Raw genomic sequence first — 56138 nt, 5'->3', positions numbered from 1 at the left:
GCGATCGGCGTGCCGCAGTGCGAGCAGAAGCTGCGCGCGGTCCTGGTCGCCTTGTCCTCAAAGCGGGTCAGCGCGGTCTTGCCTGAGGTGATGCGAAAGCGCTTTTTCCAGCTGCCGACATAAGTCGCGTAAGCCGCGCCATGAGCGCGGCGGCTGGCGGCGGAGTGATCATGCCAGGCCCAGCGCGCGGGGACGTCGATCTCGAAGCTGACCTTGCCGCAGAGGCATTGGCCCGTGGCGGTTCCTGCGGCGACTGCGGCTTTGGCCATGATGGTCTCTCCGGTCGTCATTGCGAGCGCAGCGAAGCAATCCAGGATCTTTCCGCGGAGGCCGTCCTGGATTGCTTCGCTGCGCTCGCAATGACGGAATTTGTGGTAGCGGTTGCGCAACAAATCAAGCTCGTCATTCCGGGGCGCGACGAAGTCGCGAGCCCGGAATCCATTGTGCGACAACCCAGGACGTGAAATGGATTCCGGGTTCGATGCTACGCATCGCCCCGGAATGACGGAGACGGAGACCTATGCCGGCGCAAGCGCGTCATGGACAGGATAATCCGTATACCCCTTCTCCTCGCCGCCATAGAACGTCGCGCGGTTGTATGGCGTGATCGGGTAGTCGTGCTCGAGGCGCCGCGGCAGATCGGGGTTCGAAATGAAGATGCGCCCGAAGGCGATGATGTCGGCGTGGCCTTCTGCGATCGCGGCATTGGCGGTCTCGCCGGTGAAACCGCCGGCGGTCATCAGCACGCCGCTGTAGTGCGGACGGAACAGCACCATCGCCGAGGGTACGTTCTCCCAATGGACGTCGGCGCGGCCCGCGCCGCTGGAGCGCGGCTCGATGAAGTGCAGGTAGGCAAGGCCGAGCTTATCGAGTGCCTTCACGACATGCGTGTAGAGCGGCATCGGATCCGGCTCGGCGGAATCATTGGCGATGCCATGCGGGGACAGCCGCACGCCGACGCGGCCCGCGCCCCAGACATCGATCGCGGCCTGGGTCACTTCAAGCAGCAGGCGCGTGCGGTTCTCGATCGATCCGCCATACTGATCGGTGCGCTGGTTGCTGCGCGACTGCAGGAACTGCTCGAGCAGATAGCCATTGGCGCCGTGGATCTCGACGCCGTCGAAGCCGGCCGCGAGCGCGTTCTTCGCGGCTTGCCGGAAGGCCTCGACGATGCCCTTGACCTCGTCGGTCTCCAGCGCGCGCGGCGTCTCGTAATCGGCGATCTTGCCGTCGGCGGTCATCGCCTTCATGCCTTCGGCCCTGATCGGGATCGCCGACGCCGAGACCGGCAGCTCGCCGCCGTGGAAGGAGGAATGCGAAACGCGGCCAACGTGCCAGAGCTGGAGGAAGATGATGCCGCCCTTGGCGTGCACGGCATCGACCACCTTGCGCCAGCCGGCGATCTGCGCCTCCGAATAGATGCCCGGTGTCGCTGGATTGCCCCGGCCATGCGAGAGCACCGGCGAGGCTTCGGCGATGATCAGTCCGCCCTTGGTCGCACGCTGGCCGTAATATTCGGCGTTGAGCGGCCGCGGCGAAAAACTGTCGCGCTCGGCGCGCATGCGCGTCAACGGCGCCATCGCGACGCGGTGCGCGAGCTTGTACGGACCGACTTGCAACGGTTTGAACAACGCCTCGAATTTCATGGGGGCCCCGGCTGTCTTTGAACGGATGCACATCATATAGCGAGGGGCGGCCGCCGGAAAAGGCGCCGCCCCACAAAAGCAGATATTCCCTCGCGCGGAACGCTACAGAGAGGCCCTACCCCGTCTTGATCCAGACGGCCTTCACGTTGAGATATTCCTCGACATGCTGCTTGCCGGATTCGCGGCCGTAGCCGCTCATCTTGTAGCCGCCGAAGGGCACGGCCGGATCCATTGCCTGGTAGCAATTCACCCACACCGAGCCGGCGCGCAGGCGCTTGGCAACCGCATGCGCCTTGGTGACGTCACGCGTCCACAGGCCGGAGCCGAGTCCAAAGGTGGTGTTGTTGGCGCGCTTGACCAGCTCGTCCATGTCCTTGAACGCGATCGCGGAGATGACGGGACCGAAGATCTCCTCCTGGGCGATGCGCATGTTGTCCTGAACGCCCGCGAACACCGTCGGCGAGACGAAGAAGCCCTTTGACAGCGCACCCTCGGTGACGCGGCCGCCGCCGGCGAGCGCTCGCGCACCTTCCTTCTGGCCGATGTCGAGATAGCCGGTAACGCGCTCGAGCTGCTGCTCGGAGACCAGCGGGCCGATCTGCACGTTCGGATCGAGGCCGTTGCCGACTTGCAGCTTCTTGCCGAACTCGGCGACGCGGCCGACGAACTCCTCGTAGATCGCCTGCTCGACGAACAGGCGCGTGCCCGCGCTGCAGATCTGTCCCGAATTGGCGAACACCGCCATCGCCGCCCCGGGCACGGCGGCATCGAGATCGGCGTCCGCGAACACGATGTCAGGCGACTTGCCGCCGAGCTCGAGCGAGACGCGCTTGAGATTGCCGGCCGAAGCACGGATGATCGACTGGCCCGTGACATGCGAGCCCGTGAAGGCAACCTTGTCGACATCGGGATGCGAGGCGAGCGCGGCACCCGCCGTCTCGCCATAGCCGGGCACCACGTTGACGACCCCAGCCGGAATGCCGGCTTCCATCGCGAGCTCGGCGATGCGGAGCGAGGTGAGCGGCGCCTCTTCGGCCGGCTTGAGCACCACGGTGCAGCCGGTCGCGATGGCAGGACCGATCTTCCAGATCGTCGCGGTGAGCGGACCGTTCCAGGGAATGATGGCGCCGACAACGCCGATCGGCTCCTTCAGCGTGTAGGAGAAAATCTCGCCGGGCAGCGAGTTCTCGATGGTCTCGCCGTGGATCGCCGTGGTCTGGCCGGCATAATATCTCAGCATGCCGACGGCGCGCAGGCGATAGGCGCGGGTGCGGCTGAGCGGCGCGCCCATGTCGAGCGTGTCAAGCTGCGACAATTCGTCAAAGTTCTTCTCGACAAGGTCGGCGAGCCTGAGCAGCAGGTTTTGCCGCTCGAACGGCTTGACCTTGCTCCAGGGGCCCTCGAAAGCGCGGCGGGCGGCCGCGACCGCACGATCGATATCTTCCTTGTCGCCCTCGGCGACGGTTGCGAGCAGTTCGCCGGTGGCGGGGTTACGGCTCTCGAAGCGCTTGCCTGAGGCCGCATCGACCCACTTCCCGTCGATCAGCATTTGCTTGTAGGACCCGTTGGCGAACGGATGGCGCGTGATCGGAATCGCCTGCGACACAGCCATGTCTGCACTCCCTAGTCATTGATTGTTGGTTTCGATCTCGGTGGGATCGTTAAGCCGAACAGAATACAGCGGCGCCGGAAACGGGTAAAGTCGGCGTGGAACGAGGACCTCCCATGCCGACTTGTGCAGGGTCGCGCGAACGCCATGTTATAGCTCGACCAAGGTCCATTCCTGGAGAACAGCCATGCCGCATCCTGTCATCGCCAAGGGCAATGTTGCCGTGATCACCGGCGGCGCATCCGGCATCGGTTTCGCTGCAGCCCTGGCGTTTGCGCGCGCCGGGATGAAGGTGTGCATCGCCGATGTCGATGAGACCAGGCTGGCAGAGGCTGCAACAAAACTGTCATCGATCGCAGGCGCAGCGAACGTGATGACATCGATGGCCGACGTCAGCCGGATCGAGAACTTGACGGAACTGGAACGCGCCGTGGGCGCGCATTTCGGCGGAACGGACCTGCTCATGAACAATGCCGGGATCCAGCCGGGCAGCAGCTTGTTCGGCGAGCCGGACCATTGGCAGCACATCATCGGCGTCAACATGTGGGGCATCATCAACGGCTCGCGCATCTTCGCGCCGAACATGATCGCGCGCGGCAAGGCCGGCCTGATCATCAACACCGGCTCCAAGCAGGGCATCACCACCCCGCCTGGCGATCCCGCCTACAATGTCTCCAAGGCCGGCGTGAAGGCGTTTACCGAGGCGCTCCAGCATGAGCTGCGCAACACCAGGGATTGCCACATCACCGCACACCTGCTGATCCCCGGCTTCGTGTTCACGGGGCTCACCGCCAAGGGCCGCACCGAAAAGCCCGCCGCCGCGTGGACGCCTGAGCAGACGGTCGAGTTCATGCTGGCGCGGCTCGAAGCCGGCGATTTCTACATCCTCTGCCCCGACAACGACGTGCCCCGCCCGCTCGACGAGAAGCGCATGCTGTGGGCTGCCGGCGACATCGTCGAGAACCGCCCGCCGCTGTCGCGCTGGCATCCGGATTACGCGGAGGCGTTTGCGAAATTCGCGAAGGGAAGCTAGGTGCGCCTTCCCTTCTACCCCTTTGTGGGCGAGGGTAAGGAGCCTACAGCGTCTCTTGCTTGTGCCCGCAATTCTTGCAGGCGAACTTGACGCGGCTCTGGCCTTTTTCCGCCTGGACCCGGTTTGGCGCGCCGCATTTACCGCAGACCGCCTCGATGCGGGTGGAGCCCTGCTTCACGACGATGGTCTTCTTTTCCATCGATTCGCGGATCAGGCGCTCGGCCTCTTCGCGCAGGGATTGTTTCGACAAAGCTCGTCTCCGCCACTGAAAGCGCGAGAGCCATATCGCACTTGGGTTCGAATCTCAATGCGTGATGAACTCGTAATCCAATGAAGATGTCATTCCGGGGCGATGCGCAGCGTCGAACCCGGAATCTCGAGATTCCGGGTTCGGTCCTACGGACCGCCCCGGAATGACAGCGTGTGTGACCTCAGACCTCGACAATCACATAGCTGTCTTCGACGTGCACCGGGAACGTCTCGGCGACATAGGGCCCCTTCTGCAATTCGTCGCCGCGTTCCACCGCAACCGGATATGACCGGATCTTGAACCGTTTCGAGTCGAACCAGGACTGGCCGTTGCGCATGTCGAACTCCCAGCCGTGCCATGGACAGCGCAGCATCTCGCCGACGCGCGAACGCTCATAGACGCCCGGCTCGGGCGAGGTGAGCCGTGCGACGCAAGCTGCTTTCTCCAGCGGCGCGCCCTCGTGCGGGCAGCGGTTCAGGAGCGCGAAGAACTCGCCATTGACATGGAACACGACGATATCGCGGCCGGCGATGTCGACGACCTTGTTGCCGCCGGGCGGGATCTCCGACGTCGACGCGACGATGTGACGGGCCATGTCTCTTCAGAAACCTCTCTTCAGAAACCCTTTGCTCAGAATTTGTAGACCGCGCGGGCATTGGTGCTGAAGATCTTCTTCCGCTCGGCCTCGGTCAGTGGCGTCTTGAAGGCGAAGCGCGGATCATCGAAATCCCAGTGCGGATAGTCCGAGGAGAACAGCAACCGGTTGATGCCGACCCATTCGATCAGCGCGCGCAGATGCCGCGCCTCGTCGGGTTCGTCGATCGGCTGGGTCGTGAACCAGAAGTTTTCGCGCACATATTCCGACGGCTTGCGCTTGAGATGCGGCACCTCGCTGCGGAAACGCTCAAAGTGCTGGTCCATGCGCCACACCGCGGACGGGATCCAGCCGAAGCCGCCCTCGATGAAGACGATCTTCAGCTTTGGAAACCGCTCCGGCACGCCCTCGATGACGAGGCTGGCGAGCTGCGCCGCGATGGTGTGGGCGTTGGACTGATGCTCTTCGACATAATAGGAGGGCCAGCCGCCGCCGGTCGGCGCGTGGCCGCCATAGCCGCCGACATGGATGCCGAGCGGCAGGTCGAGCGCCTGGGCGCGCTCGTAGATCGGCCAGTAGCGGCGACGGCCGAGCGGCTCGTTGGCACGCGGCGAGACGTTGATCTGGATGTATTCGCCTGTCTTCGCACAGCGCTCGATCTCGGCAATCGCGAGATCAACGCCGTCCTGCCCGACCAGGATCGAAGCCTTCAGGCGCGGGTCGCGATGCGACCAGAATGCCAGCTGCCAATCATTGATGGCGCGCTGGATCGCGGCGCCGAACTCGAGGTTCTGCTGCGAGAAGATGAAGAGATCTAGCACCTGCAGAATGCCGAACTCGACATCGAGCGGATCGAGATGCTGCTTCTGCATGAAGGCGAGATCGGAGCCGGGCGGCCCGCCGGTCGGCGGCCAGGCATCACGCCGCGCGATCAGGGGAGAGGAGCGCGGATAGGGCGTGGTGAACAGATAAGGCGTGCGCAGATGGCTGCCATATTCCTTCAGATGCTGCTGCCAGCGCCTCGGCAGGAACTCGTTGAGATCGTCGTGAGAGCGCAGGCTCGGATGCACGTCGCAATCGACGATGCGCAAGCGTGACGCGGCAGGCTTCTCGTCGTCGCGCAACGGACGGTCGATGACTTCACTCATACGGACCTCCAGAGTTAGTTGAGTGACAACCGCGGAAACGTCTCCAGCGGATTGTCGATGCACATCTTGTCGATGATGCTCTTCGGCAGGTTCGGCGGGATCGGATCATCACCGTCGAACTGCCAGTGCGGATAGTCGGATGCGAACAGGAACATCTTTTCGGAGCCGATCTGGTCGATAATCTCCTCGACGCTTTTGGCGTCGGCGGGCGCATCGAATGGCTGCATGGTGACGCGGAAATTATCGCGGATGATCGATGCAGGTTCGCGCTCGACCCAGGGCACCTCGACGCGCACGCCGCGCCAGGTCTTGTTGGCGCGCCACATGAAGGCCGGCAGCCAGCTCACGCCCGATTCCATCAGGACGACCTTCAGGTTCGGAAACTTGCCGAATACGCCCTCATAGATCAGGCTCAGGATCTGCGCCTGGAAGGCCTGCGCCTCGACGAAGTAATATTCATAGCGGTGCGAGGGCCAGCCGGCCGAACTCGGCGCCTGACGATACTGCGTGCCCGCATGAATCGCGAGCGGCAGCTTGTATTTCTCCGCGAGCTGATAGACCGGCCAGAAATGCCGGCGGCCCAGCAGCGTCTCGCCCTGCGCCAGCACCAGGATGGAGACGAACCTGGCGTCGCCGGCACGGCGTTCGATCTCCTCGATCGCCAGATCAGGCGCCTGCATCGGCACCACGATGGACGCGCGCAGGCGCGGGTCACGCGACAACCATTCAGCGGCGATCCAGTCGTTGATCGCCTTGCAGAAGTCCGCGGCCATATAGGAATCGAATACGGCCTGAGCGCCATAGAGCACATTGAGGATGGCGTGGCTCGCGCCAAGCTGGTCGAACGCGCCCTTCTGCACCATGGCGAGGTCGGAGCCCGGCTTGGCGCCATTGGCCGGCCGCCAGTCGGCGCGGCCTGACAGCGGCATGCTTGGCGGATAGGAGGTGAGGTCGAGGCCGTCGATGGCGCGGCTCACCACCTGCTCTTTCCAGTGATCGTTCAGATAGGGCAGCAGCGTCGTGCGCGTCCCTCCGACCGCCGGGTGGATATCGCAGTCGATCCGCGTCACCGCCATGGATGCTTCCTCGGGCAATCTCTATTGGCGGCATTCTCCGCACCGCTTGCGCAGAGTGCGCCGGCCTGTGCCACGGCGCAAGGCCGCAAACCCGCGCGATCCGTCATGGCTCGGTTGCATTTCGCAGGCGCGATATGGCGTCAGGCCGTCATGATCAACATGCGCTGCACCAGCGCGATCGCAGTCTCGGTGGCAGGATCGGCCGACGTGACGGGAACCGCGAGCGCGAGGATGTCGACCGGGTCGGATGAGAGCACGACGAGATGTGTGGCGTTGGTCGCGGCGATCAGCGACACCAGCCGCTCCACCGCCGGATCATCGGGTGGATGATCCCACGGCGCGTCCCCGCGCCGCAACACGCGACGGCCGGCGAGACGATTGCGCAACAGGCGCGGATCGTAAGCTGCAAGATCTCTCTCGCGGTGGCGCCTCGCGCTCTCGAACAGCGGATGACGCAACAATTCGGCGATGAGCTCGTCGCGCGTAGTCGCCGGCGAGATCGCAACCGAGCTCAGCACACCCGGCGCGCGGGATTCGAGGAAAGATCGCAGGGTGTCGGTCATGAGGCCGATCGCCAGCACGCCCGACACGGCGATGGCGCAAAAGCGCACGGCCTGCGCAGCGTCGACGTCAGGGGCAACGAAGGCCGCCGCGAGGCCGAGCAGCGCCGAGCTTACCAGCCGAAGCACGGTGAGCAGCACCGCGTGCCAGCGCGCTTCACCACTGCTGCCGGCGATCAGCATGGCCGTGACCACGAGCAAGGCGCCGAGCGCGCCCAGCTTGACCGGCATATCGGGCATCAACGCAGCGAAATCGGTGACGTTGAAGGGCAGCACGATGATCGCGCCGATGGTCATACGGTCGATGGCGCGGTTCTCTGCGGCCATCAGCGACTGACGGTCGCGAGCAGCGAGCAGGAACGCGCAAGCCCCCAGCCCGCCGAGCTGAAACACCGCCAGCGCGGCAGCATAGGGCGTATCGAAATGCCCGAGCCCCAGGGCGCCGCCCAGGCCGAGCAGCACGGCGCCGAGGATCACCGCCAGCTTGAGGGCACGGGGCGCGTGCCGCCGCAGCAGGCCCTCGGTCACGATCAGCCCACCGAGGGGAATGGCGGCGGCGGGGATCACCGAGAGGTCGTCGAGCAGGCTGCTGCCGGTCAGCCACGCCGCGCTTCGCACCAGGAACAGCAGCGCGACGATACCGAGCGCGATGAGAAAACGTCGGGTCAATGGGCTCCGCGCATCGCGGCGATGGAGCGCGAGCATGGCGACGAGGAGCCCGATGACGCCGCAAACATTGACGATCGCATTGGCAATCACCGAGGACGTCATCGGGTGCGCTCCTGCCGGGGCCGCAGCGTGCCAAAAGACCTGTGATCGTCGAGCCAGTGCATGAGCGGCAGCACCAGCCGTTGCAATCCCAAAAACATAGAGGCGACGAACAGCCCGGGCAGCGAGCGATGCGGTACCTGTTCGAACAGGTAGGCACGCGCGGCGGCGAGGTCGATGCGACCGATCTGGAGGACATCGTCGCCACGTTCATAGTCCAGTTCGCGGGCGCAGAAGTCGGTGTAGTCGGGGTTGCGATGCTTCGGCGCCTCGTCAAAGGTCTTCTTCAGCGCGTCGGAGCCACCGGCATAGGCATCGGTGATGACGAAGCGGCTTTCATCGAAGCCGGCCTCAGCGCCGACGCCGAATGCGCTGCGATGCCAGCGCATGATGCCGCGCGCGAGCTGAAGATGGGCAAAGCTCTGCCGCGCTTCGGAGCGCGGCGACGGATAGACGCCGGAAAAGGTCTCGGTGACCATGCCGACCACTGACGGCACCTGGGTGACGTTGGAGATCCAGCGTGGGCGCAGGCCGTCGCGCAGGAACAAAACCAGCGTGGTCAGGCCGTACAGCACCCAGGACAGCCCCTGCCCGCGCGCATCCGGGTCGACCATCACGAGGCCGAGATGAGTGACGTCGACGGGGGTGCCGTCGAGCTCGACCTGCATCACCGACTGCGCGTTGAACGCGATCGGACGTCCGCTGTCCTCCTCGAAGATCAAGGTGACGATCGCGCGTGCAAGGCGCTCGCGCTCGCCGGAGAAGATGCCGTAGGTCAATTCATCCGCCGCCAGCGTCTTGGCTGCGACGATACGGAGCTGCGTGACCAGACGGTCGAGTTCGTCCTGCGGCAGCGACAGGCCGGGGCTCTCGACGATCCGCGTGACGTGGCCGGGATGGGTGCGCAAGGAAAGGTCGATGGCCGGTTGGGCGAAGGCCCTGAGCCAGAACAACACATAACCGCACAGCCGCCAGACGGCCTCACGCAGATGTCGCCAGCGTCGTTTGCTTCTCGCCTCTGCCATGCCCGCCTGCCACAATCGGGAGGGTTTTCGCGTAAGGCGATTAAGGAGCGATGATCGCCGTTTCGCGTGCCGGTTGCAGGGTAAAAGATCTCTTTCGGCTGCCGCTGCAAATGACTGGAAAGGCGCGAAAGCTGCGGATGCTCCGGCATCCGCCGCCCCGCTTCCCATGTTTCTCCGCTTACGCGGCTTTGGAGACCTCCATCAGCAGCCGCTCGGCCTTGGCGTCTTCGATCCGGTTCACGAGGCGGCTGCTCTCGTGGTTGTCACGCACGGTCTTGGTCAGGGTGACGCAGGTCTGGATCAGCATCACGATGCCCATGGTGAGATAACCCTTCATCCAGAGATCGATCGGCAGGAAGAAGACGCCGAGGGCGACGAGGAAGGCGGAGGCTGCGAAGGACGCGTAAGTGAAGGTCACCCAGGCGCCGCTGTGGGGTTGGCCGTTCTGGTTCATGGTCGTCTCCTGTTGGTTCTGATGATGAGTGAGTTTGAGATCAGGCGGTCGGGGTGCGCTTGGCTTTCAGCCGCGCCAGCACGTCGTCCGCGGTTGTCTTGAGGCGGGGGCCAAAGCCCTGCTCGGCGAGTTTCTCGGCGGTTGCGAGCGGGCCGGTGGCCGCATCGAGCTCGACCATCGCGTCATCGGCGGCCTGGGCTTCGATCTGCCGCTCGCGCAGACGCCGCAAAGTGCTCTCGGCCTCGGGCAGCGTAGACTCGTAAGGGCGCGCCGCCTCGATGCCGCTGCGACGGAGCGAGCGCACCGCTTCGGAAGCTCGCGCGACACGGCGGCCGCGATCAAGCTCAGTGATACGGGCCTGCGCGCTCGCGACATGGCGCTTCAACCGGGCGATCTCGGTTGCGAACAACGCCCTCGCCGTCAACGCCGCGTCACGGTCAGCCTCGAGGCCAGCGATGGCTTCAGCGGCTTCCTTGGGGAGATCGTCGCGGCCACCATCCAGAGCTGCGACCGCGCGCGTCTCGAGATCCGCGATCCGGGCGACAGTGGTTTCGAGCTTGCGGCCCTCCTGCTGGTCCTGGGCGATCGCCAGCGCCAGCGTTCGCTTACTGCGCTCGACGGCCGCGGCGGCATCGCGCATCTGCTGGTCGAGGATCAGCAGGGCCGCGCGGTCCTCCAGCTCCTCGCCGGCGGCGGCCACGCTGCCGCGGAAAAGTGTAACGACGGTCTTGAACATTGCTTGCTCCCTGTTATGAGCATTGCTCACTGATGCTTTGTAGCATATCTTGAGCGTCGCTCAAGATAAACTTGAGCAATGCTCACACTATCGGTTAACAAATGTCTAAAGCACTGGAACGTCGAGAGAAATTACGAGCCGACCTGATCCTGGCGGCGGAGCGGATGATTTCGGACCGCGGATTGGCGGGCCTGAAAACCCGAGATCTCGCCCGCGAGATCGGCTGTGCCAACGGGGCGGTCTACAATCTCGTCGCCGACATGGACGAGCTGATCCTGCGGGTCGGCTCGCGCACGCTGCATCGACTGGACGATGCACTCGACGCCGCGGAGGGTGCCGGCGAGCCCTCGCCGCAGGAGCGGCTGGTCCGGATCGCGATCGCCTATTGCGATTTCGCCGCGGAAAATCTCGAGCTCTGGCGCGCGCTGTTCGAGCACCGTATGGAGGCCGACAAGATCGTGCCCGACTGGTCGGTTGACGATCAGATGCAGTTGTTCAAGCACATCTATGTGCCGCTCGCCGCGCTGTTTCCCAAACGAGGTGCGGAGGAGCTCGGCATCACCGCGCGCAGCCTGTTCTCGGCGGTGCACGGCATGGTGGCCCTCGGACTGGAGCAGAAGCTGGTCGCCGTGCCGCTACCGGCGCTGCGCAAGGAGATCGCGGGCCTCGTGCGCGCGACGATCGACGGAATGATCGCGCGGGCGGCGTAGAGGCCGGGAGAGCGAGGTGACTAAAATTTCGCCTGTCACATCGCGGCCGGTGTGCTTAGCTTCGCCGTCCTCCCCCCTCTCCTTTCGGAGTTCCCATGTCCCTCCTCATCCGCGGCGGCACCGTCGTCAATCATGATCATTCGCGCCGTGCGGACGTGCTGATCGAGGGCGACAGCATCGTCGCGATCGGCGCATCGATTGCAGCGCCGACGGGCGCGGAGATCATCGACGCCGGCGGCGCCTATGTCATTCCCGGTGGCATCGACCCCCACACCCATCTCGAAATGCCGTTCATGGGCACCGTCACCGCCGACGATTTCGAATCCGGCACGAAAGCGGCGCTGACCGGTGGCACCACCATGGTGGTGGATTTCTGCCTGCCAGATCCCGGCCAGTCGATGCTCGCGGCCTATCAGGAATGGCCGCACAAATCCGAGAAGGCGGCTTCCGACTACGGCTTCCACATGGCTGTGACGTCGTGGTCGAAGCAGATCTATGACGAGATGGAGACCGTGGTCAAAACCTACGGCATCAACACCTTCAAGCACTTCATGGCCTACAAGGGCGCGCTGATGGTGAACGACGACGAGCTCTACAACTCGTTCGCGCGCTGCGCCCATCTCGGCGCGATGCCGGTCGTGCATGCAGAGAACGGCGATGTCGTTGCGCTGATGCAGGAGGCGCTGATCGCGCGCGGCGTCACGGGCCCGGAAGGGCATGCCTATTCACGGCCGCCGGAAGTCGAAGGCGAAGCCACCAACCGCGCCATCATGATCGCCGACATGACGGGCACACCTGTCTATATCGTGCACACCAGCTGCCGCGAGGCGCATGAGGCGATTGCACGCGCGCGGGCCGCAGGCAAGCGCGTCTATGGCGAGCCGCTGATCCAGCATCTGCTGCTCGATGAGCGCGAATATCAGAACCAGAACTGGGATCATTCCGCGCAGCGCGTGATGTCGCCGCCGTTCCGCGACAAGTCGCATCAGGACAGCTTGTGGGCGGGTTTGCAGTCCGGCTCGCTGCAAGTGGTCGCGACCGACCATTGTGCATTCACCACGGAGCAAAAGCGGTTCGGCCTCGACGACTTCAGGAAGATCCCGAACGGCACAGGCGGCCTCGAAGATCGCCTGGCGCTGCTATGGACCGCAGGCGTTGCCACAGGCCGTCTGACCAAGGAGGAGTTCGTCGCGGTGACCTCGGCGAACATCGCCCGCATCCTCAACATCTATCCGCGCAAGGGCGCGGTCGCCGTCGGCTCGGATGCCGATCTCGTGATCTGGGATCCGAAGGCAACCAAGACCATCAGCGCGAAGCGGCAGATGAGCCGGATCGACTACAACGTGTTCGAAGGCTTTGCCTGCACCGGCACCGCAGCCGCGACGCTCTCGCGGGGCCGCATCGTGTGGAAGGATGGCGATCTGCGTGCCGAGACGGGCGATGGGCATTATGTCGAGCGTCCAGCCTTCTCGCCGGTGCATGTGGCGAACTCGACCTGGAAAGAGCTGACCGCCCCGCGCGCCGTCAGCCGCGGAGCGGTGACGCCGTAAGGGCTAGGCCGCCTTGTTCGCGCGCAGCCGCTCGAGCACCGGCAGCAGCTCGGACGGATCGGGACGGTGTGTGTAGTCCGGATTCACTTCAGCGTAGGCGATGATGCCGTCGCGGCCGATGACGTAGCGCGCGGGCATCGGCAGCACCCAGGCCGGGTCGTCGTTGAAAGCAGGCAAATCGTTTTTGAAGGACTTGTAGAGCGAGACGAGATCCGCAGTTAGCGCGAAGCGGATACCGAAGGCGTCGGCGATTTCGCTCCTGACGTCGCTCAGGATCGGGAACGACAGCTTGTTGTCCCGTTCGGACTTGCGGCTGTTCGGCGCGGTTTGCGGCGAGATCGCGACGAGGTTGCCACCGCGCGCCGCAATCTCCGGCAGCGCCTCCTGAAGCGCCTGGAGCTCGAGGTTACAGTAAGGACACCAGACGCCGCGATAGAAGGACACGACCAGTGGCCCTTTCGCGAGCAGATCGCGCGAGGAGACGGGCTTGCCGTCGGGGTCCTTCAGGATGAAATCCGGCGCCGCCTCGCCGGCCTTCTTGGCGCGCTGTGCCTGGCCGCTCGCGATCAGGTCCGCGGTCGCGCGATGCATCGTGTTCAGCGCCTCCTTGGTCGGCTTGAGGGGAAAGCGGCCGCCTTCGAAGTCGGCTTTGAGGGCATCGAGTTTGTCTTGCAGGGCCATGAGAAGCTCCATCGGTTGCTGTTGGCTCGCCCTATCTGGATCATTTGCTGCTGAAGGGGTATATCGCCTCGATGAAGAACATTTATTTGGGATTCAAATGAGTGATCGTCTTCAGGAATTGGCCGTCTTCGTTCGGGCGGCCGAGAGCGGCAGCTTTTCCAAGGCCGCCCGTGAGCTCGGTCTGTCGCAACCCTCGGTGTCCCGCATCATCGGCGAACTGGAAACGCGGCTCGGTGTCAAGCTGCTGTTGCGGACCACGCGGCGAATCACCGTCACCGACGCCGGAGCGCTGTTCCTGACGCGTGCGCGCGACCTGCTGGCCGACATCGAGGATGCCGAGAACGCTGCCCGAGGCGTTGACTCCCTGCGCGGCACGTTGCGCATCACCATGCCGATCGTCTACGGCACCAGGCACATCATTCCGCGTCTGCCGAAATTCCTCGCGCGACATCCCCAGCTGCGCGTCGAAATGTCAGTGGCCGACGAACGGCACGACCTCGTTGCCGAAGGCACCGACGTTGCCATTCGCCTTGGCCCGCTCAACGATTCCGGATTCGGGGCGCGCAAACTCGCCACGCTGCCGCGCTTTCTCGTCGCCTCGCCGTCCTATCTCGCGACGCGCGGCACTCCGAAGACGCCGGCCGATCTCGCCTCGCACGACTGCATCTTCGGTCCTGGTCTGTTCGGCCGCACCACATGGTCGTTCAGCCGCAACGGCGCGGAGACCTCGGTCGACGTCCGCGGCCGTATCACCACCGATTCCGGCCCCGGCGTGTTCGCGAGCGTGCTGGCTGGGCTCGGCATTGCGATGACATCGCCTGTGATGGCCGGCCCCGAAATCGAAGCGGGCGCGCTGGTGCCGCTGTTGAAGGGCTACAAGCTCGCGCCGGTCGACGTCTACGCCGTCTTTCCGGCGGGTCCGCGCCCCTCGACCAAGGTCCGCGCGCTGGTCGACTTCCTGGCGGAGGCGTTGAAATAGACGCCGGCCGCCGCTTGCGGCACATTGAAGCGCTTATGGCCAGTTCGCAAAAGCTAGTTCTTTTCGACGACGCGGACAGCGCTTGACGCCTTTCGCGCCTGCTCGATCGGAAAGCCCCGTTCCAGCCGCGCCGCGCTTGCACGCAGCACAGCCGTATCGAGCTTGCCTTGCCGCGATCCGTCGAGCGCGCAGCCAAAGATCCGGTAGAATTGCGCGCCGTCATAGGCCACCAGCAGCAGATCGACGCCGGCGTTGATGGCCTCGACCACGGCCTTGCAGACGTCATGCTGATAGATCGCCCCCATCACGAGATCGTCGGTCATCACGATACCCTGATAGTTCCACTTCTCGCGGATGATGCCGTCGACGACGCGCTTCGAATGCGAGGCGGCGCGATCGCGATCGACGGCGGTGAGCGTGACATGGCCGACCATCAGCGCACTGTGCGACCGAGACAGCACCTCGCGGAACGGGAGCCAGTCGGTCGCTTCCAGCTCCCTGACCGGCGTACTGAGATTGGCGCTGAAATGATGCGTGTCCGTGCGCACGCGACCAATCCCCGGAAAATGCTTGAGCGTGGCACCGACGCCGGACTCTTCGAGGCCCCGCACGTAGGCGGTGGCGATCGTGCTGACAACGGCAGGATCGGTCGCAATCGCGCGCTGGCCGATCAGCGTGTGGAAGTCGAGGCGGTTGCGCCGCTGCGGCGGCTTGAGATCGAGCACGGGCGCGAGATTGAGGTTGACGCCGAGGCCGGCAAGCTCGCGGCCGTGAATGCGGCCGAACTCTTCTGCCTTGGCCTGCTGGTCGTCGGGCGCAAGCCCGGCGAGCGTCGCCAGCGCCGGCACTTTGGTCAGTGGGGGCGCGAGGTGTCCGACGATGCCGCCCTCCTGGTCTGCGGCGACGATCAATGGCGGCAGACCGGCGGCACGGCGCTTGTCCTGGAGCGCCGCGATCTCGGTACGCAGCGCATCGATCGATCGGCCACGGATGTTGTGCCGAGTAACGTAGACGCCGCCGATCAAGCCCTGCTCGGCAAGGCGCGCGACCTCGGGAAAAGAGGAATAGCCGACCATGAAGTGAGGTCCGAGCTGACGCGCCTCAGCCACCTCAGCTCTGAGCACGTCGTGCCTGCGCAACTCGAAGCTCAGATGCGCCACCGCCATCAGCATCGGCGGCAAGCACCACAACATGACAAGCAGCTTGCCGGGCAAGCGGCTCCAATGGCCCTTGCGCAGCAGGATGACGACGATCGCGATACTCGCGATAACAAGCGCGATGTTTCCACCGCCTCGCAGCGGGACCAGGTAAGGATCGTTCTTGTTTGCAGCCGCAAACGCGACGAGAGGTGCAGCACACCACAGCAAGAGGAGGCCGGTACGACGCAGGAATTGCATGATGCAAGACGTCCAAGCAGTGGCTGGTGATCCGCACCTATCAAAGCAATCTGCGTTGCGCGAGATGCAAAAACGCCTCTGCACGAAATCTGCAAAAGACTCCTGAAACCATGCAGACGTTGATCCCGGTTTCTGCACATGAGCCGTGCAGATTTCGTGCTGCCACCCATCACGAAAGGTGCTCCTGACATGACGAGCCTGGCTTCGACGATCGCGGCGGACCTCCGGCCGATCAGGCATTCCTCCATTCCAGCCAAGCTTGGTTGCGCGCTGGCACTGGCCGCGCTTGCCGACTGGTTGTTCTATGGCGATCGGATCGGACTGTCGCTGACGCTGTTTGCGATCGCAACGGTCCTGATGTCGATGCTCTTCAATTATGCTGTGCTGGACCTGCGTCGCGCCGCGATCGGCGCAGTCATTCTCGTCATTGGCCTGATGCTGGCAATCGAGGAGCTCAACACGCTGTCCTTCCTGATTCTCGTGATGGCGCTGGCCATTGCGCTGCTGCTTGCAACCAATCCGGAAGCGACCGGGCTCGCCGAGCGCGCCCGCGCGCTGCGCAATTTCTTTCTGTTCGGCCCGTTCAGGGTCTTCCTCGAAGCGCTGCAGGTTTTCAACGTCTCCGCATTTACCCGCGGCATCGCGCTTTGGCTGCTGCCGGCAGCGCTCGGCGCCGTCTTCGTCGCCCTGTTCGCCGCAGCCAATCCGGTGATCGAACAATGGGTGTCCTTGCTCAATCCGAATGTCATTCTTGAATATGTCAGCGCCCCGCGCGTGCTGTTCTGGGCCATGATGGTGGCGCTGGTCTGGCCATTCATCCACCTGCGCTGGCGGCGCAGGACGCCTGTCGTCACAGATGTCGCCGATGCGCCCGTTCCGCCGCCGCTACCGCTCGTGATCTCGGTCGAATTCCTCGGCGCCTCCACCATCCTGCGCTCGCTGATCCTGTTCAACCTGCTGTTCGCGGCGCAGTCCGTTCTCGATGGGCTCTATCTCTGGGGTCATGTGGCCTTGCCGGCCAACATGACTTATGCGGCTTACGCCCATCGCGGCGCCTATCCGCTGATCGCGACTGCGCTGCTCGCCGCCGCCTTCGTGCTGGTCGCGATGCGCCCAGGCGGACCAGCCGAGAAATCAAACGTGATCCGCCCGCTGGTCTATCTCTGGGTGGGGCAGAACGTGCTGCTGGTCGCCTCCTCCATCCTCCGCCTCGATCTCTACGTGGACATCTACATGCTGACCTATTGGCGAATCGCGGCGTTCATCTGGATGGGGCTGGTGGCGCTCGGGCTGGTCCTGATCGTCGCCCGCATCGCCCTCAACCGGTCTAACGGCTGGCTTGTCGGCGCCAATCTGATCGCGTTAACGATGGTTCTTTATACCTGCGCGCTGGTGAACTTCGATGCATTCATCGCCGACTATAATGTAGCCCATAGTCTGGAAATTTCCGGCAAGGGCAGGTCGATCGACGACTATTATCTGACGCAACTTGGACCACAGGCTCTGCCGGCAATCGCCAAGGTGATACCGCTTCGCTCCGACGCCAAGCTCGTCAATCTTGTCGGATGGCGCGATCAGCTTGTAGAAAAGCAGCGCCAGGACCTGACCTGGCGAGCATGGGGCTTTCGGAGCTGGAGACTGCAGCGTCGGCTGGATGCCGAGGCAACTGGCCGGTCCAGCAGTCAGCCGGCAGGGTGAGCGGAGAGATCGTTGGCGCATCGCATTCTCATCGTCGACGACGAGGGCCACATCCGCGAAGTCATCCGCGTTGCGCTGAAGAAAGCGGGCATGGACGTGATCGAGGCCCGCGACGGCAAGGAGGCGCTTCTCCGTTTTGCGGCGGACAAGCCCGATCTGATCGTGCTCGACATCGGTATGCCGGAGTTCGACGGCCTCGATGTTTGCCGCGAGATCCGCAAAGGCTCCGACGTGCCGATCCTGTTCCTGTCGGCACGCGACGAGGAGATCGACCGCATCCTCGGCCTCGAGATCGGCGGCGACGACTACGTCACAAAACCGTTCAGCCCGCGCGAGCTCGTGGCGCGGGTCAACGTCATCCTGCGCCGGCTCGCGCCTCGCAATGGCGAGACCAAGGCCGGTCCGAGCGCGCTGTCGCAAGGCGGCCTGCTGATCGATCCGGAACAACATGTCGCGATCTTTGCCGGCTCGCCGCTGAAGCTGACCGCGATCGAGTTCGGCATCTTGCGCGCATTCCTGACCCGGCCGACCTCGGTGTTCAACCGCGAGCAATTGATGCGCGCGGCCTATCAGCTCAACATCCAGGTCTCCGATCGCACCATCGACAGCCACATCCGCAACATCCGCGCCAAGCTCGCGGCGCTGGCTTGCGACAACGTAATCGAGACCATCCACGGCGTCGGCTTCAAGCTCGGCCGCTGCGAGAAAGAGGCATGAGCGTTCCGCCTGACAAATGGCGGCCGTCGCTGGGGCTCGTGATCTTCGCGGTGCTCGCGACCGTCGCCGTGCTGCCGCTGGTCGGCCTGTTCTTCTTCCGCCTCTACGACAACCAGCTGATCCGCCAGACCCAGGCCGAGCTGATCGCGCAGAGCCGCGTGCTGGCGACGATCTATGCCCAGGAGGTCACAGCACGGCTCGACAGCGGCCTGACGCTCGGCGCCGAGGTGCCGCCGGACGTGCTGCCCGATCCCGGCGACCAGTTCACGCCGATCCGGCCCGCGCTCGATCTCACCGCCAATGATCTGTTGCGCCGGAGGCCGGACGCGCTGCCCGCGTCGCAGCCGGCGCAGCAGGCTTACGTCGAGATCGGCGCAAAGCTGACACCGATCATCCGCGAGACGCAGAAGGTGACTCTGGCAGGGTTTCGCATCCTCGATCCGCAAGGCGTGGTGATCGCCGGGCGGCAGGAGGTCGGGCAGTCGCTCGTCCATATCGAGGAAGTGTCGGACGCGCTGCACGGTCAGTACCGCGCGACTTTGCGTAACCGCGTGCCCGACAAGCCGCCGCCGCCAATCTATTCCTTCAGCCGCGGGCTGGGCGTGCACGTGTTCTCGGCGATGCCTGTCATCGTCAACAACCGCGTTGCCGGGGTGATCTACACCACGCGGACGCCGAACAACATCTTTGACCTTCTCTACCAGGAGCGGGTCAAGTTCGTGCTGGCGGGGCTCGCGGTAATCCTCGGCACCATCGCAATCGGCCTGGTGTTCTCGCGCACCATCACGCTGCCGATGCGCGAGCTGATCGATCGTGCCTCCAGAATCGGCCGCGGTGACCGCGAGGCGTTCGAGCCGCTCCGGCACTACGGCACGCGCGAGTTCGCCCAGCTCTCGCAGAGTTTCCTCGGCATGGCCGAGCAACTCGCGCGGCGCTCCGACTATATCGCGACATTCTCGGCTCATCTCACCCACGAGCTGAAATCGCCGCTGACCTCGATCAAGGGCGCGGCCGAGCTGCTGCAGGATTCGTTTCAGGACAAGGGCCTGACCTCATCGGAGCAGCGAACCTTCATTGCCAACATCCTCTCCGACACCCAACGGCTGGAGGCGATGGCGCAGCGGCTGCGGGAGCTCGCGCGTGCCGAAAGCCTGCCGCAGAACGAGCGCACCGAGCTCGCGCCCGTGATCGCCGACCTCAGGAGCCGGTTTCCGGAAAGCGCCATCGAGGCCAGCGGCAGTCTCGACCGGCCGATCGGCATGTCCGGCGAGAAGGCGCTGATCGTGCTGTCGCACCTCGCCGACAACGCGATGCGGCATAAAGCCGGGACAATTAGGCTGGAGGCGCTGGACGAACGGACGACGTTGCGGCTGACGGTCAGCAATGACGGCGAGCCGATCTCGGCGCCGAATCGCGACAGGATCTTTGACGCGTTCTTCACGACCCGCCGCGATCAGGGCGGTACCGGCATGGGGCTTGCGATCGCGCGCGCGGTGATGGCGAGCCATGGCGGCTCGATCAGGCTCAAGCCGACCGACGACGGCGTCGCCTTCGAACTTCAGTTTCCCACGGCCTAGATCGCAAACACCCAGGCGGCGACGATGGTGCCGATGGTGACGAGACCGGCGATGGTCCAGCCGGCGGCGTATTCCAGCTCAGGGTGACCGGTCGCCCGCATGATCTCTGCCGGATCGGCGGTATGCTTATCTGCCATGACAGCCTCGCACGTTTGTCCGCGTGTCATGGATAAGTCGCACCAGCTGCGATTAGGTTCCATCACGGACGCGCGAATGGCAAAAAAGTCGAAAACAACCCCATGCAAAGTAGAGCGACCTGGCCGAGACGAGCCTGCGTCGCGCTCCCCAACCATTTGAGCTGACGCGGCAAAACTACCAATTCGCGCGACCGCCACGCATCCGGCATCTTGCACAGCAAAATCCGATAGCGTGCTAGACTGGATGCACGCAGCTGCAAAGGGCTGGAGCAAGGGCAGGAGAGAAGCATGGCCGATGACAAGACCAAGCGGGGCGGAGCGGACCGCAAGCTGATTGCGCTCACCGAGAGATATGAAGTCGCCTACTGGTCGAAGAAATTCAAGGTGACCCCGGCCAAGCTGAAATATGCCGTCAAGAAGGTCGGCCACTCCGCCGGCAAGGTCGAAGAGTACATCAAGCTCCAGAAGCACCGCGCCGCCGACAAGAAGCGGATCGCGCTCGGCGAAGCCTACGAAGTCCGCTACTGGTCGAAGAAGTTCAAGATCACACCGGCCAGGTTGAAAGCCGCCGTCGCCGCCGCCGGTCATTCCTCCAGGAAGGTCGAGGCCTATCTGACCGCCCAGAAGGCGGCGAAGAAGAAGGCGGCCAAGAAGAAAGCTGCGAAGAAGACGACGAAGCGGAAGAAGGCCAGCTAGAGCTTCTTCCCTTACCTCTCATCCAGCCAGACGCATCAGCCGGCGTGCATCGCGTTCTCGTGCACGCGCTGCGATTGCGATGAGCCAACTACGTCAGATCAGTTGGCGCATCGATGCGTCGTGCCTGCGATAATCTGACGCAATCGTGAGACGGGCATCACGCGATCGTCTTTGCCGTATCATCGCTCCGCTGTTAGGATGCATTCCGTCAAATTACTATTTTAAGTTTGGCATATTTTTCTTGCCGGCTTTTTCTGCCGGCACAGTGCGATCCATTTTCGAACACCTGAACGCTTTCGAACCAACAGGACCCGCGTCCGCAATCCAAGTTTTCCAGCGCGCCAACCCCGTACAAGGAGGAAATACTATGTCCCCTAGTGCAACACCCCACATGGTCGAGCTTCCCAACTCCATCCATCAACTGCCGACAGGCTCGAAAGCGCTTCGCCGAACCAACGGCCAGCGCTGGATCGAGCTGACACTGGGCGTCAAGCGATCCGCCGACCTGCCTGATCTGTCCGATCTCGACAAGAAGCTCCCCAAGGATCGCAAGTACATGACGCGCGACCAGCTCGCGAACAGTTACGGCTCCGATCCCAAGGCCATCAAGTCGATCGAGGATTTCGCCAAGGCGCACAAGCTCGTCGTCACCCGTAACGAGCCCGCCGCTGCGCGGCTCGGCATCGCCGGGACGGTCGACGACGTCAGCGACGCCTTCGGCGTCACGCTGTTCGACTATTCCCATCCTCATCTCGGCGACTTCCACGCCCGCACCGGCCCGGTGCATGTCCCCCCCGAGGTCGGCGATGCCATCACCGGCGTGTTCGGCCTGAACAACCACCGTGTGCTCCGCCGTTCGCGCCATCAGGCGAGCAGCGCGAAGCCGGATTTCGCGAGCTCAGTGCGGCATTGGTTCATTCCGACCGAGCTTGCGGGCATCTACGACTTCCCCAAGGTCGATGCGAGCAAGCAATGCATCGGCCTGCTCGAATTCGGCGGCGGCGTGGAGACGCCCGACGTGGCGGCTTATTTCGCCAAGATCGGCGTTCCCGCGCCTGATGTTGCCGTCGTCGCGGTCGACGGCGTCTCGACCGATCCGTCCGGCGATCCGGAATCCACCGGTGAGGTGATGCTGGATGTCGACGTCGCCGGCGCGCTTGGCGGCGGTGCCAAGATCGCCACCTATTTCTCGACCTTCGACGAGAAGGGTCTGGTCGATTGCCTGGCGAAGGTCGTCAGCGATTCCGTCAACGATCCCTCGGTGGTCTCGATCAGCTGGGGCTGGGATGAGAACCAGGACTTCAACAATAGCGGCGTGATCTGGTCACCGGCGGCGATCGACCATTGCAACCACAGCTTCCTCGCGGCGGCGCATCTCGGCATCACGTTCTGCGTCTCCACCGGCGACGATGGCTCGGAAGCGCAGATGCAGGACGGACGGGCGCATGTGAACTACCCCGCAACCTGCCCCTACGTGCTGGCAGTGGGCGGCACCACCCTGCATGCGCGCGCCAACGCCAAGAAGCAGGTGCAGGTCACGGAGACCGTCTGGAACGACGGACCCGGCAGCGGCACCGGCGGCGGCGTCAGCGACATCACACCCGTCCCGAGCTGGCAGCAAGGCATCGTACCGAAGTCGATCAATCCCAAGCATTTTGCCGGTCGCGCGATCCCGGATGTCGCGGCCAACGCCGATCCGGCAACGGGCTATCTGACCATGTCGGGCGGCAAGCTCGGCATCGTCGGCGGCACCAGCGCATCCGCTCCGCTCTGGGCCAGCCTGATTGCGCGGATCAATGCGGCGAACGGCGCTCGGTCCGGCAATTTCAACGCCCTGCTCTATTCCAAGTTCGGGCCAGCAGGCGTGCTGCGCGACATCACGGTCGGCAACAACGACACCGACGGTCTGCTCGGCGGGCAATACAAGGCGGGGCCGGGATGGGATGCCTGCACCGGCTGGGGCGCGCCTGACGGCGCCAAGCTTCTCGGCGCGCTTCAGGGCGGCCCGACCAGCTAGCCAATCAGCTCTTGCGCAGGCGGGCGATCGTCCGCCTGCGCAAGACTGAAAGGGACCGCCCTCGTCGCGCCCGCTCAGCGCACACGCAGGCCGCTTGCGGCATCGAAGACGAATGTGCGTGACGGCGTCAGCGAAACGCCGATGCGCTCGCCTTGCCTGCCGGCAAACTGCTTGGGGGCCTTCACGGCGATGAAGTCACTTTCGACTTTGACCGTCACAAGCGTGTGGTCGCCGATCAACTCGTTGGCGTAAATTCCGCCCTTCAGATCGCCCTTGTCGTGCTCGACGATCGAGCAGTCTTCAGGCCGCACGCCGAGGACGGCCTTGGCGATTCTGCCCGACACCGATGACATCAGCTGGGCTCCGTGGCCCATGAAGGCTGTGCCGTCCAGAGTCCCATGGATCATGTTCATGGGCGGTGAGCCGATGAATTGGGCGACGAACAGATTGGCAGGATTGTTGTACGTATTCGCGGGCGTGTCGAGCTGCTGCAGAACTCCCTTTTCCAGGATCGCCACCCGGTGGGCCAGGGTCATGGCTTCAATCTGGTCGTGAGTCACATAGATGGTCGTGATGCCCAGCGCCTGCTGCATGTGCTTCAGTTCGGCGCGCATGTGACCACGAAGCTTGGCATCGAGATTCGAAAGCGGCTCATCCATGAGAAACACCGACGGGCGACGGATGATGGCGCGCGCCAGCGCGACCCTCTGACGCTGGCCTCCGGATAGCTCTCGGGGGTAGCGGTCGAGCAAAGGCTGGAGTTGAACCTGAGCGGCAGCCTCCTTGACCGCGGCGGTGCGTTCGGCTTCGGGAATGCGGCGAACCTTGAGCGGAAAGCCGATATTCTCGGCCACGGTCTTGTGCGGATAAAGCGCGTAGGACTGAAACACCATCGAGATGTCGCGGTATTTCGGCAAGATGTCGGTCACATCGCGGTCGCCAATCAGCACGCGCCCGGCGCTGGCCGTCTCGAGGCCGGAGAGAATGCGCAGGGCGGTGGTCTTTCCCGAGCCGGAAGCGCCGAGCAGAACCAGGAATTCGCCCGGCGCGATCTCCAGATCGAATTCCTCGAGCACCTTCACAGCGCCGAAATATTTACGCACCTTGTCGAAGCGGACCGGGACCTGGCGAGCGGCGGCCGAAATCGTGTTGTTCATCCGCTCATCCCTTGACCGCACCAAGCAAGACGCCCCTCGCGATATAGCGCTGCAACACGATGGCCATGATGATCACCGGAAGGATCATGATCATGATGATGGCACACATCTCCCACCACAGAATGCCGCGCTCGCCCGTGTTCTTGGCGGCAACCATGATCGGCATGGTCAAGGCTCGCGCAGTCGTGAGGAAGATCGCAAAGAGATACTCGTTCCAATTGAGAATGAGGGTCAGCAGGGTGGTTGCGGCGAGCCCCGGACGGGTCAAGGGCAACACGATGTCCCAGAATATTTCGAAACGCGATGAGCCGTCGAGCTGGGCCGATTCTTCCAGCTCAATGGGGAGATTCGCGAAAAAATCATGCATGAGCCAAACGACGATCGGCAGATTGGCGACCGCATAGACGATGATGAGCGCGAAGTGCGTATCGATCATCCGGACCGACTGAAACATCATGTAAACAGGAATGATGACGACGATCGGAGGCAAAATGCGCTGCGATACGATCCAGAACAGAATGTCGTCATTTCCGAGCGTCGACTTGAAACGCCGTCCTAACGTGCGGGCAAGAAGGAAGAACAGGGCGAGGGCAACGGAGGTTGAAATCGTCCAGTGAACTTCCCAATAATTGGAAGCGATGATGGCCGACAGGGCCAGCAGCACGAACACCACGATATTCCCGAACTTCGGCTTGTAGCTCATGCGCGCCAGCGCGTAGGCCGCCATGGAGCCGACGGCAATGCAAAGCGCGGTGGCGCCGAAGCTGATCACGAAGGAATTCGTATAGGCAAGGTAGACCTTGCAAATCTGCGGCTCCATTCTTTCGATCTTGATAACAGGCGAAACAATGAAGGCGAACAGATTGTAGACCAGCAGGACAAGCTGGCGGCCGACGGAATAGGCATCGCAATAGGGGTCCGTTGCGAATTGTGCGGTCCACCCCTTGAGCGTCGGCTGGAAATCAACAAAAGGGATGAAGAACGGCCCGTTATTGACGGTCACGGCATCCTTGAATGCGGTAATGACCACCCAATAGATCGGAAACAGCACGAACAGCGACCAGAACGACAGGATGGTCCAGGCCGCGAGGTTGGCCATAAGGGACATCTTGCCCACGGCAGGCGGCTCGAACAGCCTCTGTCTAAACGTGCGATGGTTCTTGAGATTCATGTGAGGCGCCCCGCTCATGCCCGCGCCTTACGTAACCGCTTGACCACCACATAGTTGAAGAACGAAGAGCACACGACGACGGTCAATATCAGCAGAAGATACGCCACCGCGGCAGAATCCCCCATGTTGTTGGCGCGCCATAGAAACAGCGAATGCAGTGTCATCGACTCGGTTGCTATCCCGGGCCCTCCTGATGTCATGATGTTCGGCAGATCGACGATCTTGAACGCCTCGATCATGCGAATGAGCATGACGGTTGCCGCGACTGGAAGGATCTGCGGCCAGGTAATTTCGCGAAAGATCTGGAAGCTGGAGGCACCATCGACCTGGGCGGCCTCGACATGATCCTTCGGCACGTTCTCCAGAGCGGCCAGCAAGACGATGAAGATGAAGGGGATCCATTGCCATGAGTCCCCCAGGATAACGAACCAGCGGGCGGCCCAGGCGTCGGTTGACCACGCCCAATTCCCGAGACCGACAAATTGCCAGAAAGGCTGGAACGGACCTTTGGTCACATCCAGAATCATCTTGAAGGCATAGCCTACACCTAGCGGGGTAATCATGAGGGGGATGAAAAACAGCACCCGGAAGAAATTCTTGCCGATAATGGGCTGCGAGCACAGGAAGGCCAGCATCAAGCCGATGACGAATTGGATGGAGCAGCCGACGACGACATAGAAAAGGGTATTGAGCAGCGTGCCCCACTGATTGCCCGAGAGCAGGGTGGCGGCGAAGAGCAGCGCAATGAACATAGCCATGGCAGCGCTGATCAGCCGTCCGGCAAGACCAACCCAGCTGGCGCCCCCGGCGACGGCGCGATAGAGCCACCACAGCAAAGCGCCGGCAATCACTGCGGTGAACAGCCAGCCGGCGATGCTCATGCTGGTGAAGCGGCCGAGGAAGTGGACCTGCTGGTTGCCGGTAAATTGGGCCGCGAAGTTCTCGAGCCAGACCATCCGGAATTTGAGGCCGGTGGCCGAGAACCTGACATGGCTGATCGCAAAGACGACCGTGTAGAAGGTCGGCAAGATCGCAAAGAGCAGGACAAGCGTCACAGCCGGAGCGATGAAGAATGTTCTCGAATGGCGGTCAAGCCACTCGCCCCAGCTTTCACCCTGAGAAAGTCCAGCCGGGGAAATCCCCGGCTGGCTCGTAGCGGTCCCATCAGACATCAAGCTCGCTCACTTTGCAGGTCCGACAGCGAGTGCCATCTGCTTGATCTGCTCGTCGGAGCCGAAGTCCTTGGTGATCTTGTCCCAACCGGCCTCGATGTTCTTCAAGGCCTCGTCCACCGTGATCTCGCCAGCCATGTAGCGCGCCAGCTCAGTATCGAGAACGACCCCGGTGTACTGCTGCGCACCGGGAATCTTGAGGTCCGAAGCCATGTTGGGGTTGTTGAGGGCATCGTTGATGGCGCCCATGTAGTTCTTGGCAAGGCCCTCATCCATGCCGGATTTCACCCAGAGGTCCGTGCTCTTGAGCTGGCTGAGGCGGTATGGGTTGAAGCCCGTCCACCCCATGGTCACGTCGACGTTGGATTGCTCTTTCTGACTTATGTACGACAGGAAGTCGTAGGCCGCCTGCTTCACCTTGGGATCCGACTTGGCGTTGACGGCGCCGCCCCAGCCACCAAAGGCCGAGAACGGAGCATAGTTGATGCCGTCGATCGCATACGGCGCAGTTTCCTTGCTGACCGGAACAAGCTTGCCTGTCTTGCGGTCCAAGACTTCCTTCGAACCCACATTGGTGGCGTAGAGCTTGTTCTTGATCCCTTTTGCATCGTCTTCGAGCTGGAGCGGGCCCGGATCGCCCCATTCGATCAGAAGGCCGCAACGACCTGACTTGAACAAGGCACGGGTGTCGCCGATGTCCATGTTGAGCTCTTCAGGCGGTCCGTATTTTGACGTCTCCTTGTAGAGTTCAAAGGCCTTCTTCCAGCCGGCATTGTTGATAAGGGGCTTCATTGTAGCGTTGTCGAACTGAAAGCCCTGGGCCGTGCCCTGGGTCTGGACGATCGTCGAAGCGATCGTCTGTATGGCGAAATAGCTCTGAGCGTTGCGCTTCTTGAAGATGCAGGAGCCGTAGCCTGGCTTGCCGTCGCCGCTCATATCCTGGCCGTTGATCGCCTTGGCGATGGCGAGATAGTCGTCCCAGGTCTTGGGCGGCTGCAGATTGTTCTTTTCCAGGACGTCCTTCCGGTAATAGACCATCTGGAAGTCGCCATCGACCTGGATCACCATCGTATGCCCGCCGATCTTCTGGGCAAATTCGCGGAAATAGGGTGCGATGTCCTGGACGTCGATCTTCCCATCCTTCGCGATGTAGGGATCGAGATTTTCGAGCAACCCCGCCGCTGCGAGCTCGACGCCCCAGCCGGCGGCGAAGACGGCAACATCAATGGAATTCGTTCCCGTGGACCAGTCTTGCTGGACCTTCGGGAAGATCTCGGCATACGGCACTTCATTGACGATGATCTTGGCGCCCGTCAGCTTCTCGAATTCCTTTCCGCGCTGGGACACTGCGCCAGCGATGACGGGTCCCGGGCGCGTCAGGATGTTGATTGTGACGCCGTCATACTGGCCGGCACAGGCGACGTCCGATAATCCACACAAGGCGACAGCCGACGCGGCAGCTACCGCGAGCTTCCGAATGTCCATAGGTCCCTCCCGTGTACGTCTTTTTGAAGTGGCGAGCATGAGCTCGCGATCCGTAGCCTACAGCATTTCGCTGTCCGGAAAAGCCTGCGCGCTCTCAATTTATGATTGAATCAACCCGGCGCTTGTGTGCAAGCGCAGCACGCCGGCGGCGGGCATGCCTAGGCATCCATCAGGTCACCTCGCCATGTTCGGCTCTCCCGAGGCTTTACCTATAGCTCTCCCCCTGGTGGAAAATCTGTCATAGGCTGCGGCTGCAGTGCGGCGGAAAAGCCGTGATCGGAGAGGAGAGACGCCAAATGAAAATCACGATGCCGGCCTGCCTCGCCGGCGCCATGCTCGTCGCCGGCGCTACTCACGTCGCGGGCGCATCTGGCGCCGCGCCCTCCAAGATCTCGGGCTCCACCGCGCTGGCGCTGGCCGGCGTGATCGCGCCGTTGTCGCCGACCCTGTCTGGCGCCGAGAAGCGGGCAGTGGCGATGCTGTTCGCCGCCAATGCCGATATCCCGTACAAGAAGCCTGTGGTCGTGACCGCAGACAAGATCGTCTGCCGCACCGGCAATGTCGACATCACCGTCCGCAATTGCGAGGTGACATTCGGCAAGAAGGTCAGAACCGTGAATGGTTCCACCGCCAACGAGATCTTCGCGACCGAGGCGCTGGCAGGCATTCCACCTGATGGCGCGGCGGGATCAAATTTCGAGAGCCTGAGCAAACTGAGCTGCACGATCGACCCCAACGCCATCAGGCAGAAGGACGGCAGCGGGGCGGATTGCACGTTCCAGCCGGCGAATTGACTCCCCGAACGGATGGACAAAGGAACAGCGCCGCGCTGACGCAATATCATCGCCAGGCGGCACTGCTCGCTCGAGCCGGGCCCTGAAATCACCGGCCGGATTTGTTGTAGACGAATTCTGCCTGAGCGGACTCCATAATGCCTCGGCGCGAGCTCATCACCATCCAGATTCTGCCAGTAACATCCGCACAGCGTCATGTTGCTGATTTTCGACATGCGCCAAAAGAGCGCAACGCGATCGGAATACCGTCGACATCCGGCTCTGGCGTCGAGCGATGCGACACCCCCACGAACATTGCAATTCGAGATTGGTAGCGCAGTCGGAGCGAATACGTAAGTTTGCGCGTGTATTTTCGGATGCTTCGTTTGCCGGGTTCAAAAGACGTCATTTATCTCGACAAGTACGAGGTCGTGCATTCGCGCGACAGCGAGCTCGCACGCGACCGCCTGTTCAGCGTTTACGGCGCAGACGGCTTCGACAAGGGACGTGGAAACTTCGGCATCCGCGCCAACTACGCCGGGATGACGGTCGTCGGTTTGGGCTTTTGCTGTTACGATTCTCCGGTCTCGGTGAGTTTTCCCGAGGCGAACTTCATCCGGCAATTCTTCTCCATCCAGGGCCGTGCGAGCTTCACAACCTCGCGCGGCAGCAGTCCGATCGGCGCGTGGACACCAATTGTCCCCGGACATTCCCGGCTGCAACTTGAGTTTGGCGAGGACTATCGGCAATTGGTCCTGCGCATCGACACGCTGGCGCTCGAACGCACTATGAAGGCTCTTGCCGGCGACGCAAGCGACCGACGGCTTGAACTGTCCGAATCCGATCCCGATCCATCCAGCATGGCGCTGTTCAGGCGGCAGGTATTCCATCTCGCCGAGGAGCTGGAGACGTTTGCGGATCAATATTCGCCGCTTGCGAGAGCCGAGCTCGAGCGCAATCTCATTGTGAGGTTTCTTCTGGGTCACGAGCACAATTTCTCGGATCTGCTCAGGCGTGAGCCGCGTAGCGCCGGGCACAGCGTGGTCGCCAGGATCGAGGCCTTCATCGAGGCGAACTGGAGCCGGCCGATCGATCTCGACGAAATCGCCGGCGTCGCCAATGTCGGCGTACGCACGGTGTTTCGCGAGTTCGCGCGGGCCGGCAAGGGATCACCCGCCCAGTTCGCCAAGCGGGTGCGGCTGCAACGGGCCGCAGAATTCCTGCGCTCGCCGATCGACACGACCACCGTGACCGGCGTTGCCTTCCGCTGCGGCTTTCACAATGTCGGTCGCTTTGCCGCCGATTATCTGCGGCTCCACGGCGAACTGCCGTCTGAAACCTTGAAGCGCGCTTCTTCAGCACTGTAGCGGCCGCGGCGTTCTTTCGCCGCGACCGGCATTCGACCCGAACGCCGCTCAGGCCGCGCGAATGGTCGCCAGGAATTTGTCGACTTCCGTCTTCAGCCGATTGCTCTCGACCGACAGTGACTGCGCCGAGGACAGCACCTGGGACGACGCCGATCCTGTCTCCGACGCGCCGCGCTGCACGTCGCTGATGTTCGACGATACGTCCTGCGTGCCCTTCGCAGCCTGCTGCACGTTTCGGGAGATCTCCTGGGTCGCAGCGCCCTGCTCCTCCACGGCCGCCGCGACCGCCGCCGATATCTCGGACAGGCTTCCGATCGTTGCTCCGATCGTCTCGATCGCCGCGACGGACTCCTGTGTTGCAACCTGAATACCGGTGATCTGCTGGCTGATCTCTCCGGTGGCCTTCGCGGTCTGCTCCGCCAGCGCCTTGACTTCGGAGGCCACGACGGCAAAGCCCCGGCCGGCATCGCCGGCACGCGCGGCTTCGATGGTCGCGTTCAGCGCCAGAAGATTGGTCTGTCCCGCGATGCTGTTGATCAGCTCGACGACATCGCCGATCCGCCCCGCCGCGCGCGACAATTCGCTGACACGGTCGTTGGTCTGCCGGGCCTGATTGACCGCCTCCGCCGCCATCCTGGCCGAATCCTGGACACGATGGCTGATCTCGGTCACCGAGGATGACATCTCTTCGGTCGCCGACGCCACGGACTGGACATTCGTCGACGCCTCTTCCGATGCCGCCGCGACGGCAATTGAAAGCTGTTGCGTCGATTCCGCCGTGCCGGTCAGCGTGCCCGCAGCGGCTTCGAGCTCGGTGGAGGCGGACGCGACCGTCTCGATGATATTGCCCACGGCGGCTTCGAACTCTCCGGCCATCCTGCGCATGTCCATCCGCCGCTGGTCCGCAGCCCGCTTCTCCAGATCCCGCTGTGCCTCCCGATCAAAGCCGAGCTTGGCCTGAAGCGCCTGGACGGCACGCAATGCCAGCCCCGCTTCGTCGTCACGCTCGACATCGACCCGGCTGTTGAAAACGCCCTGGGCGATCTTCGACATGATGGCGTTCAGATGCGCAAGAGGACGCGTGATTGCGCGAATTGTTCCCCATGACAGCAGGACGCCGGCGAGCAAGCCCAGGCACATAGCAACAATCGCGATCACCTTGGCGACGACAAACGCGCTTTCCGCCGCATCGTATTCCGCCTTTGCTTCCTTGACCTGGATCGCAACCAGCCGATCCATGTCGGCCTTGGCGGCGCCGAAGAGCTCGGCAGCCTTGCCCGTCATATGTGCGTTCAGCTCATCGAGCTTGCCATCGGCCAGCATGGCGAGCGCCGGCTTGAGGCCACGCTCGACATATTCGATCCGCTTCGGCGCGAACGACTCCGCGACCGACTTCTCCTCCGGCGTGAGATAGGTCGCCATGTAGTCCGACCACAGCCGGTCGATCCGGCCGGCATTGGCGGCAACCACGCCTTGCGCGTTCGAGGAGACGCGGCCGATGCGCGCTTCGACCGCGGACCGGAGGATGGCGAGCGAGTTCTCCTTCATGCGATCGTTGATCTCGAACAATTGGGCAAGCGGCACCGACCGGTCCTCGTAGATCGATTGGGCGTGCCGGTTAACCTGGCTCATGCCGGTCAATCCGGCGGCGCCGATGATCATCATGAACAGCGACAGGACGCCGATCAGCGAGACCAGTCGCGCCTTCAGGGATCGCGTGAATGGCGAGAAGACCTCGAACAGCGAGCGCCGGCGGATCATGCCGGCCTCGATCTTGAAGCCACCCGCCTTCTTGTCCCGGATTGCGGCGTAGACGCGTTCGGCCTGCTCGCGCTGGTCCGCAGGCAGCTTGGTGCGGATCGACATGAAGCCGACGACGTGGCCTTCCTCCCAGATCGGCGTCGCGCTCGCCAGTACCCAATAGAAATCGCCGTTCTTGCGGCGGTTCTTCACTGCGCCGGCCCAGGGCTTGCCGGCTTTCAGGGTTTCCCAGAGATTGGCGAAGGCTTCCGGCGGCATATCGGGGTGCCGCACGATGTTGTGCGGCTGGCCGGCCAGCTCCTGCTCGGTGAAGCCGGACGCTTCGACAAACTGATTGTTGAAATAGGTCAGCTTGCCCTTGAGGTCGGTCTTCGAGACGATCAACGTCTCGTCCGTCAAGGGATACTCGGTGGCGGTGACAGGCAAATTGGTACGCATCGTCTAATCTCCGGGGGTGTAGGTACAAAAGGCGCGGGTCGGCGCGGCTATATCTGCATGATCTTCAGATGGACGACGTCGAGCAGATGCCGCGTCCGCTTGATCTGGTCCGAAAACTCCCGCCGCTTTTTCAGATCGTGAATGCACAGTTCGATCTCGCTTGCGTGCGCGATCGCCAGCTCGAACTGGCGAGCCAGCGAGCTCAGCGCAATCCGGGCGCTCGCACGCAACGCGGCAGACTTGGTCTCGGCAGAACAATCGCAACGCGCGATCGACGTATCGAGATCATGCCGCTGCGCGCGAAACTGTATGATGTTCGACATGCTATTCTCCCGCGGCGAAAGATCCGTCGGGATCGCTAGTATACGAATCGAGTTATCAGGGTATTTGACCGATCTACGACACTCTGGCCGGATTCTGACACGCGCGTTAAGCCGACTATGACGTTTGACGGTAACAGGATCGGTTTCATAAGACGGAGCTAACGAGCCTGTCGAAAATCGGCAACCGGGAACGCATCGAGAGGCGGCTCTGCTCTGCCGTCATCGGAAGAAGCGCACCGCACGGCATGGACGGCGCCTCGGTCTGGTGGCGACCGAACCCTGGGAAGGACGAGCCGACGTGCCGTGAAATTGCCCAAAGGAGCCTAACTAATAAGGCGAATTGAAAAGACAGGCCCGACGCGCGAGCCATAAAGGAACGCAAGGCCGGCGGTGACATGAAGAACTTCCTCTTATTTTTCCTCCTTCTCGCCGCAACGGCAGCTTCGGCGCAGGGCGTGACGCCGGTGCGACCTGCCGCCCCATCCGATCTGGTCCTGGCAGGCCTCACCGACAGCGACACCACGGCCGGCGGCGTCGCGCGGTTGTGCGAGCAGGTCTCCTTCTCGCGCGGCCTGCGCTATGGCGACAGCGAAGCCAATGTGCTCGATGTCGCGACCAGCGCCGAGACCAAGGCGGATACACCGCGGCCGGTGCTGCTGTTCGTGGCGGGCGACACCTTCACCGGTGACCGCGGGGCGCCGGACCTGTCCCACGATATCCAGGACGAGGCGATGTGCTTTGCGGCGCGCAACGGCATGATCGGCGTGCGCGTCAATTATCGCCTCGCGCCCGCCGCGACCTGGCCGATGGCCGCGACCGACGTGGCGGCGGCGTTGTCCTGGGTCCACGGCAATATCGACCTGTTCAACGGCGACGCGCGCGAGATCGTCGCGGTCGGCTACGGCGCCGGTGCCTTCCATGTCGCGAGCCTGCTGGCGCATCCCGAGCTCCAGACCGACCGCGCCGACGTCGCCGCCGTGGTGCTGGTCTCGGGCGTCTACCGCGCCGGCAAGGACGCCAGCGACAGCGAGAAGGCCTATCTCGGTAACGAGGCCGCGCAATACGACAAGCGCTCGGTCTATCCCGGCATCCTCAATGTCGAGGAGCCGATCGTGCTGGCCTGGGCCGCCAACGATCCCGCCAACGTCGTGGCGCAAGGCGAGACCCTGAAGAAGACGCTCTGCGGCGCCGGCCACTGCCCACGCGCAACCCTGCTGCGCGGCCACGACGGCATTGCCGCCGCATTCGGGCTGGACGGTTCCGGCGACAGCCTCGCCGAGCCGACGCTGCTGCTGGTGCATCAGCTGGAAGCACGGGGGCTGCCGTAGCGAGCGGCATTCAAGCTCCCGCAACGTCAATACGCTTGCCGTTTTGGACCGGCCGCCGAGACTGCTCCGAAGCAGGCGACCACGCCATACCTTCGCCAAACGCTTGACCTAGATCAACCTGCCTGGGTGTGGAACGAGCCGAGTTCGTTGGGGGCCAACGACAAGGTGTCGAGCATGCGCGTCACCGGCAGACTGCTGTTGATTTCGATCGCCGCGCTCGCCTCGCTCGGGGCGATGTCGCAGCAGCGTTCGGACCAGCCCAGTTCCGACAAGGAAATCCGCATCGGCAACATCGTGCCCTATTCGGGACCGCTCTCGGAATTCGGCGCGATCGGCAAGGCAGAAGCGGCCTATTTCGACATGATCAACGCGCGCGGCGGCATCAACGGTCGCACGATCCGCTTCATCAGCCGCGACGATAATTCCGATCCCGCAGCCGCGCTGCAGCTGACCCGCGACCTCGTCGAAAAGGACGACGTGCAGCTGATGTTCGGCTCGTTCGGCACGCCGGGCAATCTCGCCACGCGCCGGTACCTGAACGAGAAGCAGATCCCGCAGCTGTTCGTTGCCTCCGGCGACGAGGAGCTGAGCCAGGCCAAGGCGTTTCCCTGGACCATGGGCTGGCAGCCGCCCTACCGCTCGGAAGGGCGCATCTACGCCAACTACATCCAGGCCTATTATCCCCGGAAGAAGATCGTCGTGCTCTGGCAGAACGACCAGTTCGGCCGGATGCTTTACAAGGGCATCCAGGAAGGTCTCGGCGATCTGAACCGTCATGTCCTGGTCGACGTCGCCTTCGACATCAACGACGAGCATCTCGAAGGGCACGTCGCGATCCTCAAGCGCGCGGACGCCGACATCTTCGTGTTTCTCGGCGTGCCGTCGACGGCGGCCAAGGTGATCGGCCTCGCGGCGTCGCTGAACTGGCATCCAGTCTTCATCGTCAACGATGCCTCCGCTTCGATCGCCAACGCGATGGCGCCCGCTGGGCTGGAGAATTCGGCCGGCGTGATCTCGGCGGCATTCCTGAAGGATCCGAGCGATCCGGCCTGGAAGGACGATCCGGCCATGAAGAGCTGGTTCGCCTTCATGGACAAGTTCTACCAGGTCGAAAGCGCCAACAGCAGCGCGGCGCTCTACGGCTATGCCGCGGCCGAGGCGCTGGCGCAGGTGCTGAAGCAATGCGGCGACGATGTCTCGCGCGAGAACATCATGCGTCAGGCTGCATCGCTGCGGGACTTCCATCCCTCCGTCGCGCTGCCGAACATCCGGATGAATACGTCGCCTGACAGCTATCTGCCGATCAAGCAGATGCGGCTGGTGCAATTCGACGGCCGATCATGGCAGCCGTTTGGGGCGGTGATCGAAACGGCGTTCACGGAAGGGGCGGCACGGTGAGGATTCTCGTCATGGCCGGGCTTGTCCCGGCATGACGACCGCTTGTGCGTCCGCTCACGCCGGCTTGAGCGACGCCAGGGCGCTCTCCAGCAGCGAGCGGACCCGCGCCGCATCACCTGACTTCACCACGGCCGGATCGAGGTAGAGCTCCAGCCCCGGCGCGCGTTCGGTGATGACGCCGCTCCTCTCCGCTGCCGCATCGTTGAGCGCGTCGACCGCATACGGAATCACCTCGCGGCTGATTCCCTTCATCGTGATCGCGGGCAGTGCGTGGGCGCGGACAATGTCGCTGACCAGCGCAAAGGTCTCGTAGCTCAGCACGATGCCGCCGGGCTCGGCAATCGACTGCAGGCGCGCGGCGAGGTTCGCCTCGGCACCGATGATGGTGTAGTCCATGCGGTCGCTGCTGCCGAAATTGCCGACATTGCAATAGCCGGAATTGATGCCCATGCGCGAGCGGAACGGCTGCTCGATGCCGGACGATCGCCACTTCGCATTGAGCTCGGTGAGGCGCTGCTGCATGCGCCAGGCCATCTGCAGGCAGGCCTGCGCATCAGCGCGGTCGCCCTTGGTCTCGGGGTCGCCGAAGAAGATCAGCATGGCATCGCCGATGAACTTGTCGACCGTGCCGCCATGCTCATGCGCGATCGCCGACATCTCGGTGAAATATTCGTTGAGCAGTTGCGTCAGCAATTCCGGCTGGAGCCGCTCGGTGGTTGCGGTGAAGTTCTGGATGTCGGAGAAGAAGATCGTGAGCTTCTTGCGCTCGGTGTGGATGGTGACGTCCTTCTGACCGGAGAAGATGCTCTTGTAGACCTGCGGCGGGATGTAGCGCGAGATCTTCATCGACAGCGAGGCCAGGAAGTCGTTGGCGGATTCGAGCTCCTTGTTCATGCCCTTGATGCGACGCGCCTGCCGGCGCTGGAGCGAGTGAAACGACAGGCCGCAGCCTGCGGCGATCAGGAAATAGGCCAGCAGGAACTTGAACGAGAAAATGTTGGCGGCGATCGGCTGCGCGATGATCACCTCCTGAATGCCCCTGACATCGCCGACCTTCCAGTCCTTCTTCGGGCTTTCGGGATGGTTGTTGTGGCAGCTCACGCAGGCCGGGCCCATGACCACGGGCGCAACCAGGCGGACCTTGTCGGAGAACAGCGAGGTTTCGGTGTCGAAGATCTTCTGCTCGGGGTCGGCACGCAGCGCAGCGAGCGCATCCCGCTCGAACTGGTCGAGCTGATGCGGCGCGCGGTTCTGGAACGGGAAGTCGGAGACGAAGCGGTAGGCGATGTTCTCCTGCTGCGCGCCGATGACGCGGCCGAGCTCCAGCGACAGCGTCGCCGGGATCGGGATCGCGCCGGGGACGGATTCGTAAGTATGAACGACCTTGGTCGTGCCATTGGGGTTGGCAAGGATGCGCCCCACCACGTTGGATGCGTAATAGCTGCGCACGCTCGATATGACGGAGTTGAGGTCGGCGGCCTGCCGGCGCAGCGCCGTCTTGCTGAGCGCGGTCAGGTCCAGCCAGACCGCCAGCGGCAGCGCCAGCAGGAGAAAGGCAATCACGGCGCCGATCAGGATGCCGTTCTTGCGCTGCTCTTCGGCGATCTCTCGTTTCACTCTGTGGCTCCGTTATGTGCGTTTTGGCCGCAAGGACCGGGATTTGCGGCACAGCCTTCCAGCTTGCAAAGAGCCTATAAACGCGCGCCCGCGCAACCCCATTTTATGGTAGTCGCAGCAGGCGCCTTTTCGTTTCATGACGAATGTCTAAGATCGGGATCAACCTGCATTGACAATCCGGAACCGCTGCCCATGACCGAGACCATCCGCATCAAGCGCTTCATTGCCCGCCCGGTGATCGCCCCGATGAATTTGCCGCTTCAGGCCTCGACCGGCACTGTCGCAAAGGCGCCGCTGGTGCTGATCGATTGCGAGACCGACCAGGGTGCGGTGGGGCATGCCTATCTGTTCTCGATCACGCCGTCGGCTCTGAAGCCGCTGGCCACGATAGTGATGGAGATGTCGGAGCTGCTCGCAGGCGACGAGCTGCTGCCGTTCGAGATCGAGCGCAAGCTGACCCAGCGTTTCACACTACTCGGCCTCGCCGGCCTGCAGCGGCTGGCGCAATCCGGCATCGACATGGCGGCATGGGATGCGCTGGCGCGCAGCAAAGGCCTGCCGCTCGCCCGCCTGCTCGGCGGCGCGCCGAAGCCGGTGAAGGCCTACAATTCGAAGGGGCTCGGCATCATGGAGGCGAGCGCCGCGGTGGAGGAAGCCCACAAACTGCTGGCCGAGGGCTTTCATGCCGCCAAGATCCGCGTCGGTCGGCCCGAGGCGCGCGACGATCTCGCCGTGGTCCGCGCGGTGCGCAAGGCCGTTGGCGACGACGTGACGCTGATGTGCGACTACAATCAGGCGCTGACGGTGGCCGAGGCGATCCGCCGCGGCGAGATGCTCGACGACGAAGGCCTCTCCTGGATCGAGGAGCCGATCCGTCACGACGACTATGCGGGCTGCGCCCGTATCGCGGATGCGTTGCGGACGCCGGTCCAGATCGGCGAGAACTTCGACAGTGCCTTTGCGATGCAGACCGCGCTCGCAGCCGAGGCCTGCGATTACGTGATGCCCGACGTGCAGCGCATCGGTGGCGTCACCGGCTGGCTCCGCGCCGCCGCACTGGCGCACGCCGCCGGCATCGAGATGTCGACGCATTTGTTCTCGGAAGTGAGCGCGCATCTGCTCTGCGTGACGCCGACGGCGCACTGGCTGGAATATGTCGACTGGGCCGACGCGGTGCTGGCAACGCGGCTGACCATCAAGGACGGCTTTGCGATGCCGAGCGAGGCGCCCGGCAACGGCATCGCGTGGGACGAGGCGGCGGTGAGGAGATACGCAGCCTCCTAAGCTGGATTGAGCGTGGCATAATCCTGGAGAGCAACACGCGCGGGATTGGCAGGCAGGCGTTTCGTGCCTTTGGATCATCCAATTTGGCTGCTTGCGCCTGAGAGTGATCCTCGTTGTAGCGCTGTCCAGCGATCAACCTTAAATCGTCTGGGTCCGCCATGTCCTTTTTGAGATAAATCGTGAGCGGCGGATGCTCCGTGTTCGTCATTGCTGTCAAACACGCACCTCAGGAGGTGGGCATTCGTCGATCTCCCGTCACTGGATGTTGAATCGCGCGCCCGGGCATTCGTTGGTTACGGTCGTTGCGACCAGCTGGGCGGCGAACGAGGTCGGCTTCGGGACCGCGACGATCATCCAACGTCCCTTCTTGTTGAGCCAGAACCGGCCCGTCGTGGTCGCGATGCGACGATCGGTATATTTCTTCGTCGAAATCAAGGGGACCTTCGACTTCGGCGCGGGAACTTCCTTCCAGCCGTCGAACGAATAGAACTCCTGGAAGAAATAGTGCCACTCGATCTTTTGGAATTCATGGTGCGAAACGACCACCCGGACCAATGAATTTCCCGTAAGCCATTCCGAACCCATCGGGTCGGGCTCGACCTGCAAACATCTCGTGTGCAGCGGCTCCTGGACCTGAAGCAAATTCGCTCGTTGACTTTGCGTAAGCATCGCCGAAGTCACCGGCTGGCCTACATTCGTATCGTTGGCAGGCCCCGAGCAGATCGGCACCGTCGGCGGGCCTTGCCCGGTCCATGGATTATTGCTGCAATAGACGTAGCGCGACCAGGACGACCAACCGTTGGACGCCGTTTCCTCCGCCTTGCCCGTCTCGCGGTTCCAAACACACGTGAACTTGATCGTCTTGCTCGGTGGACAAGCTGTTATGGGGGGCCGTCCCACCAATGGGTGGTTTCGAACTCATAGATGGATTGGTTCGGGTACGGGTACATCACGGCTTTGACGCTGGTCAACGCGTGGTGCTCCGAGCACCCTTCGCCCTTCGTGTCGAGCCAGCAGACGATCGGAAAATTCTCGCTCGGCCAGCACCCCGCATGCGCCGAAGACGACCCCAGAATGGCTAACACGGGAGCCAATGCGAAGAGATAAGCCCGCATGGTCAATCCTCCCATTTGCATCTTCTGATTGAGGTTGCCCCGTTTCGTCGCCATCACCTTGATCAATATCAACGCATCGGTTGCAACGACACAGCCGTCTCGCAAAGAGGCGACACCGCCGGACGTCCGCATCTTCGCGAACTCATGCCAGCGCCTTGGTGGGCGAGGCTTCGGCGGACAAGTCGCTCCCGCTCGCAATGACGGAGCGCGCGGCACTGGCGTCATTTTCAAGCTTGCTCCACTCGCATTGCGAAAGCGTGCGGCAGGGACTAACCATGCCCCATGACCACATGGCGCCCGCATCCCCATATTCGCGTCGTCGCGATCGGCCTGCACTGGCGGGACGGGCGGCTGCTCGCGGCTGAGGTGCGCGACGATGCGGGGCGGATCAAGGGCGTGCGTCCGCTCGGCGGCGAGATCGAGTTCGGCGAGAGCTGGCGCACGGCGCTCTTGCGCGAATTCGACGAAGAGCTTGGCATCGACGTCGCCATCACCGGCGAGCCAGTGATGATGGAGAACATCTTTGTTCACGAGGGCGCTGTAGGCCATGAGGTGATGTTCATTGTCGAGGTCGCGTTTCCGCAACCCGCGTTCAGTGGTCAGGACCGCATCGACTTCCGCGAGGACAACGGGGACGAGATCACCGCCCGCTGGTTCGATCTCGCCGATCTCGACGTGCCAGGCGGACCGAGCCTCTATCCGACCGGCTTGAAGGACTTGCTGCTTGCGCCGAAGACCAGGCGCGACTGACAGGCTACCAATTCTCCGCGCCGGGGATCTTCTTGCGCACCGCCATGCGCTGGATCCAGAGGCAGCGACGCACGGATCTGTTGGAGCGGCCGACCGCAGATATCCCCTCGCCGGCCTGAAGCAGCGGCGCCATGCTTGCGCGCAAGGCCCGGCAGCGCTGCATCTCGGCCTGCCAGTCGATGATCGCGGCGTTCGCGCCTGATGCGATCAGCGCCAGCACCACCATGGCAAGACAACCCGCCCGCATCATTTGCATTTCCTCACCGCGATCCGCTTCGATCGCGACGATAGCGGAAATCGCCCTGTCCTGCGAAGAGAGCCTGCTCCTCAGCTTCGCAGACGCCGCAACGCCTTGCCCTTGTGCAGGGCGACGTGATCTGTCTTGTCGCTCTTGATCTCGTATTGGGGGTCGTCGGGCGTGGCGTGGTGCGTGTAACCCTTGTAGTCGACGTCCCCGGTGTGGACGCGCAGGATATGGCCGCGGACGCGACCGGCCTCGGAATTCCAGCTGACGTGATCGCCGCGCTTGAAGGGTTTGCTGGGGGCTTTGGGCATGGCGGAACAATGCCGGAGCGCGGAGGCGTGTTCCACGAGAGTGGAGGATGACGCACTAGTCCGTCTACGCTCTGCGAGCTACGCCGGACACGCTTCGAGATTGATGGATCGCGGCTTGCCGAGCCGAAGCTCGCGGCTACAAGTCCGCCTTCGCCCTTTGGGCTTCGGCGTGACATCCTTCTCTCGCTTCGCGAGCGAAGGATGGTGGGCACGACAGGGATCGAACCTGTGACCCCTACCATGTCAAGGTAGTGCTCTCCCGCTGAGCTACGTGCCCTAATAGTCCACTTTCGTCGGGTGGGGGTCCCTATAACGGCTCATGGGAGCCGGCGCAAGGACGGAACGCGGCGGATTTAGGCCGCCAGCATCTTGTTCACTTCGCTCACCAATTCCCTGAGGTGAACGGGCTTCGACAGCACCTTGGCGTTCTTGGGGGCGTCCGAATCCGAGTTCAGGGCGACCGCGGCGAAGCCGGTGATAAACATGATCTTGATATCGGGATCGAGTTCCGAGGCCCGGCGGGCGAGCTCGATGCCGTCCATCTCCGGCATCACGATGTCGGTCAGCAGCATCTCGAACGGCTCTTCCCGCAACCGCTGATAAGCGGCCATGCCGTTGTCGTGGGACGAGACCTGAAAACCGGCGTTTTCCAGCGCCTTGACCAGGAAACGGCGCATGTCGTTGTCGTCTTCGGCGAGCAGGATTTTTGGCATGAGCGGAACGTCGATCCCCAGAGGATATGCAGAGGTCACTAAGCCCGACAGAGGGTAAATTTGGGGTGAAAATCTTAACCCTGGAGGCTCGCGCTGCGAGAGGTGTTGTGAACCGGAATGCGGGACGAATCAATTCCGGTGCGCCCACGCATCCCCGCCTCCCTCCCCACACGGTTAAGACATGTTCCAGCGCGGATCACGCTTTTTCGCTTGGCAGAATGGTTGCGATTCCGGACAATGACGACACATAAGAGCCGCTCGATCGGCCGAATCACGCGATCCCGGCCCCATGCCGGATCGTGCGGCGCCAGACCTGAGGGCGTGAAGGGACGAAGCCTGAGAAGATGACCCGGTTTGACGGCGAGGTGTCGCCAGCCTTCGAGATCGTGGAGCCCGCCGAGTGGCGCGCGCCCGTTATCTTCAACTCGCCCCATTCCGGCTCGACCTACCCGGACGAATTCCTGAGCGCATCGCGGATCGACCTGCCGACGCTGCGGCGCTCGGAAGACTCCTTCATGGACGAACTGATCACCCATTTGAGCGATCGCGGCTTTCCGACCGTGCGGGTCAACTTTCCCCGCTCCTATGTCGACGTCAACAGAGAGCCCTATGAGCTCGACCCGCGCATGTTCACCGGCCGCCTGCCGAGCTTTGCCAACACCCGCTCGATGCGGGTCGCCGGCGGATTAGGCACGATTCCGCGCGTGGTCGGCGACGGCCAGGAGATCTATCGCGACCGCATCGCGGTCGACGACGCGCTGGCGCGGATCGAGACGCTGTACAAGCCCTACCACCGCGCGCTGCGCCGGCTGATCAACAAGGTGCACCAGATGTTCGGCACGGTGGTGCTGGTCGATTGCCACTCGATGCCCTCGGTCGGCGTCAGCAGGGACGAGCCGCGCCGGCCGGACGTCGTGATAGGCGACCGCTACGGCACGAGCTGCACGCCGCTGCTGCCCGATCGCGTCGAGGAGACGATGACCGGGCTCGGCTATTCGATCGGCCGCAACAAGCCCTATGCCGGCGGCTTCATTACCGAGCACTACGGCAATCCGGCGAGCGGCCTGCACGCGGTGCAGCTCGAGTTCAACCGCGCGATCTACATGGATGAGCGCCGTCGCGAGCGCAGCCCGCGCTTTGGGCAAGTGGCGAGCGATTTCGGCGTTCTCGCCGACGTCCTGGCGACCACGATCCCGTTCGGCGATCTCGGCCCGTTCCAGGCCGCGGCGGAATAGACGCGCGCCTCGAACGATGGTCTCGCCTCGATTGGCGCGAACGCAGTTTCGCTTCGCAACGGATCGCGCGCAAAACTGAAAGCAGGCGAGGCAAGAAAAAAGGGCCGCTCGCGAATGACGCTAGCGGCCCAAGTCTAGGGAGGAAACGCCCAAGGAGGGCAACGGTAACGCGAGAAGCGCTACCGCACCGCAACAATATGCGGCCGCGCCGCACAAAGCGCAAGGGCTTTTGAGCCGTTTCCCATGCAAAAACACATGGCTCAATTGCTCCTAGAGAAACCCAGATTCAGTTTCTTTAATAAGGAAATTCAATGGGTTGATAGTCATTTGCATACGAACAAGGCATGTTCGGAACTAAGCTTTCAACTTCGTGATCGATATTTGGCCAGCATATGGCTCGCCACTGGGCTCGCGCGGAGCTCAGTTGGGTCAGCCGGCAACCGGATCCAAAATACCAGGGTGCAAAATCAAGACAGCGCTGCACGCGAGGGGCGAATTGAGTTAGGCAGATGTGAGCTTCACCCAACTTTCGTTTTGAGGATGCGCCGTGACGGTGATCGACTTCTCAGCCTTCATCGGACGGCTTGCCACCGCCTCCGGCGAAACCATCCTGCCGTTCTTCCGCACCTCGCTGTCGATCGACGACAAGAGCAAGACCAAGGAATTCGACCCCGTGACGGAAGCCGACCGCGCCGCTGAGGCGGTGATGCGGCGGCTGATCAAGGCGAGCTTCCCCCAGCACGGCATCGTCGGCGAGGAATTCGGCAATGAGCGCGAGGATGCAGACTATGTCTGGGTGCTCGACCCGATCGACGGCACGAAGTCCTTCATCGGCGGCTTTCCGATCTGGGGCACGCTGATCGCCCTGCTGCACAAGGGCAAGCCTGTCTACGGCATGATGCACCAGCCCTTCATCGGCGAGCGCTTTTCCGGCGACAACGGCTCGGCCAATTATAAGGGCCCCACCAGTGAGCGCCGGCTGCAGGTCCGCCGCTGCGCCTTGTTGTCGGAGGCGACGACCTACACCACCTCTCCCTTGCTGATGAACGAGCGCGACCGCGCCATTTTCGGCCGCATCGAGCAGGGGGCGCGGCTGTCGCGTTATGGCGGCGATTGCTATTCCTATTGCATGCTCGCGGCGGGCCATGTCGACCTCGTGGTCGAGACGGAGCTAAAGCCTTACGACATCGCAGCCCTGATCCCGATCGTCACCGGCGCCGGCGGCGTTGTCACCACCTGGGAAGGCAAGCCGGCCCAGGGCGGCGGTCGCATCGTCGCGGCCGGCGATGCACGTGTTCACGAAGAAGCGCTGAAGCTGCTCAACCAATAGCAGGCGCGAACGGGAGGCTTGCATGACCATCTCACGCAGGCTGCTCCTTGGGTTGTTCCTGCTGTTGCCGTCAGTGGCGGCGGCCCAGAAATTTCCCGCAAAGCCGATCAGGCTGATCGTGCCGTTCCCGGCTGGCGGCCCCAACGACATCATCGCCCGCGTCATCGGCCAGCGCATGTCGGAACTCTCAGGGCAACCCGTGCTGATCGACAATCGCGCCGGCCAAGGCGGCGTGCTCGGCACCGATGCGGTCGCCAAGGCCGCGCCCGACGGCTACACCGTCGCCATCTCCTCGGCCGGTGCACTCGCGATCAGCCCGAGCATGGAGAAGGTCGCCTACGACACCCTCAATGACCTGACGCCGGTGACGCTGGTCGCCACCGTGCCGGAAATGCTTGTGGTCGCGACCAACGTGCCGGCCAAGGACATCGGCGAATTGATTGCACTCGCCAAGGCGCAGCCGGGAAAGCTCAACTTCGCTTCCTCCGGCCCCGGCAGCCTGCCGCATCTCGCCGGCGAATTGTTCAAGCTGACCGCCAAAATCGACATCGTGCACGTGCCCTATCGCGGCGCGGCTCCGGCCGTGAACGACCTGCTGGGCCAGCAGGTCCAGATGACCTTCCTCGATCTTCCGGTGCTGCTGCCGCAGGTCAAGGCCGGCGCGCTCAAGCCGATCGCGATCGGCTCGGTGGAGCGCGCTCCGACCGCGCCTGACGTGCCGACCACGAAGGAGGCCGGCTTCCCCAATCTGCGCATCGAGAACTGGTACGGCATGGTCGCGCCGAAGGGCACGCCCAAGGAGATCGTCACTGATCTGCATGACCTCGCGACCAAGGCCATGGCGGATCCCGCGGTGAAGGAAAAGCTCGCCCAGCAGGGCGCCACGCTTGCCGGCGACGAGCCCGAGCATTTTCGCAAGTTCATCGCGGACGAGACCGCGAAATGGGCGAAGGTGATCAAGGACGCGGGGGTGGAGACCGCGAAGTAGGCAGCCCTGTTGCTATTCGTCATGGCCGGGCTTGTCCGGCCATGACGAGTTTGCCAAACCATCTCACACCGCCTCTGCCCTCAAATGCTCCACCAGCATCTTGGCCGGCCGCGGCAGCGCCTTGAAGCTGCGGGCGCAGATCACGAGCTTGCGGTTGGCCCAGGCATCGCGCAGGCGGACCATGGCGAGCGGCATCAGCCTGGCGCAGCGGCGGGCGGCAGCTTCAGGCACCAGGGCGACGCCGACATCGGCCGAGACCAGCTGGCAGATCGCATCGAAGTCGCGCAGGCGCGCGCGAAAATGCGGGCGCATGCCGAGCCTCGCGGCGTGCTTTGATATGTGCATCTGAAGCGCGGTGGCGCTGGTCAGTCCGACGAACTCGCACGCATTCGCCTCCTGGAAATCGATCTGGCGGCGGCCGACGAACGGGCCGCGCTTCGATGTCACCAGCGTCAATCGGTCCTCGCTGAACACGAAGCGCTCGATATGATCGGGCAGCGCGTGCTCGGCAGCAAAGCCGAGATCGGCAGCGCCTGCGGTGATCGCGGCCGCGATGTCGGTGCTCTCGCGCTCCTCGATATCGATGGCGACGTCGCGATGCTCGCGCAGGAAGCCGGCCAGCGCCTTCGGCAGATGCTCCGACAAGCCCGAGGTGTTGGCGAGGAAGTGCACGCTGGCGCGCAGGCCGCTGGCAAAGCCGGCGAGATCGCCGCGCATGGCGTCGACCTGGTGAATCACGAGCCTGGCATGATCGAGCAGGCTTTCGCCGGCCGCCGTCAGCTCGACGCCGCGACGCCCGCGCTTGAGCAGTGCAACGCCGAGCGCGTCCTCCAGACCCTTGATCCGCGCGCTGGCCGACGCCAAGGCCAGATGCGACCGCTCCGCGCCGCGGGTGATGCTGCGCTGGTCGGCGACCGCGATGAAGAGCTGGAGATCGACGAGGTCGAAACGCACGGGCTTTTCCTCCCCTATCAGCCTTCGTAACCAACGAAGGCTATCTCCGTAACCTCCAGATTGTGCCCGTGCGCCGCTTCGGTCAATGTGGCTGCATGATTGACCCGCTTCTCATCCTCATCGCCGCCGTCTTCCTGGTTGCCGGTTTCGTCAAGGGCGTCGTCGGGCTCGGCCTGCCGACTGTCTCTATGGGCCTGCTCGCGGTGAACATGGCGCCGAGCCGCGCGATCGCGATCGTGATCGTGCCCGCCATCGTCACCAACATCTGGCAGACCTTTGTCGGCCCGTACCTGCGCGACATCCTCAGACGCCTGTGGCCGCTGATGATCGGCACCGTGATCGGATGCTGGCTCAATGCCGGCGCCCTGACCGGGCCTTATGCCCGCTACGGCACTGTGGTGCTCGGCGTGCTGCTGATGGTCTACGCAATCATCGGCCTCAGCAAATTCAAGTTCCACGTCGCGCCTCGAAACGAGAAATGGGTCGGCGGCGTGGTCGGGGTCGTCACGGGCGTGATCTCGGCCTCGACGGGCGTGCAGGTGATCCCCTCGATGCCGTTCATGCAGGCGATCGGGATGGAGAAGGACGAGCTGGTGCAGGCGCTCGGCGTGTTCTTCACCACGGCAACGCTGGCGCTCGCCTTCAACCTGACGGCCGGCGGCTTGCTGACCTCAGCCAATGCCGTGCCCGGCGCGGTCGCCATGGCCATGGCCTTTGCGGGCATGTATGTCGGCCAGTCGGTGCGGCAGCGGATGCCGGCGGAAGCGTTCCGCCGCTGGTTCCTCGTCGCAATGATCCTGCTCGGCGTTTATCTCGCCGCCAGCGCGCTGCTGAAGGAGTTCGCCTGAGGCGGCTTACGACTTCGGCTCAAAGCCCGGCACCCATTTCTCGTGCTGGGGCAGGTCGTCCTGGATCGTCCACCACGGCGCGCACGACGAGGTGAAGACGTGGAGACGCGGCCGGACTTGCGGATCGTCGTCGAGCAGGCCGGCTGGGATGCTGACAGTCGGAAGATAGCTCGCCTTGCCAGGCGTCAGGCAGCCGCAGGTCTTGCAGCGGTGGCGGAAGCTCCCGGGCGCGGATTCGTAACGCGTCGTCATGTCTTCGCCCGCGACAAAGCGAAACTTGTCGGCATCGACATGGGCGTAGGTGGCGAAGGCCGCGCCGGTCAGCTTGCGGCAAGTGGTGCAGTGGCAGTGCGTCAGCGCACGCACGCGATCGATCTCGAAACGCACGGCGCCGCACAGACAGCTTCCACGAACCATCGAATCCTCCCCGCACGACCTTTCACGGGCCGACTGCATCCGTACCGATCATTCGTTCGAATGACCTACCGCGTCTCCAGCATGGCGACGCGGATGCCGAGATAGATGAAGAGGCCGCCGAGCGTCCGGTTGACCCAGGCGATCACGCCCTCGGACCGTCGCAGCCGGTGAGCCGCCCTGGCCGCGAACGCCGCCAGCACCAGGCACCACAGCGTGCCCGTGCAGATGAAGATCAGCCCGAGCGTCAGGAAGGCCAGCGGCTTGTGCGGCGCGTCCGCTGCGACGAATTGCGGCAGGAAGGCCAGGAAGAACAGCGCGACCTTGGGATTGAGCGCATTGGTGAAGACGCCCTGGAGGAACACCCGCCGCAGCGAACTCCGCTCCGCCTCGTCCTTGACCGCCAAAAGCTGCGGCCGCGACCACAGCATCTGAAGGCCGGTCAGGACCAGATAGGCCGCACCGACCAGTTTCAGGATCGAGAACGCGGTGGACGAGGCCATCAAAAGCGCCGAAAGGCCGATCGCCGCGCCAGCAACATGGAAAAAGCAGCCGCAACTGATGCCGATGGCTGCGGCAGCCCCGCCGCGCCAGCCCATCTGCATGCTGCGGCCGATCACATAGACCGTATCGGGCCCCGGCGTGATGTTGAGCAGCACGCCCGACAGGACGAAGAGCCAGATTTCATGAATGCCGAGCATCAGAAGGCTCCCGCCGCCCGGCCGGGCGGCTTCAAAGACTGGCCTTAGTTGGTTCGCACCCCGCCGTCCACCGCCGGAAACGCTTAGGATTTACGTCGAATTTGCAATGCGGATCATACTTTCGTTCGGCTCCATGTGCTCTATAAGGGCGCAGTTCTTGAAATGCGGGATTCGCGGCGACGGCCGGCTGGTGGCGTCCCGCCCCTTGGAGCTCCGAGGATATGGAAAGACGCCTGGCTGCCATCGTCTGCGCCGACGTCGCCGGCTATTCCCGGATGATGGGCAGTGACGAGGCTGGCACCCATGCCGCCTTCAAGGCCCATCGCAGCGCGATCCATCCCATCATCCTCAATCACGGCGGCCGCGTCGTCAAAAACACCGGCGACGGCTTCCTGCTGGAGTTTGCCTCCATCGTCGGCGCGGCGGAGGCCGCGATCGCGATGCAGGTGCTGATGGCGGAACGTAACCATCATCTGCCCGCCGACCGCACCATGCAGTTCCGGCTCGGGATCCATATGGGTGACGTGATCGCCGACGAGGACGAGGTGTTCGGTGACGATGTCAACATCGCCGTCCGTCTCGAATCGGTGGCGAGCCCCGGGGGCATCGCGATTTCGGCCAAGGCTTATAGCGAGGCCAGCAAGCATCTCACCGTGCCCTTGGTCGATGGCGGCAACCACCGCTTCAAGAACATCAAGGATCCGGTCGGGGTCTGGACCTGGACGCCCGACAGCGCGCCTCCGCTCGCGCCCGAGCTGAAGGAAGGCTCGACGCTCTCGCAAGCCTACCGCACGGCGATCGTCGGCGTGCTGCCCTTCGCCAATCTCAGCGACGCCCAGGACGAATATTTCTCCGACGGCCTGACCGAGGACCTGATCCACGCACTGTCGCTGCAGTCCTTCTATCGCGTGCTGAGCCGCAACTCGACCTTCCCCTTCAAGGGCAAGAACACAAGCACCCGCGTGATCGCCCGCGAGATCGACGCAACCTATCTGATTCAAGGCTCGGTCCGGCGCGCCGGCGCCAAGATCCGCGTCACCGCCGAGCTGATCGCGCCGGAGACCGGCGAGCAGCTCTGGACCGGCCGCTACGACCGCGACATCGGCGACCTGTTCGCGATGCAGGACGAGATCACGACCAACCTGTCCGCCGCCATCGCCACCGAGATCGTCCGGGCCGAGGCCTCGGCGCCCGCGCGCCCGACCAACGATATCACGGCCTGGGACCGCTTCCTGAAAGGCCTGTCGCATTACTACCGGCAGACCAAGGAAGACCTCGGCACCGCCGTCGCACTGTTCCGCGAGGCGATTGCGCTCGATCCCAAGCTGTCGATCGCGCATGCCTATCTTGCCACGATCCAGATCCAGAGCATCCAGTTCGGCTGGGTCAAGGGCACGCGCGAGATGTGGACTGAAGCGATGAGCCTTGCCGAAACCAGCGTACGGCTCGACCCGCGCTCCTCCTTTGCGTTCTCTATCCTGTCCTGGGCCCATGCGATGGAAGGCCATGACGAGGCGGCGATGGACGCCGCCAAGCGCGCCGTCGCCCTCAACCCCTACGACATGGGCGCGCGCGGCGTGCTCGGCATCTGCCACTTCGTGATCGGCGAGCACCGTCAGGCGATCGAGCTGTTCTCGATGGCAGCGCAACGCGACAACAGCGACCCGCGCTATCAATGGGCGGCGCTCAATGCCTTCAGCCACTATCTCCTCCGCCAGTATGATGCGACGCTGTCCTGGGCCCGCGAGCAGCTCTACATCAACCCGAACCATATGCAGGCCCTGGCGATCCGCGCCGCGGCGCTGGCGCAGATGGGCCGGACCGCCGAGGCGAGCGAGGCGACCTCCGTGCTGATGCGCAATTATCCGACCCTGAACGTCGACCGCCATTTGCGGAATTTTCACTGGAAGCGGCCAGAAGACATCGCGCATTACCGCGACGGGTTGCTGAAGGCGGGCGTACCGGCCAGCAAGCTCACCTTGGTCCAGAGCGACGTCAGACGCGCGGCCGAATCCTGACGACACTATCGTCCGGGGCAGATCCGGAGCGTGCGCTGCAGTCGCACCGCGGCGTTATTGACAGTGAAGCGAATTCAGCCACACTTCGTCACACCCTGAAGTAGCATAGCTTGCACCGCGTCCGCTGTCTGTTTGTTAGGACTTTCTGCGCTTGATCGGCGCGGCGCTTTTCACGATTCGTTTGTTTCAGGACTTTGCCGATGGATGATTCCCGCAAGAAACCCTTTGATCCTTCAATCGAAGTTTCTCCTGATAATCCCTGCCCTTTCCTGCGCGGCCTCGTCGGCGAAGGCTTTGTCGATGGCGGCACCGTGCCGCTGCGGACGCTGTCGCAGACCATCGCAAATGCAAGCGGCGAGACCAGGCTGATGAAGACCTCGGCCCGCATCCAGGTCCGCGGCGTCGCGCTGATCGCCAACGGCGCCTGCCACATCCTGCAGAGCATCTTCTGGGGCGCGCAGCTCAACCGGTTGCGCGGCGGCCCGCTCGACAAGCTCGGCGCCGGCTCGCGCATCCTCGGCGTCGACGGCAAGGTCGACGAGGACCAGATCACGCGGCTCGCAGGTTTCGGCAGCACCTATGCCGATCCCGCGGGCGGCAGCGAGACCGGCCTCAACGCCTCGCAGATCCGGACCTTCATGAACGACAATCTCAAGCGCGCCGGCAATCAGGCGCGCTGGTATTACCCGATCCTGATGAAGTTCGAATGGCCGGTCCTGCTCAGGATCATGGGCAAGGGACAGGGTGACGATCGCTATCTCAGCGTGGCCGAGGTGGGGACATTGTTCAACCAGCGCAAATTCCCTGAGAGGATCACCCAGCGGATGGTCGACCAGCCGGTCCGCCCGCCTTCGCTCATCTTGCGCGCTGCCGGCGGCCTCGTCGCCGCGCTGCTCGTTCTTGGCATCGTGGCGCTGCGCTTTCCCGACCAATTCCAGCCGATGCTGCCCGGCATCCTCGGGAATCTGGTGGCGCCGCCATTACCCAAGCTCGCCGAACCCCGCGCTGCGTACTGGCTCGAGCAAAACTGGGCGCTGGAAGACCGCCACTGGTTTCATCACGCGAGCCAGGGCACCGCGACCTTCCCGGTGCCCTATAGCTGGTTCATGGCGCTGGAGCAGCCGCGGCTGCATTTCTTCGCCAAGCCCGGGATGCTGCATGACAGCGACCATCTGCAGCGTTTCGGCTTCATCCCGAGCCCGCAGACGATCAACACCGATGAGGCCACGCTGCGCCGCTTCGGCTATGCCAATGTCTATGACAAGACCAAGCCGGTGCCGGCGCGGCTGTGGGATCCACCGGTCAACTGGGGCAAGCAGACTGAAAACGTCGATGGCCTGCCCGTCGGCTTTGCGCGCATGACCGGCGTGCCTGATCCCGCCACCGGCAAGATCGGCCAGGACCGGATCGGCCTCACCTGCGCCGCCTGCCACACCGGACAGATCCACTATAAGGGCATCGACATCAGGTTCGACGGCGGCCCGGCGATGACCGACCTCAGGAAGCTCGAGGTCACGACCGGCCTGTCGATCGCTTACACGCTCTATGTGCCGGGTCGCTTCAAGCGCTTTGCCGACCGTGTGCTCGGCCCCTCCGCCAGCGATGCGGACCGCGATGCATTGAAGCAGAAGCTGAGCGCCATCGGCACTTTCCTGGTCGACTGGGAGAAGACCTACGCGAAGACCATCGAGGGCAAGACGAGGTTCAACGAGAAGACCAAGCGGGAAGAGCCGCAGCAGGACACCGAAGAGGGGTATGGCCGCCTCGACGCGCTCAACCGCATCGGCAATCAGGTCTTCGCCCAGGACATGACGATCAGCGGCCTCAGCGGCTTCGAGAAGAACCTGCACGCCAAAGACGCGCCGGTCAGCTTCCCGCCGATCTGGACCGTGCCGTGGCTCAAATATGCGCAGTATGACGCCTCCATCGAGCAGCCGCTGATCCGCAACGCCGGCGAAGCGCTGGGTGTGACCGCTCTGCTCAATTTGTCCGACAGCGGCCCCAAGGACGCGCTGTTCCGCTCGTCGATGGACATCAAGAATCTGAACTGGATCGAGGACCTGCTGAAGGGATCGGCGCCCTATCCGAACAAGCAGCTGTCCGGACTGACGTCGCCGAAATGGCCCTCCGACATCTTCGGCGACGATGCCTGGAAGATCGATGGCGACCGCGTCAAACGCGGCCGCAAGCTCTACGCGGAGATCTGCGTCGAATGCCATCTCGGTCCGGTCAACGATCCCGTATTCGACGCCGAATTTCCTGATAAGAGCATCTGGGCCTCGGACCGCTGGCAGAGCATCGGCGACGACAAATTCCTGAACGAGGTGCAGAAGAGCGCCAAGGGCATGGGGACCGACCCCGCTCAGGCCGGTGTGCTGGCGACCCGCACGGTTCAGGTGCCCGGCTTTCTCAAGCTCGATCCCTCGCAGAAGCTCAACGCCTGGTGGGACTGCAAACTGCCTGACATGTCTTCAACCGACATGCCGTACGCGCTCGGCCTGATGGTGCTCGTCGACATCGTCAGCCGCAAGGCGATGGACGATGCCAAGATCGAGCCGAAGGTCCAGGATATATGGTGGGGCAAGCGCCAGGACTGCCCCAATCCCGGTCCGCAGCCGGCCGAGAAGAACGAGCCGGGCCCGTGGTATCGCGCGCGCCCGCTCAATGGCGTCTGGGCCACCGCGCCGTACCTGCACAACGGATCGGTGCCCTCGCTCTGGTGGATGCTGAGCCCCGCGGCCGAGCGCCCCAAATCATTCTGCCTGGGCGGTGGCCGCGACTACGATCCGAAGCAAGTCGGCTTTGCGGTCACCGACGGCGAGAGCTGCAAGACCGGACAGTCGCGCTTCTCGACGCGCGCCGCCGATGGCACCGAGCTGTTCGGCAACAGCAATGCCGGCCATTCGTTCGACGGCACGCCCGGCCCCGGCAAGGACGGCACCATCGGCCACGTGCTGAAGGAGCAGGAGCGCTACGATTTGATCGAGTATTTGAAGACGCTGTAGCTGCCTTATCTCTCCCCGCTTGCGGGGAGAGATCGGATTGCATCGAAGATGCAATCCGGGTGAGGGGGTACAGGTTTCTCAACCATCTCGCACGCGGAGAGAGCCCCTCACCCCAACCCTCTCCCCGTAAGAACGGGGCGAGGGAGCGCACCGCCTTCGCGGATGCCCCTCACTTGAACAGCGGCGTGCCGGGCACGAAGGCGTCGAACGCCGCCCAGAACTGGGAGCGGTAGCGGTCCTGCTCCTGGAGGATCTCGTGCTTGGAGCCGGCGATCACCAGATGCGAGCCGGCACGCAAATGGTAGGCGAACTCCTCGATCGCCGCGGTCGAGACCACGGCGTCGTTGGAGGCCGCCAACATCAGGATCGGCTGGCGGATCTCGGAGGGATAGTGGATGCCCTTGAAGGTGTGCATCGCGCGGAAGGCGGTGTCGGCCCAAGCCACCGTCGGCGATGCGAGGCCGAGCGTCGGGTCTTCCTCGAGGATCGCGGCGTTGCGCGCATAGCGCACGGGATCGCTGGTCAGCGGATTGTTGATGAAAGGTGACAGCCCGGTGATCTGATCACTGCCGCCGGGAACGTAGGCGCTGCCCCGCCCCATCATGCGCATCGTCTTCAGCAGCGCCCGCACCGGAAACGAGGTGGAGCGACCGGGCAGGTCGATCATCGGCGCCGACAGCACCATGCGATCGAACCAGCGCTTGCCGGCATGGGCGAGCCGCAAGAGCACCGCGCCGCCCATGGAATGGGCCAGCGCAAAGAACGGCGGCGGGCAATCCGGCAGCACGACCTGCTGCACGAAGGCTTCGACGTCGATCTCGTAATCGGCGAAGTTGCGGACATAGCCCTTGCGAGGATCGCGCAGGCGCCGCGCGGAGTGCCCCTGCCCGCGCCAGTCGACCATCGCCACCGCAAAGCCGCGGTCGCGCAAATCGCGCACCGTTTCGAAATATTTCTCGATCTGCTCGCTGCGCCCGGTGAAGACACAGACCGTGCCCTTGCGGTTCGCAGGCGGCGCCCAGCGCGCAAAGCGCAGCTCGACGCCATCTGATGTCTTGATGGTGCCGCTGACGACATCTTCAGGAACGGGGTTGGACGGGATTGAGACCAGCGTCATGATCGGGAGTGCTTGGGCGCCAAGTGCCGTACTCAAGTGCTGCAAACCAGGGGGCGGGAGCGCCGAAAAGGCGCCTGTTTCCGCCCTCTTGAACGCCGTCTGGACCCACCCATATCACCTCAGTGCAGGCCGCTACCAGTGTTTCGGAACCGGAACATCAGGCTGCACACAGACTAAAGCCCGGCCCGATTGGCGGGCGGGTTACCGAAAACAGTCGCTCAATGGAGGACTTGACCATGCGTACCTACGATCTCACCCCGTTCTATCGTTCCACCGTCGGCTTCGACCGCCTCTTCAACCTGCTCGACCAGGCAGGCTCTGACGGCAGCCCCGGTTATCCCCCCTACAATATCGAGCGCACCGGCGAGAACGCCTACCGCATCACCGTTGCGGTGTCCGGCTTCTCCAAGGACGAGCTCTCCATCGTCGCGAAGGAAAACACGCTGACGATCAAGGGCGAGAAAGTCGCCAATGAGAACTCGAAAGCCGAAGTGCTCTATCGCGGCATCGCCGCCCGCGCTTTCGAGCGCGCCTTCCAGCTTGCCGACTTCGTGCAGGTGAAGGACGCCTCGCTCGAGAACGGCCTGCTTCATGTCGACCTCGTGCGCGAGATCCCCGAAGCCAAGAAGCCGCGCCAGATCGCGATCAACACCGGCGCTGCCAAGGCGCAGGTGATCGAGAGCTCGGTCGCCGCGTAAAGCCGCCCGCGCATTTCCAAGTTGCGAAAACGCCCCGGTGCCCCGGGGCGTTTTTGTCGTCTGCTGTCGTCCTGGACGACAGCTTTTGCTCGATCGCCCGATTGAATTGATGCGCCGCATCACGGGCCGGTGAACCGACGTAACGCTAACGTCCCACACTCCGTATTTTTGTTGAACGAGCCTAAAACAAAACGGAGAACGACCATGACTTTCTGGCGCAGCCTTTTCGTCGCCGCGAGCCTGTTGACGGCGCCCATCAGCCTTGCCCATGCGCAGACGCCACAGACGGTGAAGGCCAAGAACGTCGTGTTGGTGCACGGCGCCTGGGCCGACGGCTCCAGCTGGTCGGAGGTGATCCCGATCCTGCAGGCCGCAGGCCTCAACGTCACTGCCGTGCAGAATCCGCTGGGCTCGCTCGCCGAGTCGGTCGAGGCGACCAAGCGTGTGCTGGCCGAGCAGGATGGTCCGACCGTGCTGGTCGCACACTCCTGGGGCGGCACCGTGATCAGTCAGGTCGGCACTGATCCCAAGGTCACCGGCCTCGTCTACATCGCCGCACGCGCGCCCGACGCCAACGAGGATTTCGTCGCGCTGTCGAAGCAGTTTCCCACAGGCCCCGCGCGCGCCGGCATCGTCGAGCGCGACGGCTACACCAAGCTTTCTGAGGATGCCTTCCTGAAATATTTCGCCAACGGCGTTGCGCCTGAGCGCGCCAAGGAGCTCTACGCCGTGCAATGGCCGACCGCCGCCTCGATCTTCGCCGGCCGCACCACCGAGGCCGCCTGGCACACCAAGCCGAGCTGGTACGCGGTGTCGAAGAACGACGGCACCATCAATCCCGATCTCGAACGCTTCCTCGCCAAGCGGATGAACGCAACGACCATCGAGCTCGACGCCGGCCACCTCTCGCTGGTGTCGCATCCGAAGGAGGTGGCGAATTTGATCCTGGAGGCGGCGGGCTATCCGCGGAGCTGAGCGGCGATCGCTGCGATGAAAAAGGCGCCTGAACACTCAGGCGCCTTTTGTTTTGCTCCACTGTCGTCCTGGCGAAAGCCAAGACGACAGCGAGTGCGTGGCGCGAGCGCGAGTTAAACGCGCATCGCTAATCCAGTCCCTGCGCGGCAGGCATCTCCTGCGTCGGCAAGATCGTCGGAGCCGGCTTGGCCTGGCCGACGGTTGGTGCTGTGGCTTGTGGCGCGGCCTCGGCAGGCTTGGGCTGCGCGGCGGCGGTCTGCTGTGCCGGCGGGGCCTGCTCGACAGGCTTGGCAGCTGCCACCGGCGTCTCGGCCCGCTGCGGCGCCGCCTTCGGCAGCGGGACAGTCCGGCTGGCGACGTGCGGGATCGACGCCGGCGGGCGCGGCGGG

53 protein-coding genes, 1 tRNA gene and 1 pseudogene (1 of these 55 running past the window's edge) are annotated in these 56138 nt (G+C 63.5%); 23 read left to right on the top strand and 32 right to left on the bottom strand.

Features of this window, described 5'->3' with window-relative positions:
* The 3 genes from Q0687_RS35340 to Q0687_RS35330 form a co-directional block, all read right to left on the bottom strand.
* Positions 1 to 269, bottom strand: partial view of a GFA family protein gene (locus tag Q0687_RS35340; RefSeq protein ID WP_298887577.1) — the 5' portion only. 235 nt of this gene lie to the left of the window's left edge; the window shows 269 of its 504 coding nt (coding positions 1-269); the start codon lies at positions 267 to 269; its stop codon lies off the left edge, out of view.
* Between the two features lie 249 nt (positions 270 to 518).
* Complete coding sequence (locus Q0687_RS35335; RefSeq protein ID WP_298887575.1) at positions 519 to 1646, bottom strand: alkene reductase; 1128 nt, start codon at positions 1644 to 1646, stop codon at positions 519 to 521.
* A 115-nt stretch (positions 1647 to 1761) separates the two neighbouring features.
* The gene (locus tag Q0687_RS35330; protein ID WP_298887573.1) at positions 1762 to 3258 is read right to left on the bottom strand and encodes an aldehyde dehydrogenase family protein; all 1497 of its coding nucleotides are present in this window, start codon (positions 3256 to 3258) and stop codon (positions 1762 to 1764) included.
* A 184-nt stretch (positions 3259 to 3442) separates the two neighbouring features.
* On the opposite strand from Q0687_RS35330, the gene Q0687_RS35325 reads away from it, so the two are divergent.
* Positions 3443 to 4288: an SDR family NAD(P)-dependent oxidoreductase gene (locus tag Q0687_RS35325; protein WP_298887571.1), complete on the top strand. Its 846-nt coding sequence runs from the start codon at positions 3443 to 3445 to the stop codon at positions 4286 to 4288.
* 43 nt (positions 4289 to 4331) lie between these two features.
* Here Q0687_RS35325 and Q0687_RS35320 read toward each other — a convergent pair whose 3' ends face one another.
* From Q0687_RS35320 to Q0687_RS35285, 8 genes are all read right to left on the bottom strand, one after another.
* Positions 4332 to 4538 carry a hypothetical protein gene (locus Q0687_RS35320; protein WP_212327255.1) on the bottom strand — a complete coding sequence of 69 codons (207 nt, stop codon included), beginning with the start codon at positions 4536 to 4538 and terminating at the stop codon, positions 4332 to 4334.
* A 181-nt stretch (positions 4539 to 4719) separates the two neighbouring features.
* Positions 4720 to 5133, bottom strand: a complete 414-nt coding sequence (locus Q0687_RS35315; protein WP_298887567.1) for a Rieske (2Fe-2S) protein — start codon at positions 5131 to 5133, stop codon at positions 4720 to 4722.
* 35 nt (positions 5134 to 5168) lie between these two features.
* Positions 5169 to 6281 (bottom strand): amidohydrolase family protein, encoded by a 1113-nt coding sequence (locus Q0687_RS35310; RefSeq protein ID WP_298887566.1) that lies wholly within the window; start codon positions 6279 to 6281, stop codon positions 5169 to 5171.
* 14 nt (positions 6282 to 6295) lie between these two features.
* Positions 6296 to 7357, bottom strand: coding sequence for an amidohydrolase family protein (locus Q0687_RS35305; RefSeq protein ID WP_298887564.1), 1062 nt, complete (start codon positions 7355 to 7357; stop codon positions 6296 to 6298).
* Between the two features lie 140 nt (positions 7358 to 7497).
* Complete coding sequence (locus Q0687_RS35300; protein ID WP_298887562.1) at positions 7498 to 8688, bottom strand: hypothetical protein; 1191 nt, start codon at positions 8686 to 8688, stop codon at positions 7498 to 7500.
* On the bottom strand, positions 8685 to 9710 hold the full coding sequence (locus tag Q0687_RS35295) for a hypothetical protein (RefSeq protein WP_298887561.1): 1026 nt from the start codon (positions 9708 to 9710) through the stop codon (positions 8685 to 8687). The genes Q0687_RS35300 and Q0687_RS35295 overlap by 4 nt, the downstream gene beginning before the upstream one ends.
* 178 nt (positions 9711 to 9888) lie before the next feature.
* A complete protein-coding gene (locus Q0687_RS35290; RefSeq protein WP_128954061.1) occupies positions 9889 to 10164 on the bottom strand; it encodes a YiaA/YiaB family inner membrane protein in 276 nt (91 codons plus the stop codon).
* Positions 10165 to 10204: 40 nt separating this feature from the next.
* Positions 10205 to 10900 carry a PspA/IM30 family protein gene (locus Q0687_RS35285; RefSeq protein ID WP_298887558.1) on the bottom strand — a complete coding sequence of 232 codons (696 nt, stop codon included), beginning with the start codon at positions 10898 to 10900 and terminating at the stop codon, positions 10205 to 10207.
* A gap of 101 nt (positions 10901 to 11001) precedes the next feature.
* Here Q0687_RS35285 and Q0687_RS35280 point away from each other — a divergent pair, with 101 nt between their 5' ends.
* A complete protein-coding gene (locus Q0687_RS35280; RefSeq protein ID WP_298887556.1) occupies positions 11002 to 11610 on the top strand; it encodes a TetR/AcrR family transcriptional regulator in 609 nt (202 codons plus the stop codon).
* Positions 11611 to 11705: 95 nt separating this feature from the next.
* Positions 11706 to 13160: a dihydropyrimidinase gene (hydA, locus tag Q0687_RS35275; RefSeq protein ID WP_298887555.1), complete on the top strand. Its 1455-nt coding sequence runs from the start codon at positions 11706 to 11708 to the stop codon at positions 13158 to 13160.
* Positions 13161 to 13163: 3 nt separating this feature from the next.
* Here hydA and Q0687_RS35270 read toward each other — a convergent pair whose 3' ends face one another.
* The gene (locus Q0687_RS35270) at positions 13164 to 13841 is read right to left on the bottom strand and encodes a peroxiredoxin-like family protein (RefSeq protein WP_298887553.1); all 678 of its coding nucleotides are present in this window, start codon (positions 13839 to 13841) and stop codon (positions 13164 to 13166) included.
* Positions 13842 to 13938: 97 nt separating this feature from the next.
* On the opposite strand from Q0687_RS35270, the gene Q0687_RS35265 reads away from it, so the two are divergent.
* Positions 13939 to 14820, top strand: a complete 882-nt coding sequence (locus tag Q0687_RS35265) for a LysR family transcriptional regulator (protein WP_298887551.1) — start codon at positions 13939 to 13941, stop codon at positions 14818 to 14820.
* Between the two features lie 53 nt (positions 14821 to 14873).
* Here the strand turns inward: Q0687_RS35265 and Q0687_RS35260 are convergent, their stop codons facing one another.
* Positions 14874 to 16217, bottom strand: coding sequence for a glycoside hydrolase family 3 N-terminal domain-containing protein (locus Q0687_RS35260; RefSeq protein ID WP_298887548.1), 1344 nt, complete (start codon positions 16215 to 16217; stop codon positions 14874 to 14876).
* A 189-nt stretch (positions 16218 to 16406) separates the two neighbouring features.
* On the opposite strand from Q0687_RS35260, the gene Q0687_RS35255 reads away from it, so the two are divergent.
* The 3 genes from Q0687_RS35255 to Q0687_RS35245 are packed head-to-tail and all read left to right on the top strand — an operon-like array spanning position 16407 to position 20209.
* Entirely contained in the window at positions 16407 to 17915 is a 1509-nt protein-coding gene (locus tag Q0687_RS35255; protein ID WP_298887545.1) for a DUF4173 domain-containing protein, read from the top strand.
* 12 nt (positions 17916 to 17927) lie between these two features.
* The gene (locus Q0687_RS35250; protein ID WP_298887543.1) at positions 17928 to 18632 is read left to right on the top strand and encodes a response regulator transcription factor; all 705 of its coding nucleotides are present in this window, start codon (positions 17928 to 17930) and stop codon (positions 18630 to 18632) included.
* Entirely contained in the window at positions 18629 to 20209 is a 1581-nt protein-coding gene (locus Q0687_RS35245; protein ID WP_298887540.1) for an ATP-binding protein, read from the top strand. Before Q0687_RS35250 ends, Q0687_RS35245 begins: the two co-directional genes overlap by 4 nt.
* On the opposite strand, the gene Q0687_RS35240 is transcribed toward Q0687_RS35245, so the two are convergent.
* Positions 20206 to 20346, bottom strand: a complete 141-nt coding sequence (locus Q0687_RS35240) for a hypothetical protein (RefSeq protein WP_167353997.1) — start codon at positions 20344 to 20346, stop codon at positions 20206 to 20208. The genes Q0687_RS35245 and Q0687_RS35240 overlap by 4 nt on opposite strands.
* A 288-nt stretch (positions 20347 to 20634) precedes the next feature.
* Between Q0687_RS35240 and Q0687_RS35235 the strand changes: the two genes are divergently transcribed.
* Both Q0687_RS35235 and Q0687_RS35230 read left to right on the top strand, forming a co-directional pair.
* A complete protein-coding gene (locus tag Q0687_RS35235) occupies positions 20635 to 21042 on the top strand; it encodes a DUF3606 domain-containing protein (protein WP_298887530.1) in 408 nt (135 codons plus the stop codon).
* Between the two features lie 367 nt (positions 21043 to 21409).
* Positions 21410 to 23059, top strand: a complete 1650-nt coding sequence (locus tag Q0687_RS35230; protein ID WP_298887529.1) for a S53 family peptidase — start codon at positions 21410 to 21412, stop codon at positions 23057 to 23059.
* Between the two features lie 74 nt (positions 23060 to 23133).
* Here the strand turns inward: Q0687_RS35230 and Q0687_RS35225 are convergent, their stop codons facing one another.
* The 4 genes from Q0687_RS35225 to Q0687_RS35210 all read right to left on the bottom strand — a co-directional run bounded on the left by Q0687_RS35225 (position 23134) and on the right by Q0687_RS35210 (position 28044).
* Positions 23134 to 24135: an ABC transporter ATP-binding protein gene (locus tag Q0687_RS35225; protein ID WP_363324040.1), complete on the bottom strand. Its 1002-nt coding sequence runs from the start codon at positions 24133 to 24135 to the stop codon at positions 23134 to 23136.
* Positions 24136 to 24220: 85 nt separating this feature from the next.
* Entirely contained in the window at positions 24221 to 25315 is a 1095-nt protein-coding gene (locus Q0687_RS35220; RefSeq protein ID WP_298887527.1) for a carbohydrate ABC transporter permease, read from the bottom strand.
* Between the two features lie 86 nt (positions 25316 to 25401).
* Entirely contained in the window at positions 25402 to 26559 is a 1158-nt protein-coding gene (locus Q0687_RS35215) for a sugar ABC transporter permease (protein ID WP_298887526.1), read from the bottom strand.
* A gap of 9 nt (positions 26560 to 26568) precedes the next feature.
* Positions 26569 to 28044, bottom strand: a complete 1476-nt coding sequence (locus Q0687_RS35210; RefSeq protein ID WP_298887525.1) for an extracellular solute-binding protein — start codon at positions 28042 to 28044, stop codon at positions 26569 to 26571.
* Between the two features lie 296 nt (positions 28045 to 28340).
* On the opposite strand from Q0687_RS35210, the gene Q0687_RS35205 reads away from it, so the two are divergent.
* Positions 28341 to 28838 (top strand): hypothetical protein, encoded by a 498-nt coding sequence (locus Q0687_RS35205; RefSeq protein WP_298887524.1) that lies wholly within the window; start codon positions 28341 to 28343, stop codon positions 28836 to 28838.
* 365 nt (positions 28839 to 29203) lie between these two features.
* A complete protein-coding gene (locus tag Q0687_RS35200) occupies positions 29204 to 30184 on the top strand; it encodes an AraC family transcriptional regulator (protein ID WP_298887523.1) in 981 nt (326 codons plus the stop codon).
* Between the two features lie 48 nt (positions 30185 to 30232).
* Here the strand turns inward: Q0687_RS35200 and Q0687_RS35195 are convergent, their stop codons facing one another.
* Together Q0687_RS35195 and Q0687_RS35190 are read right to left on the bottom strand one after the other, a co-directional pair.
* Positions 30233 to 32383 carry a methyl-accepting chemotaxis protein gene (locus tag Q0687_RS35195; protein WP_298887522.1) on the bottom strand — a complete coding sequence of 717 codons (2151 nt, stop codon included), beginning with the start codon at positions 32381 to 32383 and terminating at the stop codon, positions 30233 to 30235.
* 47 nt (positions 32384 to 32430) lie between these two features.
* A complete protein-coding gene (locus Q0687_RS35190) occupies positions 32431 to 32706 on the bottom strand; it encodes a hypothetical protein (RefSeq protein ID WP_298887521.1) in 276 nt (91 codons plus the stop codon).
* 395 nt (positions 32707 to 33101) lie between these two features.
* On the opposite strand from Q0687_RS35190, the gene Q0687_RS35185 reads away from it, so the two are divergent.
* Together Q0687_RS35185 and Q0687_RS35180 are read left to right on the top strand one after the other, a co-directional pair.
* Entirely contained in the window at positions 33102 to 34034 is a 933-nt protein-coding gene (locus Q0687_RS35185; RefSeq protein ID WP_298887520.1) for an alpha/beta hydrolase, read from the top strand.
* Positions 34035 to 34208: 174 nt separating this feature from the next.
* Positions 34209 to 35432: an ABC transporter substrate-binding protein gene (locus Q0687_RS35180; protein WP_298887775.1), complete on the top strand. Its 1224-nt coding sequence runs from the start codon at positions 34209 to 34211 to the stop codon at positions 35430 to 35432.
* 54 nt (positions 35433 to 35486) lie between these two features.
* On the opposite strand, the gene Q0687_RS35175 is transcribed toward Q0687_RS35180, so the two are convergent.
* Positions 35487 to 37049, bottom strand: coding sequence for an adenylate/guanylate cyclase domain-containing protein (locus Q0687_RS35175; protein ID WP_298887519.1), 1563 nt, complete (start codon positions 37047 to 37049; stop codon positions 35487 to 35489).
* Positions 37050 to 37241: 192 nt separating this feature from the next.
* On the opposite strand from Q0687_RS35175, the gene Q0687_RS35170 reads away from it, so the two are divergent.
* A complete protein-coding gene (locus Q0687_RS35170; RefSeq protein ID WP_298887514.1) occupies positions 37242 to 38333 on the top strand; it encodes an enolase C-terminal domain-like protein in 1092 nt (363 codons plus the stop codon).
* A 255-nt stretch (positions 38334 to 38588) separates the two neighbouring features.
* Here the strand turns inward: Q0687_RS35170 and Q0687_RS35165 are convergent, their stop codons facing one another.
* Together Q0687_RS35165 and Q0687_RS35160 are read right to left on the bottom strand one after the other, a co-directional pair.
* Complete coding sequence (locus Q0687_RS35165; protein WP_298887512.1) at positions 38589 to 38888, bottom strand: hypothetical protein; 300 nt, start codon at positions 38886 to 38888, stop codon at positions 38589 to 38591.
* Between the two features lie 326 nt (positions 38889 to 39214).
* On the bottom strand, positions 39215 to 39580 hold the full coding sequence (locus Q0687_RS35160; RefSeq protein ID WP_298887510.1) for a hypothetical protein: 366 nt from the start codon (positions 39578 to 39580) through the stop codon (positions 39215 to 39217).
* A 150-nt stretch (positions 39581 to 39730) separates the two neighbouring features.
* Here Q0687_RS35160 and Q0687_RS35155 point away from each other — a divergent pair, with 150 nt between their 5' ends.
* Positions 39731 to 40198 (top strand): NUDIX hydrolase, encoded by a 468-nt coding sequence (locus Q0687_RS35155; RefSeq protein WP_298887508.1) that lies wholly within the window; start codon positions 39731 to 39733, stop codon positions 40196 to 40198.
* Positions 40199 to 40202: 4 nt separating this feature from the next.
* Here Q0687_RS35155 and Q0687_RS35150 read toward each other — a convergent pair whose 3' ends face one another.
* The 4 genes from Q0687_RS35150 to cpdR all read right to left on the bottom strand — a co-directional run bounded on the left by Q0687_RS35150 (position 40203) and on the right by cpdR (position 41466).
* Entirely contained in the window at positions 40203 to 40448 is a 246-nt protein-coding gene (locus Q0687_RS35150; RefSeq protein ID WP_298887505.1) for a hypothetical protein, read from the bottom strand.
* A 77-nt stretch (positions 40449 to 40525) separates the two neighbouring features.
* The gene (locus Q0687_RS35145; RefSeq protein WP_298887502.1) at positions 40526 to 40753 is read right to left on the bottom strand and encodes a DUF2945 domain-containing protein; all 228 of its coding nucleotides are present in this window, start codon (positions 40751 to 40753) and stop codon (positions 40526 to 40528) included.
* Positions 40754 to 40955: 202 nt separating this feature from the next.
* Positions 40956 to 41030: transfer RNA gene (locus Q0687_RS35140), tRNA-Val, on the bottom strand.
* Between the two features lie 76 nt (positions 41031 to 41106).
* The gene (cpdR, locus tag Q0687_RS35135; protein ID WP_007597092.1) at positions 41107 to 41466 is read right to left on the bottom strand and encodes a cell cycle two-component system response regulator CpdR; all 360 of its coding nucleotides are present in this window, start codon (positions 41464 to 41466) and stop codon (positions 41107 to 41109) included.
* Positions 41467 to 41810: 344 nt separating this feature from the next.
* On the opposite strand from cpdR, the gene Q0687_RS35130 reads away from it, so the two are divergent.
* The 3 genes from Q0687_RS35130 (at position 41811) to Q0687_RS35120 (ending at position 45019) form a co-directional block, all read left to right on the top strand.
* The gene (locus Q0687_RS35130; protein ID WP_298887497.1) at positions 41811 to 42701 is read left to right on the top strand and encodes an N-formylglutamate amidohydrolase; all 891 of its coding nucleotides are present in this window, start codon (positions 41811 to 41813) and stop codon (positions 42699 to 42701) included.
* Positions 42702 to 43248: 547 nt separating this feature from the next.
* Positions 43249 to 44031 carry a histidinol-phosphatase gene (hisN, locus tag Q0687_RS35125; protein WP_298887494.1) on the top strand — a complete coding sequence of 261 codons (783 nt, stop codon included), beginning with the start codon at positions 43249 to 43251 and terminating at the stop codon, positions 44029 to 44031.
* A gap of 22 nt (positions 44032 to 44053) precedes the next feature.
* A complete protein-coding gene (locus Q0687_RS35120) occupies positions 44054 to 45019 on the top strand; it encodes a tripartite tricarboxylate transporter substrate binding protein (protein ID WP_298887492.1) in 966 nt (321 codons plus the stop codon).
* Between the two features lie 63 nt (positions 45020 to 45082).
* On the opposite strand, the gene Q0687_RS35115 is transcribed toward Q0687_RS35120, so the two are convergent.
* Entirely contained in the window at positions 45083 to 45973 is an 891-nt protein-coding gene (locus Q0687_RS35115; RefSeq protein WP_298887489.1) for a LysR substrate-binding domain-containing protein, read from the bottom strand.
* Positions 45974 to 46068: 95 nt separating this feature from the next.
* Here Q0687_RS35115 and Q0687_RS35110 point away from each other — a divergent pair, with 95 nt between their 5' ends.
* Positions 46069 to 46821 (top strand): sulfite exporter TauE/SafE family protein, encoded by a 753-nt coding sequence (locus Q0687_RS35110; protein WP_298887486.1) that lies wholly within the window; start codon positions 46069 to 46071, stop codon positions 46819 to 46821.
* 6 nt (positions 46822 to 46827) lie between these two features.
* On the opposite strand, the gene Q0687_RS35105 is transcribed toward Q0687_RS35110, so the two are convergent.
* Together Q0687_RS35105 and Q0687_RS35100 are read right to left on the bottom strand one after the other, a co-directional pair.
* The gene (locus Q0687_RS35105) at positions 46828 to 47238 is read right to left on the bottom strand and encodes a GFA family protein (protein ID WP_298887483.1); all 411 of its coding nucleotides are present in this window, start codon (positions 47236 to 47238) and stop codon (positions 46828 to 46830) included.
* A gap of 65 nt (positions 47239 to 47303) precedes the next feature.
* Entirely contained in the window at positions 47304 to 47936 is a 633-nt protein-coding gene (locus tag Q0687_RS35100; RefSeq protein ID WP_298887480.1) for a LysE family translocator, read from the bottom strand.
* A gap of 221 nt (positions 47937 to 48157) precedes the next feature.
* On the opposite strand from Q0687_RS35100, the gene Q0687_RS35095 reads away from it, so the two are divergent.
* Complete coding sequence (locus Q0687_RS35095; protein ID WP_298887477.1) at positions 48158 to 49954, top strand: adenylate/guanylate cyclase domain-containing protein; 1797 nt, start codon at positions 48158 to 48160, stop codon at positions 49952 to 49954.
* Positions 49955 to 50154: 200 nt separating this feature from the next.
* Positions 50155 to 52959, top strand: coding sequence for a di-heme-cytochrome C peroxidase (locus Q0687_RS35090; RefSeq protein WP_298887474.1), 2805 nt, complete (start codon positions 50155 to 50157; stop codon positions 52957 to 52959).
* Between the two features lie 169 nt (positions 52960 to 53128).
* Here Q0687_RS35090 and Q0687_RS35085 read toward each other — a convergent pair whose 3' ends face one another.
* Complete coding sequence (locus Q0687_RS35085) at positions 53129 to 54076, bottom strand: alpha/beta hydrolase (protein WP_298887471.1); 948 nt, start codon at positions 54074 to 54076, stop codon at positions 53129 to 53131.
* A gap of 236 nt (positions 54077 to 54312) precedes the next feature.
* Between Q0687_RS35085 and Q0687_RS35080 the strand changes: the two genes are divergently transcribed.
* Together Q0687_RS35080 and Q0687_RS35075 are read left to right on the top strand one after the other, a co-directional pair.
* Positions 54313 to 54774 carry an Hsp20 family protein gene (locus Q0687_RS35080; RefSeq protein WP_298887468.1) on the top strand — a complete coding sequence of 154 codons (462 nt, stop codon included), beginning with the start codon at positions 54313 to 54315 and terminating at the stop codon, positions 54772 to 54774.
* A gap of 204 nt (positions 54775 to 54978) precedes the next feature.
* On the top strand, positions 54979 to 55749 hold the full coding sequence (locus Q0687_RS35075; RefSeq protein WP_298887466.1) for an alpha/beta hydrolase: 771 nt from the start codon (positions 54979 to 54981) through the stop codon (positions 55747 to 55749).
* Positions 55750 to 55876: 127 nt separating this feature from the next.
* Here Q0687_RS35075 and Q0687_RS35070 read toward each other — a convergent pair.
* Positions 55877 to 56138, bottom strand: a pseudogene (locus Q0687_RS35070) (hypothetical protein); the annotation flags it as partial.

Source organism: uncultured Bradyrhizobium sp., from assembly GCF_936928535.1.
GTDB lineage: Bacteria > Pseudomonadota > Alphaproteobacteria > Rhizobiales > Xanthobacteraceae > Bradyrhizobium.
Note: the sequence above shows the minus strand (reverse complement) of the source record. Positions and strands in the feature narration are given on the sequence as shown.

What these genes read in the sequence shown, in the direction of transcription:
- Q0687_RS35210 (WP_298887525.1), bottom strand. Translation starts at nt 28,044, where the DNA reads ATGGACATTCGGAAGCTCGCGGTAGCTGCCGCGTCGGCTGTCGCCTTG.
- Q0687_RS35255 (WP_298887545.1), top strand. Translation starts at nt 16,407, where the DNA reads ATGACGAGCCTGGCTTCGACGATCGCGGCGGACCTCCGGCCGATCAGG.
- Q0687_RS35220 (WP_298887527.1), bottom strand. Translation starts at nt 25,315, where the DNA reads ATGGCCAACCTCGCGGCCTGGACCATCCTGTCGTTCTGGTCGCTGTTC.
- Q0687_RS35310 (WP_298887566.1), bottom strand. Translation starts at nt 6,281, where the DNA reads ATGAGTGAAGTCATCGACCGTCCGTTGCGCGACGACGAGAAGCCTGCC.
- Q0687_RS35335 (WP_298887575.1), bottom strand. Translation starts at nt 1,646, where the DNA reads ATGAAATTCGAGGCGTTGTTCAAACCGTTGCAAGTCGGTCCGTACAAG.
- Q0687_RS35215 (WP_298887526.1), bottom strand. Translation starts at nt 26,559, where the DNA reads ATGTCTGATGGGACCGCTACGAGCCAGCCGGGGATTTCCCCGGCTGGA.
- Q0687_RS35085 (WP_298887471.1), bottom strand. Translation starts at nt 54,076, where the DNA reads ATGACGCTGGTCTCAATCCCGTCCAACCCCGTTCCTGAAGATGTCGTC.
- Q0687_RS35185 (WP_298887520.1), top strand. Translation starts at nt 33,102, where the DNA reads ATGAAGAACTTCCTCTTATTTTTCCTCCTTCTCGCCGCAACGGCAGCT.
- Q0687_RS35270 (WP_298887553.1), bottom strand. Translation starts at nt 13,841, where the DNA reads ATGGCCCTGCAAGACAAACTCGATGCCCTCAAAGCCGACTTCGAAGGC.
- Q0687_RS35190 (WP_298887521.1), bottom strand. Translation starts at nt 32,706, where the DNA reads ATGTCGAACATCATACAGTTTCGCGCGCAGCGGCATGATCTCGATACG.
- Q0687_RS35330 (WP_298887573.1), bottom strand. Translation starts at nt 3,258, where the DNA reads ATGGCTGTGTCGCAGGCGATTCCGATCACGCGCCATCCGTTCGCCAAC.
- Q0687_RS35260 (WP_298887548.1), bottom strand. Translation starts at nt 16,217, where the DNA reads ATGCAATTCCTGCGTCGTACCGGCCTCCTCTTGCTGTGGTGTGCTGCA.
- Q0687_RS35235 (WP_298887530.1), top strand. Translation starts at nt 20,635, where the DNA reads ATGGCCGATGACAAGACCAAGCGGGGCGGAGCGGACCGCAAGCTGATT.
- Q0687_RS35110 (WP_298887486.1), top strand. Translation starts at nt 46,069, where the DNA reads ATGATTGACCCGCTTCTCATCCTCATCGCCGCCGTCTTCCTGGTTGCC.
- Q0687_RS35265 (WP_298887551.1), top strand. Translation starts at nt 13,939, where the DNA reads ATGAGTGATCGTCTTCAGGAATTGGCCGTCTTCGTTCGGGCGGCCGAG.
- Q0687_RS35160 (WP_298887510.1), bottom strand. Translation starts at nt 39,580, where the DNA reads ATGCGGACGTCCGGCGGTGTCGCCTCTTTGCGAGACGGCTGTGTCGTT.
- Q0687_RS35100 (WP_298887480.1), bottom strand. Translation starts at nt 47,936, where the DNA reads ATGCTCGGCATTCATGAAATCTGGCTCTTCGTCCTGTCGGGCGTGCTG.
- Q0687_RS35230 (WP_298887529.1), top strand. Translation starts at nt 21,410, where the DNA reads ATGTCCCCTAGTGCAACACCCCACATGGTCGAGCTTCCCAACTCCATC.
- Q0687_RS35075 (WP_298887466.1), top strand. Translation starts at nt 54,979, where the DNA reads ATGACTTTCTGGCGCAGCCTTTTCGTCGCCGCGAGCCTGTTGACGGCG.
- Q0687_RS35315 (WP_298887567.1), bottom strand. Translation starts at nt 5,133, where the DNA reads ATGGCCCGTCACATCGTCGCGTCGACGTCGGAGATCCCGCCCGGCGGC.
- Q0687_RS35295 (WP_298887561.1), bottom strand. Translation starts at nt 9,710, where the DNA reads ATGGCAGAGGCGAGAAGCAAACGACGCTGGCGACATCTGCGTGAGGCC.
- Q0687_RS35325 (WP_298887571.1), top strand. Translation starts at nt 3,443, where the DNA reads ATGCCGCATCCTGTCATCGCCAAGGGCAATGTTGCCGTGATCACCGGC.
- Q0687_RS35130 (WP_298887497.1), top strand. Translation starts at nt 41,811, where the DNA reads ATGACCCGGTTTGACGGCGAGGTGTCGCCAGCCTTCGAGATCGTGGAG.
- Q0687_RS35245 (WP_298887540.1), top strand. Translation starts at nt 18,629, where the DNA reads ATGAGCGTTCCGCCTGACAAATGGCGGCCGTCGCTGGGGCTCGTGATC.
- Q0687_RS35155 (WP_298887508.1), top strand. Translation starts at nt 39,731, where the DNA reads ATGACCACATGGCGCCCGCATCCCCATATTCGCGTCGTCGCGATCGGC.
- Q0687_RS35080 (WP_298887468.1), top strand. Translation starts at nt 54,313, where the DNA reads ATGCGTACCTACGATCTCACCCCGTTCTATCGTTCCACCGTCGGCTTC.
- Q0687_RS35090 (WP_298887474.1), top strand. Translation starts at nt 50,155, where the DNA reads ATGGATGATTCCCGCAAGAAACCCTTTGATCCTTCAATCGAAGTTTCT.
- Q0687_RS35280 (WP_298887556.1), top strand. Translation starts at nt 11,002, where the DNA reads ATGTCTAAAGCACTGGAACGTCGAGAGAAATTACGAGCCGACCTGATC.
- Q0687_RS35170 (WP_298887514.1), top strand. Translation starts at nt 37,242, where the DNA reads ATGACCGAGACCATCCGCATCAAGCGCTTCATTGCCCGCCCGGTGATC.
- Q0687_RS35300 (WP_298887562.1), bottom strand. Translation starts at nt 8,688, where the DNA reads ATGACGTCCTCGGTGATTGCCAATGCGATCGTCAATGTTTGCGGCGTC.
- hydA (WP_298887555.1), top strand. Translation starts at nt 11,706, where the DNA reads ATGTCCCTCCTCATCCGCGGCGGCACCGTCGTCAATCATGATCATTCG.
- Q0687_RS35290 (WP_128954061.1), bottom strand. Translation starts at nt 10,164, where the DNA reads ATGAACCAGAACGGCCAACCCCACAGCGGCGCCTGGGTGACCTTCACT.
- cpdR (WP_007597092.1), bottom strand. Translation starts at nt 41,466, where the DNA reads ATGCCAAAAATCCTGCTCGCCGAAGACGACAACGACATGCGCCGTTTC.
- Q0687_RS35095 (WP_298887477.1), top strand. Translation starts at nt 48,158, where the DNA reads ATGGAAAGACGCCTGGCTGCCATCGTCTGCGCCGACGTCGCCGGCTAT.
- Q0687_RS35195 (WP_298887522.1), bottom strand. Translation starts at nt 32,383, where the DNA reads ATGCGTACCAATTTGCCTGTCACCGCCACCGAGTATCCCTTGACGGAC.
- Q0687_RS35305 (WP_298887564.1), bottom strand. Translation starts at nt 7,357, where the DNA reads ATGGCGGTGACGCGGATCGACTGCGATATCCACCCGGCGGTCGGAGGG.
- Q0687_RS35285 (WP_298887558.1), bottom strand. Translation starts at nt 10,900, where the DNA reads ATGTTCAAGACCGTCGTTACACTTTTCCGCGGCAGCGTGGCCGCCGCC.
- Q0687_RS35150 (WP_298887505.1), bottom strand. Translation starts at nt 40,448, where the DNA reads ATGATGCGGGCGGGTTGTCTTGCCATGGTGGTGCTGGCGCTGATCGCA.
- Q0687_RS35180 (WP_298887775.1), top strand. Translation starts at nt 34,209, where the DNA reads ATGCGCGTCACCGGCAGACTGCTGTTGATTTCGATCGCCGCGCTCGCC.
- Q0687_RS35120 (WP_298887492.1), top strand. Translation starts at nt 44,054, where the DNA reads ATGACCATCTCACGCAGGCTGCTCCTTGGGTTGTTCCTGCTGTTGCCG.
- Q0687_RS35105 (WP_298887483.1), bottom strand. Translation starts at nt 47,238, where the DNA reads ATGGTTCGTGGAAGCTGTCTGTGCGGCGCCGTGCGTTTCGAGATCGAT.
- Q0687_RS35240 (WP_167353997.1), bottom strand. Translation starts at nt 20,346, where the DNA reads ATGGCAGATAAGCATACCGCCGATCCGGCAGAGATCATGCGGGCGACC.
- Q0687_RS35145 (WP_298887502.1), bottom strand. Translation starts at nt 40,753, where the DNA reads ATGCCCAAAGCCCCCAGCAAACCCTTCAAGCGCGGCGATCACGTCAGC.
- Q0687_RS35205 (WP_298887524.1), top strand. Translation starts at nt 28,341, where the DNA reads ATGAAAATCACGATGCCGGCCTGCCTCGCCGGCGCCATGCTCGTCGCC.